This is a genomic window from Nonomuraea sp. NPDC050680, assembly GCF_040654555.1.
GTDB lineage: Bacteria > Actinomycetota > Actinomycetes > Streptosporangiales > Streptosporangiaceae > Nonomuraea.
Genome location: NZ_JBFAIF010000001.1, coordinates 743056 through 798757, shown reverse-complemented (window position 1 = coordinate 798757; position 55702 = coordinate 743056). Strand labels below are relative to the sequence as shown.

Genomic DNA, 55702 nt, shown 5'->3' with positions numbered 1-55702 from the left:
ACCGGCCCGGGCTCCCAGAAGGCCCGCAACCTGCGGCGCGATCCCCGGGTCGCACTCTCCCTGACGCCGCCCGACAACCCGTTCCAGCCGGTCATCGTCCGCGGCAGGGTCGTCGAGTGGATCGAGGGCGACGCAGCCTGGGAGATCGTCGACCGGATCTCGACGAAGTACATCGGCGGCCCCTACTCGCGCGATGTGGAGCGGGTCGTCGCGCTCATCGAGCCCGATCGGCAGACCATGGGCTGAGGCGCCCTGCCGCACGTCATCTTGCTTGGCGCAGAAGAGTATCGATCTTCGCTTACTGTGCATCTCGGGGAAATCGCTGAGGCAGAATGTCCGAGCCAGGGCGCACGGATGCGCGGCGTGCCGGGGGGATCACGGAGGATGACGTCGGGAATGAGCACTCAGGCTCAGGAGCAGCTCGGCCCTTACCGGGTGATCGAGAAGATCGGTGAGGGCGGCATGGGGGTCGTCCACCTCGGTCTCGACGGCGCGGGCCGCAAAGTCGCGATCAAGGTGCTGCACCAGCATGTGGCCGCCGACCTCAAGGCCCGTGACCGGCTGGTCCGCGAGGTGGAGACCATGCGGCGGGTGCGCAGCCCGTACGTCGCCGAGGTGATCGACGCCGAGCTGACGGGTGGCCGGCCGTATGTGGTGACCCGTTTCGCCGCGGGACGCACGCTGGAGGACGCCGTGCTGTCCCAGGGCCCGATGGAGGCGCGCGAGGTCATCAGGCTCGCCCAAGGGCTGTGCCAGGCGCTGGTGGACGTGCACGCGGCCGGTGTGATCCATCGCGACCTCAAGCCGTCCAACGTCATGCTGGTCGGCGGCGAGCCGCTGGTCATCGACTTCGGCATCGCGCATCTGGTGAACGCGACCCGGCTCACGCTGACGGGCATGTTCGTGGGGACGCCGGGCTATCTGGCGCCGGAGATCATCCGCGACTCGCAGATCACCCAGGCGGCCGACGTACACGCGCTGGCCTCGACGGTGTTCTTCGCCGCCACGGGGCTGCCGCCGTTCGGGACGGGGGCGTTCGAGACGGTCTGCTTCAACACGATGGAAGGGCGGGTGCAGATCGACAAGGCGCCGGTGTGGCTGCGGCACTGGCTGAGCCGGGCGCTTGAGGTCGATCCAGCGGCTCGGCCCAGTGCGCGGGAGCTGCTGCGGATGGCCAGGGCGCTCGATCCGGCGGGCCGCCCGGTCGAGGCCAAGGGGCGCGGGGATCGTACGCTGACCATGGACGCCGTCTCCGACCTGCTCCCGCCGGTCGACTACGCCCAGAGGCGCCACGAGACACCTCCGCCGTACGTACCGGCCCCGGTGCCCACCCTTCACGTCGATCAGCCGGAGGAGCGCCGCCCGGCCCCGGCTCCCGCGCAACCCTTCGAGCTCCAGCGGTTCTTGGCCGGTAGCGGGTTCGTCGGGGTGCTCGCGCTCGTGACGCTGGTGGCGTTGACCGTCCTCATGCCGGTCGCCGTGGGCCTGCTGATGGCGGCGCTCACGGTGGCGTTGCGCGTCGCCGAATACTTCTTGGGCGAGACCGAGCGGACGTGGTCCAGGGAGGCGCTCGTGACGGGAGGCCACCTGCTCCTGTCGCTGGCGTTCGGCATCGCCGCCGCGACTCTCCTGCACATGGCCAGATTGACGGTCGGCCACGCGGAGTCCTTGGCCGCCGGCGCGTTCACGCTGGGGCTGTTCGTGCTGCCCGGCTCGGGGACGGTGCGATGGGCCGCCTCGCACATCCTCGCCCGCTTCCTGCCCGGCCGCAGCGCGACGGTGGTGTCGGTGGCCGTGATGGGGCCGATCGCCCTGATCTCAGTGATCGTGGCCCTGGTCCAAGGCTTGTAGCATCGCGCGAACGGTATCCCCGGTTGCTCCCCTCAGGCGGGTTGGCCGGCCGCCGCCGCGCGCGCCGCCATCCGCCGTTCGAACCACAGGGAGCAGAACGGCGGTACCGCGCAGGCCAGGCCCAGCACCACCGCGCCCCGGCTCCAGCCCGCCTCGCGTGCCGAGAGCAGCACTCCGACCACGTACAGCACGAACAGCGCCCCGTGGATCGGCCCGAACACCTTCACACCGAGTTCCCCGGTCGCGGTCACGTACTTGAAGAACATCCCGACCAGCAGCCCTGCCCATGAGCATGCCTCGGCCACCGCCACGACCCGGAACCAGCCCAGCATGCCCCACTCCTTCGTTCGAATACCGCGGATACTCTACAGGCTGTAGAGGGCGGCGAGAGTGGGGTGCGCCTGTCCGTTCTGCCCGCGGGCGAGCGATAGGTCGACTCAGCGGGCCTCGAGGTGGGCCTGGATGGCCTCCATGACGGCCCGTGGCGAGGCCGAGCGGCTGAAGGTGGCCACCACCACCTGCTCGCCCTTCTCCTGAGGCTGCTCCAGGTGACGGAAGGTGGCGATGACGTAGCCGAGAGCGTGGTCCAGGAGCCCGAAGGGATCGTAGGCGCCGCCCGCCCGCAGCCAGCCGCGCAGGACCTGGTTGTGCGCCGCCACGACGGAGGCGGCCATGAGCTCGGCCCGCAGGCCGGCGTCGGGCGAGTCGCCGAGCCATTCGCCGACGAACTCCCGGAACAGCCGCTGGTAACGGGCCACGCTGGCGATCTCCCGGTCGCGCAGCGCGGGCACCTCCCGGACCAGGCGGTAGCGGCGCAGCGACACCTCGGCGTCGTCGACGTAGTGGGCGAGCACGAGGCGCACGGCGTCGGTGATGGCCACGATCGCGGTGTCGGCGGCGGAGGCACGCAGGCGGGTGTCGATCCTGGCCAGCAGCGCGTCGTGGTCGGGGAAGATCGCGTCTTCCTTGGAGTGGTAATGGCGGAAGAACGTGCTGCGGCTCACGCCCGCCCGGGCGGCGATGTCGTCCACGGTGGTGGCGTCGTAGCCGTTCTCGTCGAACAGGGCGACGGCGGCTTCGGCCAGGCGGTGGCTGATGCTCGGTTTCGGCACAGGGGCCATTCTCCCGGATTCAGGGGTGTCCAAAACGTACGATACTCAGTACCGTACTTGTGAAACTCAGTCCCATGGACGGTGATGGATGAGACCACCTGACACCGCGGGCAGCCTCGCCCGCCTGAAGGAGCGGCTCGACGAGGCCGTCCACGTCGCCGAGGCGCGGGCGGCGACCAAGCAGCACGCCAAGGGCAGGCTGACCGCCCGCGAGCGGATCGAGCGGCTGCTTGATCCCGGCTCGTTCGTCGAGCTGGACGCCCTCATGAAGGGTTCGCTCGGCTACGGCGACGGCGTGGTGACCGGGTACGGGACGGTGGACGGCCGCCAGGTGTGCGTGTTCTCGCAGGACTTCACGGTCGCGGGCGGCAGCCTGGGGGAGGTGTACGGGCAGAAGATCTGCAAGGTCATGGACCTGGCGATGCGCAACGGGTGCCCGATCGTCGGCATCAACGAGGGCGCCGGGGCGCGCATCCAGGAGGGTGTGGTCTCGCTCGGGCTGTACGGCGAGATCTTCCGGCGCAACATCCGCGCCTCCGGCGTGATCCCGCAGATCTCCCTCATCATGGGCGCCTGCGCGGGCGGTCACGTGTACTCGCCGGCGCTCACCGACTTCACGGTCATGGTGGACGAGTCCTCGCACATGTTCGTCACGGGCCCGGACGTGATCAAGACCGTGACCGGTGAGGACGTCACATTCGAGGAACTGGGCGGCGGGCGGGTGCACAACAGCCGCAGCGGCGTGGCCCACTACCTGGCGCACGACGAGGACGACGCGTTGGACTACGTCCGGGCGTTGCTGTCGTACCTGCCGGACAACAACCTCGACGAGCCGCCGCACCCGGTGTTCGAGGCGGACCTGGAGGCGTCCGCCGACGACCTGGCGCTGGACGTGCTGGTCCCGGACTCGCCGAACCAGCCGTACGACATGCACGAGGTGATCGGCGCGCTGCTGGACGACGGCGAGTTCCTGGAGGTGCAGGCGCTGTTCGCGCCCAACATCGTGGTCGGCTTCGGCCGGATCGAGGGCCGGCCGGTCGGCGTGGTGGCCAACCAGCCGATGCGGCTGGCCGGGACGCTCGACATCGACGCCTCCGAGAAGGCCGCCCGGTTCGTGCGCACCTGCGATGCCTTCAGCGTCCCGGTGCTCACGCTGGTGGACGTGCCCGGCTTCCTGCCCGGCACCGACCAGGAGTGGAACGGCATCATCCGGCGCGGCGCCAAACTCCTGTACGCCTACGGCGAGGCCACCGTCCCGCTCGTCACGGTCATCACCCGCAAGGCCTACGGCGGCGCGTACGACGTGATGGGCTCCAAGCACCTGGGCGCCGACGTCAACCTGGCCTGGTCCACCGCCCAGATCGCGGTCATGGGCGCCCAGGGCGCGGTCAACATCCTGCACCGCAAGCGCCTGGCCGCCGCCGCCGACCCCGACGCGCTGCGCGCCGAACTGGTCCACGAGTACGAGGACACCCTCGCGACCCCGTACCTGGCGGCCGAACGCGGCTACGTGGACGCCGTCATCCGGCCGAGCGAGACCCGCCGCGAGGTCACCAGGGCGCTGCGGCTGCTGCGTGGCAAGCGCGACGCGCTGCCGCCCAAGAAGCACGGGAACATCCCGCTGTGAACAACATCGAGCAGACACCTGGGGGCGAGGTGCGCGTGGTGAAGGGCGCTCCGACGCCGGAGGAGCTCGCCGCCCTGGTCGTGGCCCTGCGCCTGGCGCGACCGGCGGCCGCCGCTCCGCGACCCGCCGTCACCCGCCCACGGCGCGTGCTGCGCCGTCCCCTCGTGCCAGGCCCGCGCGGCTGGCGGGAGTCGAGCTGGAACCTGGGAGGACACCTGTGAGCCTGCGCAAAGTGCTGATCGCCAACCGCGGCGAGATCGCCGTCCGCGTCATCCGCGCCTGCCGGGACGCCGGCATCGGCTGCGTGGCCGTCTACGCCGATCCCGACCGCGACGCGCTGCACGCCCGCCTGGCCGACGAGGCGTACGCGCTGGACGGCGCCACGCCGGGAGAGACGTACCTGTCGATCGACAAGATCATTGAGGTGGCGACGCGGTCGGGCGCCGACGCCGTACATCCCGGCTATGGCTTTCTGGCGGAGAACGCCGCCTTCGCCCAGGCGGTCATCGACGCCGGGCTGGTCTGGATCGGCCCGCCGCCGCCCGCGATCACCGCCCTCGGCGACAAGGTCGAGGCCCGGCACATCGCCCAGAAGGTGGGGGCGCCGCTGGTGGCAGGAACGGCCGACCCGGTGTCCGGGGCGGACGAGGTACTGGCGTTCGCGCGGGAGCATGGCCTGCCGATCGCCATCAAGGCGGCCTTCGGCGGCGGCGGGCGCGGGCTCAAGGTCGCCCGCACCCTGGAGGAGATCCCCGACCTGTACGACAGCGCGGTCCGCGAGGCGGTGGCGGCCTTCGGGCGGGGCGAGTGCTTCGTCGAGCGCTACCTCGACCGGCCCCGCCACGTCGAGACCCAGTGCCTGGCCGACGCCCACGGCGGCGTGGTCGTGGTCAGCACCCGCGACTGCTCGCTCCAGCGCCGCCACCAGAAGCTGGTCGAAGAGGCGCCCGCGCCGTTCCTCAGCACGGAGCAGGAGGCCCTGCTGCGCGACAGCTCCAAGGCCATCCTGCGTGAGGCCGGCTACGTCGGCGCCGGGACCTGCGAGTTCCTCGTCGGCCAGGACGGCACGATCTCCTTCCTGGAGGTCAACACCCGCCTGCAGGTGGAGCACCCGGTCAGCGAGGAGGTCACGGGCATCGACCTCGTACGCGAGATGTTCCGTATCGCCGAAGGCGAGCCGCTGGGCTACGACGACCCGCCGGCTCGCGGCCACTCGATCGAGTTCAGGATCAACGCCGAGGACCCCGGCCGCGGCTTCCTGCCCGCGCCGGGCACCATCACCCGCTGGCGGGCTCCCTCAGGCCCCGGCGTCCGCCTCGACGGCGGCTACGAGCAGGGCGAGACCGTGCCCGGCTCCTTCGACTCCCTGGTCGCCAAGCTGATCGTCACCGGCGCCACCCGCGAGCAGGCGCTCCAGCGCGCCCGCCGGGCGCTGGCCGAGTTCGAGGTCGACGGCATGCCCACCGTGCTGCCCTTCCACCGGGCGGTCGTGGACGACCCGGCGTTCACCGCCGAGCCGTTCACCGTCCACACCCGCTGGATCGAGACCGAGTTCGACAACCAGCTCACCCCCTACGCCGGACCGGCCGCCACGGCGGAACCGGCGCAGCGGGACCGGATCACCGTCGAGGTGGCGGGCAAGCGTCTGGAGGTCGTCCTGCCCGCCGGTCTCGGCGGTCCGCAGAGTGCCGGCCCGCCCAGGGCCGTCGCCCCGCGCCGCCGAGGCGCGAGTGCCGTGCGGTCCGCGCCCAGCGGAGACGCCCTGGTCAGCCCGATGCAGGGCACCATCGTCAAGCTGGTGGCCGCCGACGGCGACACCGTGCGCGAGGGCGACACCATCGTGGTCCTGGAGGCCATGAAGATGGAGCAGCCGCTCACCGCCCACAAGGACGGCACCGTGGTCGGGATGTCCGCCCAGGTGGGCGCCACGGTCGCGGCGGGCGCGGTGATCTGCGAGATCAAGGACCCGTCGTGACCACGGCGGCCCGGCGGTTGATCGTCGAGGCCGCCGCGCCACTACCGCTCCTCGCCTGAAAGCTTCACGCGTGACCTTGGGATTTCGACTCGCCCGCGCTTGTTGAGTTGACTTCCCGGTCAAGGTGCCTCTTCCTCAGTGACGACGAGAGGAAGGGGAACGCGACATGTTCGTACGCAAGCAGGCAGGCGCCGCCTTGCTGGCGGCCACGGCGATGGTCTGCGGAGCCGTACCGCAGGCGGCGGCCGTATCCGGCTACTTCGATTCCCTGGCCAAGCCCACAGTGGCGGCGGACGGTTCCGGCACCTACCGAACCGTGCAGGCCGCCGTCGACGCCGTGCCTGCGGGCAATGCCGGCCGGGTGACGATCACCATCGCGCCCGGGTCGTATCGCGAGATCGTCCGGATCCCGGCGAACAAGCCGTACATCACGCTCCAGGGACTCGGCTCTTCGGCGGCCCAGACCGTCATCGTCAACAATCACTATGCCGGCCAGTACGGGACATTCAACAGCGCTACCGCCTTCGTCGACGGCCACGACTTCGTCGCCACCAACCTGACGATCTCCAACGACTTCGACGAGAACCCGAACGTCACCGGACACCAGGCGGTCGCGCTCCACCTGAACGCCGACCGCGCGGTCCTGCGCAACGTGCGCCTGCTCGGCGACCAGGACACCTTCCTGGTCAACACCGCGACCCGCGCCTACGTCGCCGGCTCCTACGTCGAGGGCACCGTCGACTTCATCTTCGGCGGCGGCACCATCGTCTTCGACAGCTGCGACATCTACGAGAAGCGCAGCACCGGCGGCCCGATCACCGCCGCGAGCACCGACGCCGCCAAGACCTACGGCTTCCTGTTCTACAAGTCGCGGATCTCCGGCGGGTCCTCGGCCGGGACCACCACGCTGGGCCGTCCCTGGCGGCCCAACGCCCAGGTGCTCTACCGGGAGTCCACGCTCAGCTCGGTGATCAAAACCGCCCAGCCATGGACCGACATGTCCGGCAACTCGTGGAAGAACGCCCGCTTCTTCGAGTACCGGAACAACGGCTCGGGGGCGGGCTCGAACGCCAACCGGCCGCAGTACACCGACGCCCAGGCCACGAACTACACGCCCCAGAGGTACCTGGCCGGCTCCGACGGCTGGAACCCCGTCTCCTGACCCCGCGAAGGAGGATCATGAACTTCCGTGCAACGCTCACCGCGCTGACCGTCCTGGCCGCGCTCGGAACGGCCGCCCCCGCCGCCGGCGGAACCTACCAGCAGCGGGCCTCCGAACCGGTGGGCATCGCGCGCACCTGGCCGAGCACCGCCGACGGTTTCGCCGCCACCAGCGGAAACGGCCTGAGCACCACCACCGGCGGCGCGGCCGGCGCCACGGTCACCGTCACCACCTACGCCGACCTGGTCAAGTACGCCACCTCCGCCACCCCGTACACCATCCGGGTCAATGGCGCGATCACCGTCACCCCGTACGGCACCGAGATCAAGGTCGCCTCGAACAAGACCATCGTCGGCGTCGGCACCAGCGGTCACATCGTCAACGGCGGCTTCTTCCTGGGCACCGGCGTCAGCAACGTGATCATCCGCAACCTGACCATCCGCGACACCCGCATGGCCGACGACGACCCCGACGACAAGCTCTACGACTACGACGGCATCCAGCTGGACACCGCCCACCACGTCTGGATCGACCACAACCGCATCATCCGGATGAACGACGGCCTGATCGACAGCCGCAAGGACACCAGCTACCTGACGGTCTCATGGAATGTCCTGGCCGAGAACAACAAGTCGTTCGGCATCGGCTGGACCGACAACGTCACCGCCCGCATGACCATCCACCACAACTGGATCCACGACAACAACCAGCGCAACCCCAGCACGGACAATGTCGCCTACGCCCACCTGTACAACAACTACCTGCAGAACATCACCAGCTACGGCAACTACTCGCGCGGCGCCACCAAGATGGTGATCGAGAACAGCTACTACGACCACGTCAAGGATGCGTACTACCCCGACTCCACCGCCCAGCTCCGCCAGAGCGGCAGCGTCTGCGTCAGCTGCACGGGCAAGCGCACCACCAGCGGCTCGGCCTTCACCCCTGGCTCGTTCTACTCCTACACCCTCGACCCGGCCGCCGACGTCCCGTCCCTGCTCAGGACCTACGCGGGACCCCAGGCGAACATCGGCACCTGACGCTCCTGACGCCCCCGTCGCGGGCCGCGCGCGTCCCTGTGGCGCGGGCGGCCCGTCACCGCGCTTGGGTCAGCCGGACGTATCCGTACGGGTTGAAGAACAGGTCGTCCTCGTCGTAGCGGTCGCACGGGCCGGTGCGCAGCAGCCGGCGGGGTGCGTCCTCGGTCATCCGGAACCCGGCGCCGTCCTCGATCTCCTCCGCGCGTGGGTCGGTCAGCAGGTAGGTGGCCAGCGTGTCCAGGTGTGCGACCAGCTCAGGCAGCTCGTCCTTCGCCGGAGGCTCCGCACCGACCTCGATCTCCACCTCGGGCGCGCCGAGCAGGTGCATGCCGCAGCTGTAGAGCACCTGGCCGTCGTAGATCGGCCGCTTCACCCAGGCGGCGACGAGCGCGCCGGCCAGGCCCTCGTCCGTGACGTCGGCCACGCTCTCGTCCGTGACGTCGGCCACGCTCTCGTCCGTGACGTCGGCCACGCTCTCGTCCGTGACGTCGGCCACGCTCTCGTCCGTGAGGTCGGCCGCTTGATCGGCCAGCGCGAGCCAGCGGTCCCGGCCGTGCGTGATCCCGCTGCTCTCGTTCTTCACCGCCGTGGCGCCGGACCGCAGCAGAGCGGCCGTCACCGCCAGCAGCCGCCGGGAAGTGTCGAATGCCAGCTCCCGCATCATCGGCGCGGACAGCAGGTAGCCGACCGTGTCGTGGGACTCGACCGCGGCCCAGTCCGCCTCGTCGAACGAGGCCGCCGCCATGCTGGCCTCGAACGCCCCCGGCATCCGGGGGTCGGGTTCGGCCTCGGAGTACTCACGGTCGAGGACGAACCCGCCGAAGCCGGAGGCGATCCGTTCCATCTCTGAAAGGGCCAGCCCGGAGCCGAGTACGCACAGCACATGCCTGGGGAACGCTTCACTCATCCCGGTACATTAGCGATCAGACCTACTCGCCGGTGTGGTGGCCGCGATTTCGGTCAATCATCGGTGGCGGGACGGTCGACAACGCCAACACCAAGCGGGCGTACGTCTGGACGGCGGTCGAGGCGTTGTTCATGAGCGGGGCGCGCCCTCAGCGGGGCATTCGCGGACGAGGCAGTACGGGACCGGCCACGTCCAGGGTGAGGCGGACGATGTTGGGCTCATGCCTCGAGCCGAGCATTCCCAGGCTTGTCACGAGAAGCCCGTCGTCGATGACGGCGATCGCGGTTGGGCCGTCCAGGCCGTCAGCCTCGGTGGCAAGAACCGTCATGGCGCCGCCTGGGGCAATGCGCAGGACGGTGTCGCGTGGGTGGACGGCGAGGTACAGCGTGCCGGCGGAGTCGAAGGCGAAGTCGTCGGCGGGTATGCCGGTGTGCACCTGCGTCAACTCGCCCGGACGACCGTCGTCGATGCCGATGCGCAGGACGGTACCCTGGGCCGAGCTGGTCGCCCACAGGTTGCCGTCCCAGACCTTGAGCCCGTTCACGCCTGTGGACGACACCGCGTCGTCCGGCGATGTCGGCGCGAGTCGCTTGTCGGCGAGCCAGAGCCGCAGCGTGTCATCGCCTGGGGGACAGCAGAGGATTTCGCCGCGGTCGGAGTCTGCCGCGAACAGAGTGCCGTCCTCGGCGAACGTGATGCCGTTGAGTCCCGCCTGGGGTTCCGCGGCGGCGAATCGGATCCAGCGATGGGGAGCCTCGCGCCGCCATATTCCCGCCACGGTGTCAGTCGCGCTGCGCACAGCGGCGTAGAGCCGGTCGTCGGCGTCCGAGGCAAGCCCGACAACGATCGCGCCCGCGTGTTCCGGGACCACCTGTTCCTGCTCACCGCTGGACAACCAGACGGTACCCGCCATCAGCAGCGTCGCGCAGATAGTCCCGTCCGTAAGGATCACGATGTTCTCTGGCATCTCTCCGGCGCCGTGATCAAAGGTTTTGATGATCTTAGAATTGGCCATCCACAGATCTAACGCGCAAATGTCTGGAATGCCAAGGCATGCTCGCCAAGTCACCGGAGATCTGAGGCTGCCTGTGATTCCAGCTCCGCGAGGTCGGTGGTGATCAGAGGAGGCGCGCGGCTGAGGAACATCTCCATCTGATGCTCGCTGGGGTGCCGAATTCCGGCTTCCCGCTCGGTCACTGTCATGTTCCTCCGAATCGTGATGCCTGTCGCCCCCGGAGAGGCGACCTCACCGGGAGCGACCGTTCGTACGCGGGGGTTGCAGAGCGCCCTTGCTGAGGGTGATGGTCTGCACGTTCGTGTACTCCATGAGGCCGTGGAAGGAGTTCTCGCACAGAAAGGATGAGCCAATGAGCAAGACGATCACCTATGTCATCACCTACGAGAACGAGCGGTGGGTGTCGCGTTGTCCCACCGGGGAGACGGAGGGAGTGGGTGTCGCCGGCTCCTTGTCGCAGCTGGAGCGTGATCTGGTGGAGATCCACGCATGGGCCTGGCCTGAGAACACCCCTGGTGTGTTCGACCTGCCTGGGACGTGGCCGTGCTGGTGGCCGAATACAGCCATGAAAGGGAGCTGGCCGAAGCCCACGCCAAGCGCGCTGCGGAGCTGGCCGTCAAAACCGCGAAGGCTCTCACGAGCCACTGGTCGGAGCCGGACACGGCACGTGTCATGGGCCTGTCCAAGCAGCGCGTCCACCAGTTGAAGGTCAGCGCCTGACGATTGCGGGACACGCTGCGGGCCGACCTGGTCTCACCGGTGCGCTGAAAGGCTTGAGGCGTCCCTGCCCGCCCGTAAATTCATGTATAACCTGTAGGAAATCGACGCGGGCAGGAGCGCCGCCGAACTCCGGACCGAGTTGCTGCGGACGCTCGGCGTTACCTAGCACCGTGACGCACTCGCTCATCCGCCCAGCAGCGGAGCTCGACGTCTGGCCTCACTCCGGGCCGCGGTCCGCGGCGGGGCGCCAGCCGAGTTCGGGGCCCAGCTTCGTGGCCATGTCGGTGAGGATCTGTACGTAGTCCTCGTGCTCGAAGGTGAACGGCAGCGCGAACGCCACCTCGTCGATCTCCCGGAAGGCGGCGTGCGCGTACAGCCGCTCGGCGATCTCGGCGGAGCTGCCGACGAGGTCGGGTGCGAACATCATGCGGGCCGGCCCCTGCGGCGTGGCGGTGCGGGGCGTGCGCTTGTCGGCGTACGCCTGGTACCTGGCTCGCTGCTCCGATGTGGCCGTGTCCGTGGGGATGACGACCAGGCCCTGGGAGACGCGGGCTCGCTCGCCGTCGGGGTGCCGCGCGCGGAACGCCCGCACGTGGGAGAGCTGGATCTCGGCGAAGTCCTCCGACTCCTCCGCCTTCACGACGCTGCTGGTCAGGAAGTTCATGGCGTGCTCGCCCGCCCAGGTGGCCGAGCGGAGGCTGGCGCCGCCGTACCACATGCGGGCGCCCAGACCGGGCGAGTGGGGCTGGACCCGATCGGAGAAGACCTCGAAGCCCTCGACGCCGCTGAAGTCGGTGGCCGGCTCGCCGCGGACGAAGGACAGCAGCCGCCGCACCCGTTCGTAGCTGAAGTCCTCCTGGTCGGCGGTGCCGGGGTGGAGCGCGTCCTTGACCTGGTCATAGTGGAGCGGCGGGCCGACGCTGACGCCCGGGTTGAGCCGGCCGCCGGCCAGGATGTCCACCGTGGCCAGGTCTTCGGCGAGCCGCAGCGGGTTCTCCCAGCCGAGGGGGATGACCGCGGTGCCCAGCTCGATGCGGGTGGTGCGCTGGGAGGCCGCCGCCAGGACGGCGACCGGGGAGGAGATGCCGTACTGGAGGTGGCGGTGCCGCACCCATGCGCTGTCGAAGCCCAACTGCTCGCCCAGCTCGATGATCCGCAGCGTCGACTCGTGGCCGGGGCGCGGGTCGTCACCGTCGAACAGCCCGATCGTCAGGAAACCCAGCTTGCGCAGTGGTCGCGTGGGTGGCGGCACGATGGTTCCTCCTCCTTGTCATTCCTGGCAGCGGAGAATAGCCGCGGACTCAGCGCGTCCGCGTCACTGGGGCGCCGTTCTCGGACAGCGTCCGCGTCACCGGGTCGCTGATCGTCCGTGCCACCAGGTCGCCGATCTCGGGGATCGTCCGTGCCACCAGGTCGCCGATCTCGGGCAGTACGGCGTCCGCGACCGAGATCTCGCGCTCGATCAGCCCGTTGGCGTGGAAGAGGTCGGCGGCATGCTGCTGCTCGGCGACGAACTCCGCACTCACCGGGCGCAGCCCCCAGGGCCGGGTACGCAGGGCGTGCTCCCAGGCGTCGAGGTCACCGTCGAACAGGGCGGCCGCCTCGCGCGGGTGCTCCTCGGTCCAGCGGTCGGCCCCCTGGAGGGCGGTGACGATCCTGGCCAGCTCGTCGGGCCGCGCCAGCGCGAAGTCGCGACGGGTGAACCAGAGCGAGCGGTGACTGAACAGGCCGTCGGTCTCCACCAGCGTCCTCGTACGCGACTCGACCGGCGTCAGGTACGGGTAGGAGCCCACCCAGGCGTCCACGTCGCCGTTCACCAGCAGCTCGGCGGCGTTGCCGTAGGCGTCCACGGGGACGATGTCGCCCCAGGCGAGCCCGGCCCGCTCCAGGGCGAGCAGCAGCAGGGTGGTCTGCCACGAACCGTGCCCGAGCGCGACCCGCCTGCCCTTGAGCTCCGCCACGGAGCCGATCGGCGAGTCGTCCCGGACCACCAGGCGGCCGTTCTCGACGCGCGGCCCCGAGATCGCCACGTACACGATGTCGTGCCCCTTGGCCTGGGCGGTGACCGGGGGAGTGGAGCCGGTGCCGATGAAGTCGTACCCGCCGTCGAACAGGTGGTCGCCATGGGCGGACGGGAGCGCCTTCATGGGATCGACCCGCTCGCCCCTGCCCAGGCTGTTCAGGTCCACCCACTCCACGGCGGGCAGCAGGTCGCGGTGGCGGGCCACCCACAGGGTGTTGTTCTGCGGGAAGAAGCCGACTCTGGTGGTCATGAGGTACGTCCTTTCAGCAGGGGCAATACGTGGCGGCCCACGCGGCGGGCCTCTTCGAGATGGGGGATCCCGGCCAGGATCAAGGCGTCCACGCCGAGGTCGAGGAGCTGGTCGAGGCGTTCGGCCACCTGGTGGTAGTCCCCGACCAGGCCGAAGGCGGGGCCGTCGCGGAGCGCGTTGAACCCGCCCCACACGTTCGGCGCGACCTCCAGGGCGCGGTGGTCGTCGCCGGCCTCAGCGAGGAAGGAGCGGCTGCGCCGCACACCGACGGAGTCACCCTGCCCCGCGCCGCCCTCCCTGGCGCCGCTCCGTCCCACGCCGCCCTGCCCGGCCCGCTCCGGGTCGATGGCGCGGGCCCGCCAGCCGTGCGCGATCTCCTCCCACGCCTCCTCCTCGCTCTCGCGGGCGAGCAGGTCCACGCGTACGGCGAACCTGGGCGGGGTGTCGCTGTGCGCGCGCACGGCCGCGAACTTCTCCGCCAGCGCCTCGTACGGCTCCAGCCAGGACAGGTAGTAGTCGGCGTGCCGTCCGGCGGCGGCGATGGCGGCGGGGGAGGAGCCGGAGAAGAAGATCTCCGGGAACGGCTGCCCGGCCAGCTCCTCCGGCAGCCCGGCGTGCTCCGTACGGTAGAAGCGGCCGTGGTGGGTGAGGTCGCCCGCCCAGACCCCCTTGAGCACGTCGAGGAACTCCGAGGTACGCGCGTAGCGGTCGTCGTGGTCGACCTTGTCGCCCCACCACAGCTGCGCGGGCCCGCCGCCGCCGGAGATGACGTTGTAGACGATCCGGCCGCCGGTCGCCCGCTGCAGCGTGGCCGTCATCCTGGCCGCCTGTACCGGGTGCAGGAACCCGGGCTGGAAGGCCACCATGAAGCGGTACGACGTGGTCTCGCGGGCCAGCGTCGCGGCGGCCGCCCAGGGGTCGTCGGTGTGCGGGAAGTTGGGCAGCAGCCCGCCGACGAAGCCGGACTCCTCGGCCGCCCGCGCGACCTCGGCCATGTAGTCGGCGTGCGTGTAGCCGTCGTCCCGGCCGTCCCGGGTGCCCGGGGCGGTGCCGCCGGGGGCGAACCCGCCGCGGCTGCGGACCCTGCGGCGCAGCGAGGACTGGTCGCCCTCCATGTGGATGCGCCAGTAGATGTCAATCGGCAAGAGCCCGCTCCTTCACGTGCTCGCCGAGGCGATAGACGTCCTCGGTCTGGAGGAAGAACTCGGTGACGCCTCGCCCGGCGTAGTAGTCCGCGTGGTCGAGCGAGGACAGCTGGACGCCGTACCGCAGGCCGGGCAGCTCGGGGACGAAGGCGTCCAGGTCGTCGCCCTCGGCGAAGACGTGCACGTCCGCGTGCCGCCGCGACAGGGCCAGGGCCTCGGGAGAGGTGCCCGACAGCTGTACCTCGGGGAAGGGCGGCGCCGACAGCGGCGGCCCGAAGCCGCCCGCGACGACCTCGTAGAAGTCGCCGTGGAAGTCGAAGGGGCCGCGCCAGACGCCCTTGGCGACGGTCAGGAACTCCTCGGCGCGGGCGTACCGGTCGGCGCCGGTCAGGAAGTCGCCCTGCGCCCTGGCCACGGCCGGGTCCAGCTCCACCGCCGGCCGCCAGCCCAGCCGGCCCGCGGTGAAGCGCTGCAGGGAGGCCGAGACCTTGGCCGCGTAGACGGGGGTGGCGACGGCGGCGTGGAACTCGGCGACCACACGCAGGTGCCGGGTTCGGCGCAGGACGTTGGCCGCGACGGTCAGCGACTCCTGCCCGCCGGGGTCGAACGGCACCAGCGCTCCCGCCAGCCCCGCCAGGTCCGCGGCCACGGCGATCCGCCCGGCCGGATCGGTGGGCGCGGGCCGTACATCGGTGACGAACGCGGGCAGTTCCGCCCGAGCGGGACTTCTGGTGGGGAGGACCACGTGAAAGCGCGTCATCACGGCGCCCGCACCTCCTCGCGCGCGTGGGTGTCCACGCCGAGATCGGTGAGCAGCTTGCGGCGCAGCCCGACGAAGCCGGGATCCGTACGGTCGCGCGGACGGTCGATGCCGACCCGCAGATCCGTGACGAACCTGCCCTCGCGCAGCACCGCGATCCGGTCGGCGAGCAAAATCGCCTCCTCGACGTCGTGCGTGACCAGTACCACGGCCGGGCGGTGCCGGGCGCACAGCTCGGCGATCAGGTCCTGCATGTGCAGCCGGGTGAGCGCGTCCAGCGCGGCGAACGGCTCGTCCAGCAGGAGCAACTCCGGCTCACGGACCAGCGCCCGGGCGAGCGCGACGCGCTGGGCCTCGCCGCCGGACAGCGTCGCGGGCCAGGCGTCGGCGTGCCGGCTCAAGCCCACTTCCGCGAGCGCCGCCAGACCCTTGGCACGCGCGGAACGGCCCTGGCCGATGATCACGTTGGCCAGCGCCCGCTTCGACGGGATGAGCCGCGGCTCCTGGAAGACGACCGTGCGCACCGGTGGCACGAGCACGCTCCCGCCGGTGGCGGCGTCCAGCCCGGCCAGGATGCGCAGCAGCGTCGTCTTGCCCGTGCCACTCGCGCCGAGCAGCGCGAGGAACTCGCCGCGGCGTACGTCCAGGTCGACGCCGTCGAGCACCGCGCGGTCGCCGAAGACCTTGCGCAGCCCGGTCGTCCGTACCGCCAGGCTCATCGGATCGTCACCGCCTTGCGCCAAGGCATCAGCACCCGTTCGGCCACCCGCAGCGTCAGGTCGGCCAGCAGCCCGATCACCGCGTACAGCAGCACGCACAGCGCCAGGATGTCGGTGCGCAGGTAGTCGGTGGCCCGGGCCATCAGATACCCGAGCCCGGCCGTCACGTTGATCTCCTCGGCGGCGATCAGCGCGATCACGCTGAGGGTGGTGGCCAGGCGCAGCCCGGCGAAGACCGACGGCAGCGCGCCCGGCAGCACGACCTCGCGCGCGATCGCGAGCCGGCCGAGGCCGAACGAGCGGGCCGCCTCGACGACCTTGCGGTCCACGTTGCGTACGCCGCTGGAGACGTTGACGTACATGGGGAAGGTGCAGGCCACCCCGATCAGCAGGATCTTGGACGCCTCCTCGATCCCGAACCAGACGATGAACAGCGAGGTCAGCGCCAGGAAGGGGATGGCGCGCAGCGCCTGTATCGAGGAGTCAAGGAGCTCTTCGCCGAGCCGGGTGAAGCCGGAGACGACGCCGAGCAGCAAGCCGGCGGAGGCGCCCAGCACCAGGCCGAGGCCGGCCCGGGTGATGGAGACGCGCAGCGCTTCCGGGAGCTGGCCGTCCGCCCACAGTTCGCCGAAGGTCTTGATGACGTCCTGGGGACCGGCGAGCACGTCCTTGGTGAGGGCGCCGGAGGCCGTGGCCGCGTACCAGGCCACCAGCAGCAGGACCGGCCCGATGGCCCGCAGCGCGAACGTCGCCGCGGGGTGGCGGCCGGCCGATCGGGGCGGATCCGGCGCGACCAGCCCCGCCACGAGGGTCTGCGCGGTCATGACGCGGCGTCCTTGGTCGCGCTGTCCTTGGTAGCGCTGTCCTTGGTCGCGTTCCCGAGCTCGGCCGCGTTCCCTTGCTTGGTCGCGTCGCCGAGCTTGGTCACGTCCACGACGTGCTGGGAGACGTCCAGCGGCGTGGTGAGCACCTTCTGGTCGAGGAAGAATTTCGCGACGTCCTGATATTTCGCGATCTCGGCTGGGGTGACCGCCTGGGCGGGCTTGCCCTTCTTCTGGATGTCGACCACCAGGTCCTTCTGCTTGCCCTGTACGGCCTGCGGGCCCGTCTGAGTGAAGACGTTCAGGTAGGCCGCCGGGTCGGCGATCTCCTTCGCGCTGCCCTCCTTGAGGAACTCGAACAGCGCCTTGACCACCTCGGGATGCTCGTCGAGCAGCTTCTTGGCGGCCACGTAGATCACGTAGTTGTCGGACTTGATCGCCTCGCCGTCGGCCAGGATCCGGGCGTCCAGGTCGGTGACGGCGGGGATGAGGAAGGTGGAGAACGTCGACCAGCCGTCCACCTTGCCCGAGCCGAAGACCGGTGCCGTCTGCGGCGGCGGCAGGTAGACGCGCTTGACCTTGTCCACCGGCACCTGGAAGGTCTGCAGCGCTTTGAGCAGCAGGTATTCGCTGGTGCCGCCGTGCCCGACGGCCACGCTGCGCCCGGCCAGGTCCGCGACCGACTTGATCGGGGAGCCGTTCTTGACCACGATTCCCTCGCCGGCGAGGTCGGGCGGCACGGTGGCGAAGATCTTGAAGCTGGGCTTGACGGCCAGCGCGGTGACGCCGGCGGTGATCGAGCCGGTGGCGATGTCGAGCGAGCCGGCGTTGATGGCCTGGGCTGCCGGGGCGAAGACGGAGAAGTCACCGGCCCACTTGACCTTGGCATGGACCTTGGCCAGGGCGGCGTCCAGACGGCCGTCCTTCTTCGCGGCGGCCAGGAAGCCGCTGTTGCCCGGGTCCGAGATCCTGACCACCAGCTGCTCGGGGCCGGTGGTGGCGTCGATGCTCCCACAGGCCGCGGCCAGGAGGGCGAGGGGGAGGGCGAGCAGCGACTTACGCATGGGTGACTCCTTGCAGCGGGGTGTGATCTGCCCAGGCCGCGACGTCCACGGGCGACTCGAGGAAGCCATGGGCGCGCAGGAAGCGTTCCTGCCGGGCCAGCAGATCGAGGCGTTCGGGCGACAGGCTGAGGTGGAGCGAGGCGCCGGGGACGTAGGCGGCGGTCACGCCCGTCGCGCCCGCGCCGGTCTCGGCGCCGAGGATCCTGGCCACCTCCGCCGGGTGTTCGGCGGCCCAGTCGGCCGCGCGTACCAGGACGCCGAGGAAGCGGGTGACCACGTCGGGGTGCTCGTCCAGCAGCCGCTGGTGCACGGTGATCGGCCGAGGTGTGCCGTTGTTGACCCGCGCCCGCCGGTCCGGCACCTGGTCGAGGTCGATGCCGACCTCCACGCCGTGGCGCAGGGCGGCCTCGACGGCGAGCGCGCCCTTGACGTAGACCGCGTCCACCTCGCCGGCGGCCAGCGCGGCCAGCTCGGCCTCCCATTGGCCGCCGCCCGGCTCGGCCTCGACGTCCACCGGCTCGGCGTCGCCGAGTCCGAGCCCGGCCAGCCTCAGGGCGCCGTGGAAGCCGTGCAGGGCCATGGCCCGCCAGAAGTCGATCGCGATGCGGTGCCGGGGAATGGCCAGCCGCCGACCCTTGAGCTGCCCGGGGTGCTCCAGGTCGGTGCCGGCGCGGACCAGGATGGCCTGCCGCTCCTCGATCCAGGTGAGCCCGATGAGCCGGGTGTCCTCGCCGCGCGAGCGCGCCCAGAGCGCGGGCACGTTGCCGCCCTCGCGGAACAGGCCGGTCAGGGCGTGGGTGTAGTGCGTCTCGCGGGGGACGTCAGGAGAGTCGTCCTGGAGGGACCGGACCTCGATCCCGTCACCGGCGAACTCCCCGGCCAGCCATCCCTGGTCCGCCGCGATACCCGTGGCGGTGGGCACCGGACAGCGGGTGAACCAGAGGGTGTCGAGTGCGGTGGTGGTCATGGGAGAGAGTTTGCTAGTAAATTGGTAGGAAATGCAAAGAATGTCCCGCGATGCGGGAAGCGTTTCCGGCCGGACCGGCTCTCACCTGGTTCCTGTTCTCCCTACTCGGAAGACGGAGTTTCCCGCATGGCAGCAGAAGGCGGCGTCCAGTCCGTACACAGGGCGATCGGCATGCTCGACTGCTTCGGCGGCGGGGACGTCTCGCTCAGCCTGTCCGACCTGTCCCGCAGGATGGAGCTGCCCACCTCCACCGCGCACCGCCTGGCCAAGACCCTGACCGGCGCGGGTTTCCTGGAGCAGGAGGCGCGGACGGGCCGCTACCGGCTCGGGCCGTCGATCACGGAACTGGGTCAGCTCTCCTTTCACCGGCGCGGCCTGCACCGGATCGCGCCCGAGCTGGCCGAGCTGGCCCGTGTCACCTCCGCAACGGTGGACCTGGCCGTCCGCAACGACAGGCACGCGGTCATCCTGAGCGGCGGCTCACTCAACCGCGACAGCGGCATCGGCCTGCGCCGCCCGCTGCACTCCACGGCGCTGGGCAAGGTACTGCTGGCCTGGGATCCGGAGGGGAAGGCGGACCTGGCGGCGCTCGGGCCGCTGCCGGCGCTGACCGGCCGCACGATCGTGGACCACGGCGAACTGCGCGCCGAGCTGGACCGGGTACGCGAGGCCGGGTACGCGCTCAACGACGGGGAATCGGGCGACGGGATCCGTACGGTCGCGGTGCCGGTGCTCGACCGGCTCAACCACGTCCGCTACGCGCTGGCCGTGCGCTCCACGCCGCTGGTCATGAGCGACGCGCGGATCGGCTGGTTCGTCGCGCACACGCGGGCCTGCGCGCGGGCGCTGGAGGTGCTCCTGCTCCCTCCGGCCGAACGCAGGCCACGCGCTCGGGACTGATCACACCCCGGGCTGCTCGCCGCCTGGTGACGGCCGGGATCGTAGGCTGTGCGGTTGTGGGAGATGGTCGGCCGGGGTGGCGGGACGTGTCGCTGCCGGGGATCCTGGCCGTCGCGCTGATGGCGCTGACGGTGTCGCACAGCTTACCGGCGGCGCTCACGTGGGTGGCTGAGCCGGGGTCGCCGCTCGCGGCGGGGAGTCCTCTCGCGACCACGTACGCGATGCTGGGCTCGGGAGCCGCCTGCGTCGCCCTCGTCTTTCGCCGGATCACGCCGGTGTGGGCCTTCGGGGCCACGCTCGCGGCAGCGGTACTGAGCATCAGCGCAGGTGGCGGTGGCGTCCTGTCAGGGGTGGTCACCGTGATGGTGGCGCTCCACGCGCTGTCCCTGTATCGCACGGCTGGGGTCGCCGCGGTCGGCGCCTGCGCCGCCACGCTGCTCGGTGCCGCGCTGACAGTCGCTGCCGGCGCAGGGGCGAAGATCGTGGCCGGGATCGCGTTCCAGGCGGCCGCCATGGCGGCGGTGGTCTGGGTCATGGGGAGGTCGCGACGGCGGAGGCGAGCCGGCCGATCGGCTGTCTCGGCCTATCGCGCGGGCTCGGCGTCTGTGCCTCGACTCGCCGCCGGTGCGGAACGGCGGCGGCTGATCACGGAGTTACATGACGTGGCCGCGCATCGGCTCACCGGCATCGTGGTGTCGGCCGCCACCGCCACGCGGCTCACCGATCCCGAACTCGCCGCTGCCGCCACCCGGCACGCCGCCGAGGCCGGGCGCCAGGCTGTGACGGAGCTGGACCGCCTCGCCGAGGCCGGGCGCCGGGTCGTGACGGAGCCGGACCGTCTCGCCGAGGCCGTCGAACCCATGACTGCCGTCCAACCCATGACTGCCGTCGAATCCATGACTGCCGTCGAATCCATGACCATGGAGGACATCGACGCACTCGTCGCCGAGCACATCGGCCTCGACTATCGGCGCACCGCCGCCGGCGCGCCTCCGGAAGTCATCTCCATCGCCTACCGGGTGGTCCGCGAGGCGCTGACGAACGCGACCCGATATGCCGCGGGTGCCTCCCGGGTTCGGCTCGACATCCTGGCCGGACACCTGGTCGTCACGGTCACCGACGAGGGTGGTGACGCGGCGGCCCCTGACCTGGGGACGGGCAACGGGCTGGCCGGACTGCGCTCCGCCGTGCATTCCGTCGGCGGCACGTTCTCAGCAGGGCCCAAGGACGGCACGTTCTCGGCAGGGCCCAAGGACGGCACCTTGTCGGCAGGGCTCAAGGACGGCACCTTGTCGGCAGGGCCCAAGGACGGCGGCTGGGAGGTGCGGGCCGACTTCCCCTTGGACCCGTCCGCTCCTACGCCGGTCATGGCCAGGGCGAGGCGGATGGCTGATTGGCGGGGGTCCAGGGCGCTCGACGGAGCGCTGGTCGTCCTGGCGATCGCGCTGACGCTGGGCGCGAACCTGCTACCGGGCGATGACCTCGACCCCTTCGCCGCCCCCCTCCCCGGCCTGCTGCTGGCGTTGCTGTTCGCCCTGCACGCGCTCCCCCTGGGGTGGAGGAAGAACGCGTCCCGCCAGGGCCTGGCGGTCACGCTGGCCGCCGTCCTGGTCTGGCTGTGTCTCGACCTGGCGGGGTGGCCAGGACCGCCGGTCAGCGACATGTTCCTGTGGTGCTGCTGGATGGAGCTGGCGCTGCTGTACGCGATCGGCACCCGTACACAGTCCCGGGACTGGCCCGCGCCGGTCGTGATGGCCGGGGTCGGCGGGTTGGCACTCGTCAGCGGGGACGGCATCACGGGCGATCGGCCGGCCGCGTGGCTGGTGCTGACCGCTGTGCTGGCCGTACCGGCTGTGGCGGCCTGGGGCCTTGGGAGGTTCGTCGCGGCGCGCCGCAGACGGCACAGGACGGCGCTCGCGCGGGAGCGGGACCTGCTCGAGCGCGCGGCGGTCGTGGCGGCGGCGGCCGAGCGGCGGCGAATCGTCGGAGAGCTGCGTCGTACGGCTCGTCGGCATGCGCAGCGGGTGGTCGACGGAGCCGACGCGGGGCGGTTGGACGTCGTGCTCGCCGAAGCCCGAGCCGGATTGACCGCGCTGCGGGAGCTCATGGAGCAGGAGCGGGACGATGGTGACGAACCGCCGCACACGGTGAGTGGCATCGCCGTCCTGACGGCGCGACGCGGTGGCGCGGCCCGCTACGTCGGGCTTCGCCGGCCGCTGCCGCCGGCCGTCGAGGTCACCGCCTATCAGGTCGCGAGGGAACTGCTCGCCGACGGCGCGGCCGTGGCCGTGACCGTGACCTTCCTCGACGGGGGCGTCACGGTGTCTGGTCGGTCGCCGAGCAGCGGCGGGCGACTGCGCGCGCTGGTCGACGCCGCGGACGGTACGCTCATCGTCGCCGACGACGGCTCGGCACGGGTGTGGCTGCCGGAGGTGTCCCTCACATGATCAGCGTGGTGGTCGCCGACGACCAGGCCGTGGTCCGGGCGGGGATCAGCGCCTTCCTGGACGCCGAGCCGGACCTGACCGTGGTCGGCCAGGCGGCCGACGGGGAGGCGGCCGTGGCCCTCGTGACCTCGCTCCGGCCCGACGTCGCGCTCATGGACATCCGGATGCCGGGCATGAACGGACTGGCCGCCACCACCAGGATCACCGCCGAGGTTCCGGCGACGCGGGTCGTCGTGCTGACCACGTTCAATCTCGACGACTATGTGTTCGCGGCCTTGCGCGCCGGTGCCGCCGGATTCCTGCTGAAGGACACCGACCCCGAGCGGGTGATCGACGCGGTACGCGTGGCCGCGGGAGGCGACGCGCTGCTGGATCCGGTCGTGACCCGGCGGCTGATCGACCATTTCGCCACCGGCCCGGGTCCGGCCGACGCCGGACGGCTGTCCGTTCTCACCCCCCGCGAGACGGAGGTGCTCCTGCGGGTGGCGCGCGGCCTGACCAACGCCGAAGTCGCGCTCGCGCTCGGTCTCAGCCCCGCGACCGTGAAGGACCACGTCGCCGCCGTGCTCAGCAAGCTCGGCGTGCGCGACCGGGTTCAGGCCACGATCGTGGCCTACGAGACGGGCCTGGTACGGCCGGGAGCCGTCTGACCCCAGGCCACGACTCCGCCACGGCCGGGAGCCGTCTGAACCGCCTGCTCGGAAGCCCGGGCGGTATCCGCCTGGAAGCCTGGGCGGCATCCGCCGGGAAGCGGGGGCGGCATCCGCCGGGAAGCGGGGGCGGCATCCGCCGGGAGGCGGGGTTCCGGCAGGTGAAAGACGGTTCTGAAGGGCCAGGAAGCGGCCTTTTCCCGCTCCTAGCGTGATCTCCATGGCACGAACCTTTCCACGCCGCCTCCTCGGCGGCGCACTCCTCTTGGCCGCACTCGTGGTGGCGCCGCCCGCCGGGGCCGCCGGCTTCCTCGCCACCGCCGCCATAAGCGCACATATCCCGATACTTGCGGCCGCTGGGCTGGTGACGATGACCGGCACCGGCTTCCTGCTCGCCTCTCCGGCGCTCAAGCTCCTCGGCGCGCGCCGGAGCCGCATGGTCGCGCTGCTGGCCGCTGTCGGCTTGACGGCCGTCATCGCCGGGCTCGCGGCGGCCACCGTCTTCCGGCCAGGCTCGGCCCCGAGCACCGCCCCGGCTCCCGAAGGCGTCCGTTTCTGGGATCTGCCGACCGGGTCCAGGATCGCGTACGTCCACGCCGCCGCGGCCGGCAAGCCCCGCCCGACACCAGTGATCTTCCTCCACGGCGGCCCAGGCACCCCAGGAGAGGGGATACCGGTGGGCGGTGAGGCCCTGGCCGCGGCGGGTTTCGACGTGTACGCCTACGACCAGCTCGGCGCGGGGCGCTCCACCAGGCTGGACGACGTCACGGGCTACACCGTCGCCCGGCACGTCGCCGATCTCGAGGCGATCCGCCGCGTCATCGGCGCGGACAAGGTCATCATCGTCGGCCAGTCGTGGGGCGGGTCGCTCGCGGCCCAATACCTGGCCGCTCATCCCGGGAACGTCGCCAAGGTGGTCTTCACCTCGCCGGGCACGCTCTGGCCGGGCGCGAACCCCGACAACGATCTCTCGCAGCTACTCACGCCGGCGCAGCGGGAACGCCACGACGAACTGACCGAATCACCCCGGATGCTCACCACGTTCCTCTTGCTGGGCATCAATCCCGAGGCCGCGCACGCCCTGGTCGGCGATCGGGAGGCGGACGAGCGCTTCCACGAGCTCGCTCTGGTGAGCAAGGACGCCGGCTCCTGCCCCGGCACTCCCTCACGAGAGCCGCATGGCAACCGCCAGGGCTTCTACGTCAACCAGGTCACCAGCGAGGACTTCCGCCAGGTCCCCGACCCCCGGCCCGAGCTTCGGCGGATCGGGGTGAAAGCGCTGATCATGCGTGGTAGCTGCGACTTCATCCCCTGGAAGAGCACGTACGAGTATCGGCGTACGCTGCCCGGCTCGACGCTCGTGCCCATCGCGGGGGCGGGACACGCCATCGCGGGTGACCAGCCCGCCGCCTACACCCGGCTTCTCCAGGCCTTCCTCACCGACCGGCCCCTTCCCCTGCCCGCCCACGACTCGGCCGATCCGCCCCGCTGACAGCGACCCGCTGACGGCGGTGCCCTGCGACGTCGTCGGCAGGCGCTCGGCGACGGTGTCTCAGCCAGAAGACGAGCAGCAGCAGGGCGACCGCCGAGGGGCCGGCGAGTGCGAGATGGCCGGTGATGCGGTGGATGATGTCCGGAGCCAGGAAGCGGCTCAAACTCACGAGCGTCGCCGCCCAGGCGGCGGCGCTGGGCAGACTCGCGCACGCGAAGGCACGGTACGACATGCCGGACCAGCCCGCGAGACGGGGAACCAGCGTGCGAGCGCTGCCCAGCCATTGCCCGGCCAGGACGGCCCAGACCCCACGCCGCACCAGCAGGCGGCGGCCGTGCTCCCAGAATCCCGCCAGAGCGTCGCGCCGCTTTCCCAAGACGGGCCGCTTTCCCAAGGCGCGCCGTCTTCCCAGAGTGCGCCGCTTTCCCAAGGCGCGCCGTCTCCCCAGAGTGCGCCGCTTTCCCAAGGTGCGCCGCCGTCCCATGAGGAAGGACAGCTGCGTACCGGTGATCGCCGCGAAGGCGGCCACCGCGATCGTCGCGCCCAGCGGCACCACGCCGAGATGTGAGAGATAGCCGAGGGCCACGAGCACGCTCGTCCCCGGCAGGAAGACCCCGATCAGCAGGCCGGCCTCAGCCACGATGAGCAGCCAGCCGACGATGAGCACCAGCGGCGGTGAAAGCTGCCCCAGCAGCTCAGACATCGAGCACCGGCCGCCGGCACACGTACGTCATTCCGGGCGGGAGGTTGCGCCAGACCGGCCCGGTGGTCAGGACCTCCTCGAAGGCGGACCGGAGCCGCCGCCGGAACGCCCTGGACCTCGGGAGCGGCATGGCGTACAGGTAGGTCACCGTGGTGAAGGCGGCGCCCGGGGCCAGTACGCGACCGATCTCGTGCAGGATGCGCGACTGGCGGGGGCCAGGGAACAGCGACCACGGGAGTGTGCTGACCACGGCGTCGACCCGGGTCACGCCGGCCGCCGTCAGAAGGGCGCCCAGCTCCACCGCGTCGCCGTGGATCACCTCCAGCCACGGCTTGGCGCGGCGCAGGTGGGCGACCATCGAGGGCTCGACGTCGATCGCGAGCTGGCGTGCGCCGGGCGGCAGCCTGCGCCGGATGACCTCGCTGATCGACCCCGTACCCGGCCCGAGCTCCACCACGACCGGGGCCCCCGAGGACGGCACCACCGCCGTGAGCGCCCGCGCGAGCGACGGCGAACTCGGTGCCACGGCGCCCACCACACCCTGGTTGCGTACGGCCACCGACATGAAGGCCCGCAGGTCGGCGGCCCCGTTGGTAGCTTTCGCCGACCGCAAGGCAGCTGTCTCGTTCATGGAGCAATGACATCGGCGGCGCCGCCGCGGGCGCACGGAGAGAGGACCTACTCTTCGGAGTAGGGCTGGGCATACCTCCGAAGTAGTGCGGGACCCATCGGAAGCGCCCCCGCCACCCCCTTATCTTTTGGGGGTGCGACCACGACAGGCCTGGCAGGCGCTCGCCCGGAGAGATCTGATCCTCTCCTCCTTGCCATGGCGCGCGATGGCCTACCTCGTCACGGGGGTGGGCGTCGGCGTGATCGTGCTCGCGCTGTGCCTGGGCCTGCTGGTCACCGGTGCTGTGCTGAACCTGGTGCTGATCGGCATCCCCGTGGTGCTGGCGCTGGGGTTCGGCGGCGTTCCGGTGGCCGTGCTGGAGCGCAGGCGCCTGCGGATCATCGATGGGGAGCCGGTCACGACTCCCCATCGCGTGCCCGCCCGGCCCGGCCCGCGCGCGTGGCTGGAGTTGCGTTTCAGGGAGCAGGCCACCTGGAGGGAGCTGGCCTACACCGGGCTCCTGGCCCTGGTGCTGTGGCCGGTCGAGTTCGCCATCACGCTCTACGGGCTGGTGGTGCCCGTCGTGATGATCTGTACGCCGCTCGCCGTCGGTGAAACGGGCTCGATCAACGTCCTCAAGCTGTGGCACGTCGAGGGCTATCCCCAGGCGTTCCTCGTGGCGGTGCTGGGAGTCGTCGTGCTGATCCTCACCATCTATCCCCTGACGGCGCTGGCGATGGCACACGCCATGCTGGCCCGTTTTCTCCTCACCCCTCGAGACGACGAGCAACTGGCCGAGCTCACCCGTTCCCGCACCCGCCTGGTGGAGGCCTTCGAAGCCGAGCGGCGGCGCATCGAGCGGGATCTGCACGACGGCGCTCAGCAGCGGCTCGTGTCGTTGACGATGACGCTCGGGCTGGCGAAGATGTCGGACGGCGAGGAGGCCGCCGAGCTCGTCGACGAGGCGCACAAGCAGGCGAAGCTGGCCTTGGCCGAGATCCGCGACCTGATCAGGGGCATCCACCCGCGCATCCTCACCGACCGAGGTCTGCCCGCCGCGCTGGCGGACGTGGCCGACCGCTCTCCGGTGCCCGTGGAGGTGTCCGTCGAGTTCTCCGAGCGGCTGCCGGGGTCCGTGGAGTCGATCGCCTACTTCGTCGTCTGCGAGGCGCTGGCCAACGTCGCCAAGCACAGCAAGGCCCGGCGGGCCACGGTCGACGGGCGGTTCGAGGGCGGGCGGCTCACGGTGGAGATCCGGGACGACGGAGTGGGCGGCGCCGACGCCTCGGCCGGCACGGGGCTGGCGGGCCTGGCCGACCGCGTCTCCGTGGTCGACGGCAGACTGATGTTGTCCAGCCCCACCGGGGGCCCGACCCTGTTACGGGTGGAGATCCCTTGCGCGTCGCACGTTCCCTCAAGATAGTCGTCGCCGAAGACGCCGTGCTGCTGCGCGAGGGACTGTCCGGGCTGCTGGCCCGGTTCGGTCACAAGGTGGCCGCCTCCGTCGGAGACGCCGACGCCTTGATCACGGCCGTCGCCGAGCACCGGCCCGACATCATCGTGACGGATGTACGGATGCCGCCGGGTTTCTCCGAGGAGGGGCTACGCGCCGCCGTCGCGCTGCGCACCGCCGACCCCAGCCTCGCCATCCTGGTGCTCAGCCAGTACGTCGAGCAGACCTACGCCTCCGAGCTGCTCGACTCCGGAGACGGCACCGGGGTCGGCTACCTGCTCAAGGACCGCATCGGCGACGTCGAGGAGTTCTTCGACGCCCTGCACGCCGTCGCGGCGGGCGGCACCGTCGTGGATCCGGAGGTGGTCAGGCAACTGCTGCGCCGCCGCCGCGGCCCGCTTGAGCGCCTCAGCCCGAGGGAACGAGAGGTGCTCGCCCTGATGGCCGAAGGACGGTCCAACACCGCGATCGCCCGGGAGCTGGTCATCTCGGAGGCCGCCGTGGGCAAGCACATCGGCAATATCCTCACCAAGCTCGACCTGCCCCCCGCCGAAGACGACCACCGCCGCGTACTCGCGGTCGTCACCTACCTACGAGGGTGAGGCCGCCCCTCGACCCGGCGAACACCGGCTCGTTCGCGCCGGGACATCGGTGGCGCTGACCCTGTGCGGGGCCGAGCGCCACCGGCGCGCACGCGTCAGCGGAAGTCGGAGACGCGGAATACGGCCATCATGTCCTTGGTCCTGCCCCCGGAGGAGAAGGACGCCTCGGCGCCCACCCAGCCGCGGAAGGCTCCGCTGTCGTCGATGATCTGTTCAAGCGGCTTGATGTGGGAGTTGCCCGAGTAGCAGAACTGCTTGGCTTCCATGGCCAGGCAGGTGCACCAGTGCCACAGGGTGTCGCGGCGATCGCTGTTGGAGACCTTGACGAGGTAGTACTGGATGGAGCTGACGTTCGCCTTGGTGCCGCCGCCGACGTTGGGGCAGCCGCCGGACTTCTGGCAGGCGCCCGGGGACGACGGCTGCAGGTACGTCAGGCACCAGGTCGTGGTGGCGCAGTTGCGGAAGGAGGACTGCTTGAAGACCTGACCGTCCGACTTCACGATGTGGTTGCCCGCCCAGGAGACCAGGTCCTGCTTGAGCGTTCCGGAGAAGGCCCGCACGGAGCTCATCGCGCGGCGAGTGCTGAGTGAGGCGTTGCTTCCGTAGCCGTATCCGTTGGTGGCCAGGGTGCCGCCGGCGAACTGCAGCTGGGCGAGCTTGCCGTCAGGCGACAGCTTCACGCGCCACTTCTCGGTCCAGGTCTGGGCGATCTTCCACCTGATGCTGACCACGTCGCCGGCCAGCGTGTACGTTCCCGTGCGGGATTCGTCCGGGGCGCCGGTGAAACCGGCCGCGGTCAGTACGTCGCAGGCGCGTACGCGCGTGCTGGAGCCGCCCGCCTTGGTCGCGCAGCTCGAATCCGGGACGACACCGGTTTTCTGCCTGCCCTCGGGGTTGCGCTGCCACCAGAGGTAGGTGTTCGCGCTGACGGTGCCGCCGGCCTTGAACTGGTACGTACCCAGACGCACCCAGTTCTGAGTGGACCCGGCGCGCAGGAAGCCCTGCGAGACCACAAAGTTGGCCTTCCCGCCGGGCAAGGACGACTGGGATGGTGCGGCGCTTGCCGAACTGGCCACGGTGGCCAACATGGTGAGCGTCGCGAGCACGGCGGTGAGAACTGCGCGCACGAGAACCTCCTTGAATACGGTCTTTACCGATTCTTGCCTATGCGGCCCTCCGATACCTGACTGTTTGACTTATGTTCATCGCCGTCAGTCACGATTGTTGGAACTCCCGGTCTGCGGTTCAGGCCGGCAGCCGGGCGAGCCAGCCGGTCAGGATCTCGTTGACCTCCGCACGGCGTTCCTGCTGAACCCAGTGGCCGCAGCCGTCGAGGATGTGCGAGGAGACCAGGCCCGGCAGGGTCGCCGGGAACGCCTTGATGGCGGAGGCCAGCCAGGTGGTGGAGGCGTCCAGCGCGCCGCCGATGAACAGGGACGGCTGGGTGATGGGGGCGCCGTCGAAGCCGGCGAGGTCTTCCCAGTCCCGGTCCATGTTGCGGTAGCGGTTGAGCGCCCCGCTCATGCCGGTCCGCTCGAACTCCGCGGCGTAGGCGTCGAGGTCGTCCTCGCTGAGCCAGGCGGGCAGCCGATCGGCGGGGAAGCGCTCGCGCAGCGTCCCGCCCCGGGACACGAGAAGCGGATGGGGGGCGTCGGCGGGTGGCATGGTGTCGGCGGACAGGGCGGCGTAGAGGCCGGCGAGCCAGCCGCGGACGTCGGGCTCGATCTCGGCCTCGGCCCGGCCGGGCTCCTGGAAGTAGCCGACATAGAACTCCTCATCGCCGCCCATGCGCGCGAACATCTCGCTGGGTCGTGGCCCGCCGCGCGGGCTGTACGGCACGCTCAGCAGCCCGACCGCGCGGAAGACGTCCGGCCTGACCAGGGCGGAGTTGGCGGCGATGGGCGCGCCCCAGTCGTGGCCCACGATCACCGCCGTCCGCTCGCCCAGGGCGTGCACCACCTCGACGTTGTCCTCGACCAGGTCGAGCATCCGGTACGCGGCTATGTCCGCGGGCTTGGAGGAGCGGCCATAGCCACGTACATCGACCGCGGCGACCCGGTACCCGGCCGCGGCCAGCGCCGGCATCTGGTGGCGCCAGGAATACCAGGACTCTGGGAAGCCGTGCACCAAGAGCACCAGCGGCCCGGAGCCCTGCTCCACCAGGTGGATGCGGCCGGCACGCGTCATGACCAGCCGATGTGTGAGCTCTGTGTCCGAAGCGGGCGGCATCATCGATCCTCCAAGCCTGTGAGCTCCGTGTCAGAAGCGGGTCGCACCATCGATCCTCCAAGACTTTCCCCGGCCGAAAGCCACCGGTCGGCGGCTTTCGTGGGAATCATCCGGGAGGCCGTGAGGGCGCCGCGAATCGGGTTGCCGTTTCGGCAAACCCGCTCGGGGATACTACGCCGCGTTGGCTCGGGATCAGCGCGTTCGGCGCCAGAGGGACGGGCTGAGGCCGCGGGCGCGCTTGAAGGCCACGCTGAAGGCGAACGGGTCGTCGTACCCGACCGCACGGGCCACGGCGGCGATGGTCATGTCGGTGTCGCGGATCAGGTCCGACCCCAAGGTCATCCGCCAGCCGGTGAGGTAGGTGAGCGGGGGTTCGCCGACCAGGTCGGTGAAGCGGGCGGCGAAGGCGGCGCGGGACATGCCGACCTTGGCGGCCAGCGCGGCGACCGTCCACCGGTGAGCGGGATCCTCGTGGAGCAGTCGCAGCGCGTCGCCGATGGCGGGAACGGTCAACGCCCGATACCAGGCGGGCGATGCCGCCTGGGGTGCGGCGCACCAGGCCCGCAGCGCCAGCACGAGCACCAGATCCAGCAGCCGGCCCAGGACGGCGTCCTGACCGGGCTCCTCGCGGGCGATCTCGGTGGCGAGCAGATCCAGCGCTGCCCGGGTACGGGGGCCGGCGGGGATGACCGCGAGCGGCGGGAGCATGGTCAGCAGGCGGTCGCCCACATCGCCGTAGAGGTCGTAGCCGCCCCTGATCAGGGTCGTTGCCCCGGGCAGACCGTCGCCGTAGGTGCGCGGGGCCAGCCTCCGCTGGGCCCCCGGCGGCGCTTCGCTCCCGTCGAGAAGGTGCTTCCTGCCCTTGTAGAGAACGACCTGGGGTGGGGTGGACGGGTCGTCGGCGATCGTGTGACGACCGGTGCCGCTGATGAGGGCGAGATCGCCCGCGGACAGGCGTACCGGTGCGGCATCGGCCTCGTCGAGGCGGACCGACGCGTGGCCGCCGAGCGTGGCCACGATCGTGAGCGGAGGAGCGTCGGCGAAGGTCAGCGACCACGGTGGCCGCTGGATCAGCTGCCTGATCATCGCATTGCCGGCGCGGGCCCGATGCAGCAGATCGCTCAGGACGTCCATGCGGCCCACCGTAGACGATCACAAAGGTATTCCGGACTTTCTCCCATGGACCGTCTTTGCCTCCCTGGAGTTGTCTAGGCACATGACGAACATCCTCATCTTGGGCGGCGGAAACGGGAAGACCGGTCGCCGCATCGCCCAGCGCCTCCGGGCCGCCGGCCGGCCGGTACGCACGGCGTCACGCGCCTCCGGTGACATCCGCATCGACCTGGGCGACCCGGCGACCTGGGCACCGGCGCTCGACGGCGTCACCGCGGCCTACGTCATGGAGCCCAGCCTGCAGTCCGACGCCGAGGGACGGGAGCGCATCCCCAGGTTCGTGGCCGAAGCGGTCGCCGCGGGCGTGCGACGGCTGGTGCTGCTGACCGCTTCCGGCGTCGACCAGATCGACGATCATCCCCTCAAGGCGGCCGAGCAGGCCGTGCGCGGCTCCGGTGTGAACTGGACCATCCTGCGGCCGGACTGGTTCGCGCAGAACTTCAGCGAGGGTCCCTGGCTGCCAGGGGTCCTGGCGGGAACCCTGGCCCTGCCCACCGGCGACGGGCGCGTTCCGTTCATCGACGCCGAGGACATCGCCGAGGTCGCCGCGGCGGCGCTGACGGAAGACCGCCACAACGGCCAGATCTACCAGCTGACCGGCCCGCGGGCGATCGGCTTCGGTGAGGCTACGGACCTGATCGGCAAGGCCGCCGGGCGCACTGTTCGGTACGTCGACGTCGCTCCCGAGGTCTTCGTCGAGCGTCAGGTGGGTTTCGGCGTTCCGCCCGAGGTCGCGTCGCTGCTCGCCGGCGTCCTGGTGGCCGTTCGCGACGGCGGGGGCACTGAGGTCTCCGGCGACGTGGAACGAGCCCTCGGCCGCCGGCCCAGGTCCTTCGAGGACTACGTCACCGAAACCGCAGCGGCCGGTCACTGGCACTGATCGAGCGCCGAGCATGGTGGTGGGCATCGTGTCGCGCGGGGTCCGGTGGGCGCCACGTCGACATGATGCCCACCGAAGAGGAAGGCTCCAGCTGTGCAGCGACTGAGTGTGCCGGGTGAGTTGGCCCCGCCGTTGCAGGGTCATCTGCGTCTCGGCGATCCGGCGCACGGGCCCGACGCGATCGAGGTGAACTCGCGCCACCTGACCCGTGGGGGCAGGCCGTGGTTTCCGGTCATGGGAGAGTTCCACTACGGCCGTTATCCCGTGGGCGAGTGGCGGGAGGAGCTGCTCAAGGTGCGGGCAGGAGGAGTGACGGCTGTCTCCACCTATGTGTTCTGGAACCTGCACGAGGAGCGGCGCGGCGTGTTCGACTGGACGGGCGACCGTGACCTGCGCCGGTTTGTGATGACGTGTGCGGAGCTCGGGCTGGACGTGGTCGCCCGGATCGGCCCGTGGGGTCACGGGGAGTCGCGCAACGGGGGATTCCCTGACTGGGTGCTCGCGGGGTGACCGACGAGAGTCACCTGGCGCGCTACCCGTTCGCCACCTGCGAGCTGGGTGGTGGCATGTACACCTCCTACCACCGTCGCCCCCTGGTGACGGCCTCCGACATCGCGGCTCTGGCGCTGGTCAAGCTGGGGAGCGGCTCGGTGTGGCAGGGCTACTACATGTACCACGGCGCGTCCCAGAAGATCGGGGCCCTGTCCACGTTGCAGGAGTCGCACGCCACCGGCTACCCCAACGACTGCCCGGTGATCACCTACGACTTCCAGGCGCCGCTCGGCGAGTACGGGCAGTTCCGCGACTCCTATGCCTACCTGCGCATGCAGCATCTGTGGCTGGCCTCCGACGGGGCAGATCTGGCCACCATGGTGCTGACGATGCCGCCGGACGCGCCGGACGACACCGCCGACCGGCGGTCCCCGCGCTGGGCCGTACGCTCCGACGGACGCTCGGGATTCCTGTTCGTGAACAATCACCAGCCGGTCGAGACGCTGCCCGACCAGGAGAATGTCCAGTTCGCCGTCGAGCTGGCCGGCCGCGAGCTCGTCGTCCCGAGTGAGCCGGTGACCGTGCCCTCCGGGGCCTTCTTCGTCTGGCCCCTCGCGCGGCCGATCGGACGCAGCATCCTGCTGACCGCCACCGCCCAGCCGGTGTGCGTCATCGACGGCGCCGAGCCCATCCAGGTCCTGACCCAGACCGCGGGCATCCCGGTCGAGCTGGTCTTCGACGGCGACACCGTCACCACGATCGACGGCCCGGCAACCGTGACCGGCAACGGCGACGGCGGCGGCAGTGGTGGCGACGACGACAGCGGCAACGGCGGCAAGGACGGCAAGGTTCTCGTGCGTGACCTGCGCCCCGGTCTCGACTGCCTGTTGCGTGTCACAGCCGCCGATGGGTCGAGCGCGCACGTGCTGGTCCTGGACGAGGAGAGCGCGCTCACCGCCACGCGCGCCAAGATGTGGGGCAGGGAGCGGCTGATCCTCAGCTCCCGCCCGGCGGTCGTGGACGGGGACCGGCTCGTCCTCTACGGCGGCGGGCCAGGTGATCTGCTGCGCGTCTTCCCCGGCCCGAACAAGGAGTACGACGGCTGCGAGGTCATCGAACTGCCCACTCCGACAGCATCCGCCGAGAGGGTGGTCGCCGAGGTGGAGCGGGTGGAGGCGGCGGGGCCCGCCAGGCGGCCGGTCATCGACGCGGCGTCAGGCCGCGCCTCGGCCCCAGCCGACCAGGACTTCGAGCGCGCCGCCGTCTACCGTGTCACCGTGCCCGCCACCCTGCTCGGCAGCGCGGCGGAGGAGGTGTTGCTGCGTCTTGACTGGTCCGGTGACGTAGGACGGGCCTACATCGGCGGGCGCCTGGTGGCCGACCGGTTCTGGTACGACCCGTGCTGGGAGATCGGCCTGCGCCGTTTCCGCACGGAGCTGCTGGAGCACGGGGTGATCGAGCTGCGCCTCCTGCCGTTCGCGCAGGACGCGCCCGTGTACGTGCCCCCGCGGACGCGCGCGGGAAGGTGGCCGCTGGAGCTGCGCTCGGCGGAGTTCGTGCCGGTCACGCGTACCGTGCTGGAGACGAAGTGAGCGCCCCCCGCCGCCGATGACCTCTCCTTCGAGGCGCCCCGCCTCATGGCAGGCGAAAGCATCGACTATATTGCAAGTGACGCATAGCCATTGCAAAACGTGCAACGGGATGTGAAACCGCATGTACATCGACTCCAGCGCCTATGAGGGATGAGCGGCCGATGAGACCCGCAGACGTGCTCGCGATCGGCGAGACCATGGTGATGGTCACTCCGACCGCGGGCGGCCGCCTCGACGCGGACAGCAGCTTCATCCTGCGTCCCGGCGGCGCGGAGTCCAATGTCGCCGCGCTGCTCGCCCAGCTCGGCCACACCACGGCCTGGGCCGGCGCGGTCGGCCGCGATCCGCTCGGCGATCTCGTGGTCGACTCGCTCCGCGCCCGGGGCGTGGACGTCGGCCTCGTCCATCGCGACGACGAGCGGCCCACCGCCGTGTACTTCAAGGACCCGACCACCTCGGGCACCTCCGTCTACTACTACCGAAGCGGCTCGGCCGCCTCGGTCATGACCGCCGCCGACGTCGCGGGCTGGGCCGCGCGGCCGGCGAGGGTGACGCACATCTCCGGCATCACCGCGGCGATCTCCCCGCAATGCCTGGAGCTGACCAGGCACATCGTGTACGACCGGCCGCTGCGGCCGTCCGTGGTGAGCTTCGACGTCAACCACCGGCCGCGCCTGTGGAACGGTGCCGACGCCGCGTCGGTGCTGCTGGAGCTCGCGCAGCGGGCCGACATCGTCTTCGTCGGCCGCGACGAGGCCGCGGCGCTGTGGGGCACCACGGACGCCGAAAGCGTGCGCGCACTGCTCGACGGGCCCACGTACCTGATCGTCAAGGACGCCGCGATCGAGGCGGTCGGCTTCACCCCGACGGGGGTGCACCGAGCGCCGTCCCTGCCGGTCGAGGTCCTCGACGTGGTCGGCGCGGGCGACGCGTTCGCGGCCGGGTGGCTGAGCGGGTACCTGGACGGCCGCGACGAGATGACGCGGCTGCGCCTGGGGCACTACGCGGCCTCCCGGGTGCTGATGTCTCCGGCCGACCTTGCCGATCTTCCCTCCGCTGACGAGGTCGTCTCGCTGCTCGCAGAAGGAGGGCACGACCATGTCGCAGACCGTCGCTCGGGCCATTGACATCGTCGCCTTCGTCTCCGTACGACACCGCACGCTCGGTGAGATCGCCGAACATCTCGGCGTGCACAAGTCGACCGCGCTGCGCCTGCTGCAGACGCTGGAGGAGGGCGGTTTCGTCCGGCGCGTCCCCGGCAGCGCGTACGGCATGGGCTTCCAGCTCATCGCGCTCGGCCAGCTGGCCCTCGACCAGGTCGAGGCCCGCTCTCTCGCACACCCGATCCTTAACGACCTGGGCGAGAGGTACGGCCACACGGTCCACCTGGGGGAGCTGGCCGGAGACCAGATCGTGTACGTCGACAAGATCGACGGCCGGGGCAGCGTGGCCATGGGCTCGCGCATCGGGCTGCCCGCCCAGACGCACACCGCGGCCGTCGCCAAGGTCATCCTCGCCTACCAGGACGACAAGACCCGCGCCCGCGTCCTGGAACACGCCACGTTCACCCGCTTCACCCCCACGACCATCACCGATGCCGACTCCTTCGAAGCCGACCTCGCGCTCACCAGGGAGCGGGGATGGGCCGAGGACGACGGCGAGCACGAGGACTACATCAACTGCGTTGCCCTGCCGGTGTTCGACGCCCGTGGCAAGGTCACCCACGGCATCTCCATCACCGCCCTGCGAGCGGTCACGCCGCTGGAGCAGCTGCGTGAGCACATCGGCGAATTCCGCCAAGCAGCCCACGAGATCTCCAAGAAGCTGGGCTGGACAGGAGACGCATGTTGAACAGGAGACGCATGTCGATAGGAGACGCATGTTGACAGGAGACGTATGTCGATAGGAGACGTATATGGACGCCGCTGAGTTCTTCGGCAGCCACCTCGACCGCAACCCGGTCCTCGGCATCTTCCGCAACCTCGATCCCACGGCCACCGTGCGGATGTGCGAGCGCGCCTGGGCGTCCGGCATCGAGCTCATCGAGGTGCCCGTGCAGACGGCCGACGCGTTGCCATCGCTGCGCGCGGCGCTGGACGCGGCCAAGGGGAGCGGAAAGAGCGTCGGCGCGGGCACGGTGACCACGGCCGAACAGCTGGCGGCCGTCAGCGAGCTGGGCGTCGCCTTCACGGTCGCGCCCGGACTGCATCCCGAGGTCGCCACGGAGTCGCTGCGGCTCGGACTGCCGCACCTGCCGGGTGTGGCCACCTCCACGGAGATCGCCACCGCCCTGGCCCGCGGCTTCACCTGGCTGAAGGCGTTCCCCGCGGCACAGCTCGGCGCCGAATGGATCAAGGCGCAGCTCGCGCCGTTCCCCGGAGTCAGGTTCGTCGCGACGGGGGGCATCGACGCGTCCAACGCCGCCGCCTTCCTCGCGGCCGGCTGCCGGGGTGTCGCCCTGGGCTCGGCGCTGAGCGACCCGGAAGCCCTGGAACGGCTGCGCGAGGTGACGAATCGTTGACGGCGATATTTCGGCTGCCGCAGCAGGTGAGCGCGCCGCTTGTCGTCTGAGGCCATCTGAAGTCGTCTGAACCGGCGAGGAAGCGGTCCTGTCAAACGGATGCCGAGTCCTGGGCCTGGCCGCCGGGAGGCGCGGTGGAGCGGCGGACGACCAAGGTCGGCGTGACGGAGAAGTGCACCGCCGATGTGCGGCCTTCGATGCGCTCCAGCAACAGTCGTCCAGCCGTACGGCCCATGACCGCTCCGTCCTGATCGACCGTGGTCAGCGCGATATGGGGATGGGCGGCCAGCCGGGTGTTGTCGTAGCCGGCGACGGAGACGTCGCCGGGGACGGAGAGAGCGACCTCATGGAGGGCGGCGAGGACGCCGAGAGCCGCCTCGTCGGAGCCCGCGAAGATCGCGGTGGGGCGCGGAGACCGGCTCAGCAACTCGTAGGCGCCGCGATGGCCGCCCTCCTCGGAATATGAGGTCGCGACCATGGCGATCTCCCCGGCCAAGCCGTGATCACGCATCACGCGCTCGTAGCTCTCGGCCCTGATGCGCGGCACCTGGTCGGCGGGCTGCCGCTGATCCTGGCGAAAGGTGATGTGCCCGATGCGGCGGTGACCGAGCGCGATCAGGTGCTCCATGACGAGCTCGGAGCCGATCCGGTCGTCATCGACGATCGAGTCGTACGCCGGCGACCGGTCGTGCCTGCCGAGCACCACGGTGGGGATCTCGCGTGCCACCTGCTCCAACCGGGTGCGCCCGGCGAGCGGAGCGATCATGAGGATGCCGTCCACCTGCCGATCTATCAGAGCGTCGATCGCTCGTTCCTCGGTCTTGTCCTGGGTGCCGCCCTGGATCATGATCGCTTGATAGCCGGACTCCGCGAGCTGCTCCACCAGGCCGGTCATGATCTCGGCGTAGAACGGGAGCCCGATGTGCCGCATGAGCACGCCGATGGTGTACGCCCGTCCGCGCAGCGCTCGCGCGGCGGCTTGGGGCCGGTAACCCAGCTCCTCGATGGCCCGCTGGACGCGGTCGCGCATGGCCGCGCTGACGCCGTAGTCGTTGCGGATGACCTTCGAGACCGCCGCCTTGGAGACCCCGGCGTGTTTCGCCACGTCAGAAATGGTCACTCTTCGTCGTCGCTCGGGCGCGACCATGGGGCATCCCTTCTCGCCGAATCCCGCAGATGTCAGGATGACCTGGTACGCGGAGCCAGTGCCGCCTCAATACGGTCATGAATCCCGGCCGCCTCGGCCGAGAGCGGCGGCCTGCGCACCGTGGGAAGTCGGCCGGCGTGCCGCAGCACCAGCATCGCGAACCGCTCGGCCTCGTGTTCCTGCGGCTCCGAGTATGTCGTCCGGCCGAGCACCGAGCGGACCATGGCCGGGTCCAGCGTGGGTAGCAAGATGCGCAGCAGGTCGTCGGGGGCGATCGGCGCCGACGCATGCTCGCACAGCATGTGGCCCAGCTCGTGCAGGATGATGTGCTCCTGATGGGAGCGGCTGGTCCGCTGCTCATAGCAGATGAAGTCGACCGAGTCGGTGGCCAGCCACATGCCGCTGGGGCCGTCCGCGGCGGTGTCGACGGGCCTGAGCTCGATGCGGCGCCGCCGGGCCCGCGCCACCTGGTGGGTGAACTCCACGATGTCGAACGGGTGCGGGATCTCCAGCCGCTCGACGATCTCTTCCAGGCGTTCGCCGCTCACGAACCTCCTCATGGGGCGTACCGGCCACAACACCCACATCATAGGCCGCCCGCGAAGCTTCAACGGAAGTTTAAGCACGCAGTGGCCGGTCTTAGCTTAGATTGACAGGGAGGGCGGCAACTGTCGTTTATCCACCATCAATACCCGGCAAATGCCGGCAACACGGTCCGTAGCTCGTCCCCGTGGGAGGTCAGGCATTGACAGGCGTGTCATCCGGAACGGCTGTGGGATCACATGGCGGCGACATCAGCTTCGGCGTCCTGGGGCCCTGGGAGGTGCAGGTCGGTAAGGACGCGGTGGCGGTGCCCGTCGGCCAGCTACGGACGGTCCTCGCGTCGTTGCTGCTGTCGGTCGGCCAGTCGGTCTCGACGCCCACGCTCGCCGAGCGGCTCTGGCCGGGCGAAGGGCCGGGCTGGCCGCGCGGCGCGGTGCACACCTATGTCACCAGGCTGCGGCGGTTGATAGGGGCGGACCTCATCCAGACCGAGCCGGACGGTTACCAGCTCCAGATCGAGCCCGGCGCGGTGGACCTGCACCGGTTCCGCGGTCTCGTGCGGCGCGCCGACGACGCCGGCTCCGCGCAGGAGGAGATGGACCTGTTACGCGAGTCGCTGCGGTTGTGGCGCGGTCAGCCCTTCGGCAACGCCAGCGGCCCCTGGCTGGAACACGAGGTGATACCCCTCCTGACCGAGGAGTGGTTCGGCGCCACCGAGCGCCGGATCGACCTGGAGCTGGCCAGCGAGCCGCCGGGGCGCCTCATCGCCGAACTGTCGGAGCTGACCAAGCGCTACCCGAGCCGCGAGCCGCTGTGGACGCGCCTGATCACCGCTCTGCACCGCAGCGGCAGGCGCGCGGAGGCGTTGAGCGCCTACCAGCGCGTACGTACGGTGCTGCGCGAGGAGCTCGGCCTGGACCCGAGCGAAGAACTGGTCCAGCTGCACCAGATGGTGCTCATGGGCGACACCGGCGACCACCCGGGCGGCACCGCCGTGCGGCGCGGGACGCCGAGCCCCCGGCAGTTGCCCCACGGCATCGCGCGCTTCACCGGCCGGGAGGAGGAACTGGCGGCACTGGACCGGCTGTCCTCCGGCGTGGCGGCGCCGGGCCGGAACGGCAGAGGCGCGAACGCCCCGATCATCGTGACCATCGACGGCGCTCCCGGCACGGGCAAGACGACGCTGGCCGCGCACTGGGCCCACCGAGTCGCCCATGACTACCCTGACGCCCAGCTCTACCTCAACCTCCGCGGCTACGGACCGAGCGAGCCGATGACCCCGGCCGCCGCGGCGGAGAGCCTCCTGCGCGGTCTCGGCGTGGAGAGCGACGCCATCCCCGTCGACGTGGACGAGCGCTGCGCGTTGCTGCGTACCATCCTCGCCGACCGGCACGCGCTCATCCTGCTGGACAACGCCCGCAACGCCGACCAGGTGCGCCCGCTCCTGCCGGGCGCCAGCGGCCTGGTCATCGTGACCAGCCGCGACCAGCTCCGGTCTCTGTCGATCCGTGACGGCGCGCACCGGGTCACGTTGGGCGCGATGCCGGAATCCCAGGCCGTCGAGCTGCTGGCGGCGGCCGTCGGCCCCTCCCGGGTCGCCCGCGAGCCCGCGGCGGCCTCCAGGCTGGTCGAGCTGTGCGACCATCTGCCCCTCGCGCTGGCCATCATCGCCGAACGCGCGCAACGCGCCGGCACGCTCGCCGAGGTCGTCGACGGGCTGGAGGACGAGAAGGCCCGCCTCGACAACCTGGGAACCGGTGAGAACGATCCGAACATCGACCTGCGCGCCGTTCTGTCCTGGTCCTACGGAGCGCTCAGCCCGGCGGCGGCCGCCACGTTCCAGGCGCTGGGACTGCACCCGGCCAGCGACATCGCGCTGGAGACGGTCGAGGCGCTGGTCGACCTTCCGCCCGCCGAGGTCAAGCGGGGCCTGGACCAGCTCGTGGCGGCCCATCTGCTCGAACAGCGCCGCCCCTGCCGCTACCAACCGCATGACCTGATCCGGTTGTACGCCGTCGATCAGGCACGGCTGCACATGCCACCCGGCGAGCGGCAGGCCGCCATACGGCGATTCCTCGATCACTACCTCTTCACCGCCGTCAGCGCCGACCAGCACCTGGTGCCGTACCGCCGCCGCGACTTCCTCGCGCCGATGCGGCCGCGCCGGCGCCCCCTCGCGTTCGCCGACGCCGACGAGGCGATGGCCTGGCTGGAGCTGGAGTACGACTCTCTCCGGGCGGTGGCGTCGTGGGCGGCCACGAACGGGTGGGCTCACTACTCATGGCGCATAACCATGGCGATGACCAGCTTCTTCGACGCGCGCATCCCGTGGTCCGACGGCCTGGACAGCCTGAAGTCGGCGGTACGCGCGGCGCGGGCCGCGAGCGAGCCCATCGGCGAGGCCTACACCCTCAACTCCGTGGGCTGCATCTACTCCGACAGGGGTGACGTCGATCTGGCGAAAAGACATTTCCGCGAAGCGCTCATTCATTTCGAACGGAGCAAGAGCCCGTACGGCGAGGCCATGGCGCTGTGCAATCTCGGCATGACCTATGGCGAGGCCGGAGAATACGGAAAGGCCCAGCGGCACCTGATGCGCGCGCTGGATCTGCACGAGCGGAACGAATATCCCCGTGGCATCGCCCTGGCCCTGGACAACATAGGAATCGCGCAGACCGTGGCCGGCCATTACCGCTGCGCGGTCAAGGCGTTCCAGCAGGCGCACCGGATCAACCTGCGGCTCAGGGAGTACACCTCCGACGCGATGTGCCTGCGCAACATGGGCCGCGCCTACGTCATGTCGGGCGACACCCGCGCCGCAGTCCGCGCCTTCCGTCAGTCCGTCGACCTGTTCCGCCGGACGAGGAACCAGCGCTGGGAGGCGATCACCCTCGCCGATCTCGGCAACGCGCTCAACGAGGCCGGACACGACATGCTGGCCCGCGGCATCCTGCGGACGGCGCTCGACCTGATGAGCGGGCTGGCGGATCCGCGAGCCCACGACATCGAGGCCGTTCTCGCGTCCACCGCGTGAGAGCGGCCTTTCCCAGCAGCTTTTCAGCGCGCCGACAGGTCGGTGACAGGCCGGAGAAAGGCGGTTCTCCGCGCGCCGGGGCTAGCCTTCCGTCGGAAGCCATCAGCCGCAGGTTTCCTGGAGGTAAGCAGGGGGCCGATTATTCACGGCTATGGGTCTCACGATTTCTCCCGAGAAAGGCTGAAAAGAAAAATGAGCGTTTCCCAGAAGCTCGACTTCGACCTCAAGAATCTGCCGATGGACGTTTTCGACCTCGCCGACAGCGGTCTCGCCATCGAATCGCTGACCGCGGGCCACGGGATGGCGGAGAACGGCGCGTCCGTGCTCTGCCCGAGCGTCTGCAGCACCTCGACGTCGTCGACGAGTTCGAGCAGCAGCTGATTCCCGGCCGGGCCGTCGGCGTGGCGCCGGCGGCCCGGCTCTGGCGCTTCCGGGAGGAAACGGTGATCTTAACGAGCGGCGCCCACGTGGAGCCGTCTGTCGTGGTGCGGGTCGCGGGTGTGCCGGTGGCGGCGTTGTCGCGACTGCGCCTGGACAGCGCGTACGGACGGGCGGACGGGCTGGCCCGGCTGGCGGCCACGTTGCGGCGCGACGGCGAGGCGTTGTCGCAGGCACTGTATCCCCTGATCGGAGCGCTGGAGCCCGGTACGGCCAAGCCGGCTCTGGTCGGCCTGCGCCGGGCGCTGCACCAGCGACGACTGCCCCGCGACACCGAATGGAACGCGCGTGTCGCCGAGCTTGTCCCCGCCGAGATCGGCGACGCGATCGAATCCTGGATCGTCTCCAGGCACCGGCTCGACGAGGGGCGACGCGCGCTCGACGACGTGTTCGCCGCCGAACTGCGGGAGAAGGAGCCGGTCCTGCGTGAGGTGGCCGGTCATCCGGGCTTCCGCCGGGCACTGTCCCAGGCCAGCCCGGCCCTGTTCGGCGAGCTGGCCAAGTGGCTGGCGGACGCGCGGCGGCGCCCGCGCAGGCAGTCCATGGCCCGGCTGGCGAAGTACCTGGCCAGAGCGGCCGCCAAGACGAGCCCCTACGGCACCTTCATGGCGAGCGGCACGGGCACGTGGGCGGACGGCGGTTCTGGATCAGGTGAAGCACCCGTACGGTTCACTCCCGCCGAGGTCCAGGGAGTGCTCGAGATCCACACCTTCCTCCTCCAGCGGATCGGCGAGACGCTCACCCGCGATCCACGCCTGGCCCGGCACCTGGTCCTGCGGGTCAACCCGAGCGCGACCTCGCGGGACGGGACCGTCAGCTTCATCGGGCGCTCCGCCGAGGAACCCATCGTGACCCTGCCGGCCACGGCCGCGGTCGAGGCATGCCTGAACCTGGCGGCGCGCCGCCCGCGGTCCACGCTGGCCGAGCTCCGCTCCCGCCTGGCGGGCGGCGCCGCTGACGAGTCCCCGGTCGAGGCGTTCCTCCAGGCGTTGGTGCGGGCCGGGCTCCTGGAGGAGCAGCACCCCGTCGCCGACCAGTCGGCCGATCCGCTGGGCGAGCTGGCCGCGTGGGTCGAAGACCATGGGGGAGCCGAGTTCGCGGACGTCGTCCAGGCGTTGCGGCGCGTACGCCGGCAGGCGCGCCTGCCCGTGGTCGTGGACGACGTCGAGGGGCACCGGAAGCGGCAGCACGAACTGGAAACCGCGCTCACCGCTCTGGCGGAACCGCTCGGCTTCGAGCCGGCCGCGCTCGACGGGCAGGGCCGGCACACCTTCCGCGAGAACGCCGTCTTCACGGGCCCGGTGGCGCAGGTCGGGCCGGCGGCATGGCGTCCGGCCCTCGACGACCTGGACGTGGTACGGCGCTGGCTGGGCGCCTTCGACCTGACGCTGCCGTTCCGCATCGCCCTCGGCGCCTACTTCTCCGAGCGGTTCGGCCCGGGTGCCCGCGTTCCCCTCCTGGTCCTGCATCGAGCGCTCCAGGAGGTGCTCGCCCAGGACGGCGAAGCCGCCGAGCTGAGCGACGCGGCGCGTGAGGTCGCCCGGCTGATGGGCCCGTCCCTGGGGGCGGGTGGCGCTCTGTCCGAGAGCCCGCTGCCGCGGCTGCGGGAGCTGGCCGCGATCCAGCGGGAGGCACGTCAGGCGGTGCTCGCCCAGCCGGAGAAGGACGGGGTCGTGAGCGTCCCGGCGGAGCTGATCAGGAAGCTGACGGAGGACTGGCCGTCATGGGTGGTCCCGCCGCGCTCTCTCGCCTGCTATGTGCAGGTCGTCCCCGGTCCCGGTGAGATCGGCCTGGTGCTCAACGCGGCCCACACCGGTTACGGCCGTGGACGGAGCAGGGTGCTGGCCCTGATGGCGGAGGCCACGGGCGAGAGCCAGGCCACGGAGCGCCGGCCGAGTGCCCGGGTGCTCGCCGAACTGGGCGGAGTGGCCGCCTCGGCGTTGAACAGACGGGTGCCGCACGTGGCGTACGAGATCGACTATCCGTTCGCGGTCAGCAGCCGTCCCGCCGAAGAGCGCATCCCCCTGGGAGATCTCGGGATGGTCCTCGATCCGCGCAGCGGCCTGCTCAAGGTGGTCTCGGAGCGGCTGGGCGCCGATCTCTCCGCACTGCATCTGGGCATGATGTCCGACCTGCTGCTCCCACCGGCGGCTCGCCTGCTGATCCAGGTCTCGGGAGAGACGCATTACGTGCATCCCAGCATTCCGTTGCTGGCGGATCAGGCTGATCTGGACCTTCCCTCGTCGTTGGTGGCCTATCCCCGGGTGGGGATCGGCGGCGTGGTGATCCAGCGCGCCCGCTGGATCGTGCCGAAGGAGCTGCTTCCGGAACGGGCCAAGGGCGAGGGCGACGCCGCCTATCTGCTGCGCCTGGTGTCGTGGCTGCACGAGCACGACATCCCGGTGCGCTCTTTCGTCCGTTTCGCACGTCCGGAGGAGGGTGAGGGCGAGGGAACGGGTGACTGGACGCAGTGGATTTTCGACAAATCCCGCAAGCCCGTCTACGTCGACTTCGCCAACTGGTTCCTGGTCACGGCCTTCGAGAAGATGCTGGCGAGTTCGGGGCCGATGGTGATCTTCGACGAGGTGCTGCCCGACTTCGAGGACGCGCTGGGGCCGGACCCCGATGACCCCAGCGTCACCGAATTTCTCATCGAGATCTCTGACCAGGACGGCCGGCATGCATGAATCGGACTGGGTCAGCGCCCACGTCTTCTATCACGAGAACCTGGACGCGCTGCTGACGAACGCGGCCGGTCCGCTGATCGCCGAGCTCGCCGGGCGCGGGCTCGCGGAGGCGGCGTTCTTTCTGAGGTACTGGGACGGGGGGCCGCATCTGCGGTTCCGCGCGCTGCCCACCGGCCCCGCGCACCGGGCCGAGGTGGAGCGGGTCCTCGCGGAGCGGTTCGAGAAGTATCTCGCCGAGAATCCGGCGGGTCGTTCCATGAGCCAGCGGGACTATGCCGGCATAGGCGAAGCCCTGGCCCAGTGGGAGGGACTTCCCGGCCATACGGAGCGGCTCTTCCCGAACAATTCCGTGGCGTTCATCCCGTACCGGCGTGAGCACGACCGCTACGGCACCGGGGCCTCGATGGAGGCGGTGGAGCGGCACTTCGCGGAGTCCAGCCGCATCGCTCTCGGCCTGCTGCGCGACGGCCTGCGGCCGGCGGACCGCACCACCGCGGGAGCCGCGATGATCCTGCTCACCTGGTTCTGCGGTGAGCGCGACGCGGCCCGGCTGGCGCCGTGGGTCAGCATCGACCAGGACCGGCCCGGCGACATACCCGAGGCCGACCGGCCCGGCGACGTGACCGAGGCCGACCGGGCTGGAGACGTGAGCGAGGCCGACCGGGCTGGAGACGTGAGCGAGGGCGGCTTCACCCAACCGGCCGCGCGAGCGACAGAGCGCCGGCGTGAGCGCGTCATCGGCCTCGCTCGCGGGATGAGGGAGCTCGCCACGCACCTGGAGCACGTCTCCGGGCCGGGCTCCCTGGCGGATTGGGCCCGATCGGTGTCCACGCTCCGTGACGCGCTGGCCGCCGAGGCCGCCGCCGGCCGGTTCGAGCCACCGCCCCGAGGCTGGGAGGGCGAGGGCGCGGTCAAGACGCGGCAGGTCCTCACCGTTCTCGACATCTGCGCTCACCTGGTCTGCAACCGGCTGGGCGTGACCGTGCAGGAAGAGGGGGCCGTCCGGCGGCTGTGCGCGGACGCGGTGGCCGTACTCGCGGAGGAGGGGAGATAGTCCGTGCGCTGGAACAGCATTCACGTCCGCTACTACGACCATGACAAGGACCCGTTGATCCTGCACGGAGTACGCCCGCTCTTCCGTGAGGTGGCAGGGCAGGTGGAGGGGCTCTTCTACACCCGGCACTGGCGGCAGGGACCGCATCTGCGGCTCAACTTCCGCACCGACCACGACACCTTCACGCACGTGGTGCGGCCCGCCGCGGAAAAGATCATCGGCGGCTGCCTGGCCGAGCGCCCCTCATCGCTGCTGCTCGACCCCCAGCAGGAGCACTCCGCGCATCAGCGGCTGGCCGAGCTGGAACGGGAATCCGGCCCTCTGACGCCGTGGTTCCCCGACAACACCCTGCGCGTCGCCGAGTACGACGACCGGACAGAGGTACTGGGCGGGCCGCACATGGCCGACCTCGTGGCCGATTTCTACGCCGACACCACCGACCTCGCCTTCGCGATGACCGAGGCCGGTGGCGGCGCGCGACGGCGGCAGCTGGCGTTCAAGCTCATGGTGGCGACGGCGCACCGCCTGTCGGGCACCGACATCTCCCAGGGATACTTCACCTTCAGGTCGCACGCCGAGGCGTTCCTGGCGACCTTTCCGGAAGCGCGCGGGATGCGGCCGATGTGGGACGGCTACTACCGCGAACACCGCCCGATCCTCCTCGCCCAGCTGCGGGCGGTGCTCGGCGGCGACGACGTGGACGCCGCGCTGCTGGCGGACTGGGAGGCCGCGCTCGTCCCGTACCGACGGCGAGGGGCGCGGCTCCTCGAACAGGGCGCGTTCGTCGTGCCGACCGTCAGCGCCGAGCAGGAGTCGAAGCTGGCCGAGTCGAGTCCCTTTCATCGCGCGGGTTACGCCGATCCGGTGTGGGCGGAGATCCGGGACGCGCCCGAGTTCCTGTTGTACCGGCTGATGCTCAACCTCACTTATCTGCACATGACCCGGCTCGGCCTCGTCCCGGTCGAGCGCTTTCTCCTGTGTCATCTGCTCGCCAACACCGTGGAGGCGTACCTGGAAACACCGGTGCGGGAAGGAAGTGGATCATGACCGGCGAGGCTCCGGCGTACGAGGAACATCTGCGGCTGCGGCCGGGGGTCTACAGCGCGACGGGCGCGAACGGCGAGCTGCACCTGTTCCGCCATGATCTGTGGCGGAGGGTGGCCTCGTTCGGGCCGGTGGGCGCGGGCGGTCGTGCCGTACTGCGTCGCCTGGCCGAGGGGCCGTGCCCGCCGTCGGAGCTGACGGCGCTCGGCGCGTCCGACCCAGAGTTCCTCGGAGCCCTGCGGAGCGGGGGATGGGTGACGACCACGCTGAGCCATCTCGGCAGGCCGTTGTACACGGTGCAGCCCGTCCGAGCGCCCGCTCCCTACGTGGAGCAGGACGTTGTGGAGAAGGACATCGACCACGAGGTGAAGCTGTCCGGTTTCGCGGTGTTCCGGCGTGAGGGGGAGGACATCCTCGCCGAGGCCCCGGCCTCGTGGGCACAGGTGCTGATCCATGCCCCGGAAGTCGCGGCCATGCTCACGGAGATGGCGCGGCCGCTGTCGGCCGCCACGTTGAAGGGCCCGCTGCCCGAAGAGCTGATCGCCAGGCTGCTGCGGGATCTGAGCTGGACCGGCCTCGCGATCCCGGCCGGGAGCGAGGCGGAGTCGGAGTGGCGCCTGCGTCAGTGGCGACCGCACGACCTGTGGTTCCACTCACGCAGCCGCAACGGGAACGGAGGCTACTTCGACGCCGGATTCGGCCGGACGAAATGGGGGCAAGGGCACTTCCCTCCGCTCCCCGCGCGCCGGGAACCCTATCCGGGACCCGCGATCGACCTGCGGGTGCCGGACCTGGACCAGATTCGCGTGCGCGACCTCGGGCTGACCGACGCCATCGAGGAGCGGCGCTCGATCCGCGAGCACGACGACGAGCGCCCGATCACGGTCGATCAGCTCGCGGAGCTGCTCTACCGATGTGCCCGGGTGCGCCGGGTCAACGTGTGGGAGGGCGTGGAGTACGTCGACACGCCCCGTCCCGCCGGCGGCGGGGTCGACGAGCTGGAGTTGTACCCGGTCGTCCGGAATGTCGCGGGCCTGACGCCGGGCATGTACCACTACGACGCGCACGAGCACAGGTTGCGCCTGGTCCGCGACCCCGGCCCGGCGGTCGGGCGGCTGCTCGCGACCGCGGGCCGGGCGGCGGCCACCACCACGTTGCCCCAGGTCCTGATCGTGGTGTCGGCCAGGTTCGGGCGGGTGATGTGGACGTACGAGGAGATGCCGTACGCGCTGATCCTCAAGCATGTCGGGGTGCTCTTCCAGACCATGTACCTGGTCGCGACCGCGATGGGACTGGCCGCCTCCGGTCTTGGCGGAGGTGACGCGCCGGCCTTCAACGAGGCCACGGGAGCCGATCCGGCGATCGAGGCCAGCGTGGGCGAATTCATGCTCGGGAGCCGGCCGAGCCCGCCCGCCGACGAGGAACAGGAGTAGACGAACGTGGGCCTACTGCTACGCCCGGATGCGTTCCATGCCCCGGATTCCGCAGGGATGTACCTGCTCACGTATCGGGGATCCAGTCATCTGAAAGGCCGATCCGTCGGCCCGCTGATCGACCTGCTGAAGCCCTATCTCGACGGGCGGCACACGCTGGCCGAACTGACGGCGGAGCTGCCGCCCGAGCGCCGGGCCGCCGTGGAGAGCCTGGTCACCGCGCTGCTGGAACGGGATGTCGTGAGGGACGTCGGGGCCGTGGAGCAGGAGGCGGTCCTGGAATATCCGGAATACCGCCATGAGGTGGCCTTTATCGCGCATTTCCGAGACTCGCCTATCACCATATTTCGGGCATATCGGGATAAAGTGGTGCTCGTTCTGGGGGTGGGGGACATGGTGCCGTGGGTGGCGCGTGCCGCCGTACGCACGGGGTCGCGCCTGGTGAAGATGGCGAGCCCGGAGCACCTGGGCGTCGAATGGGTCGAGCGCGGGCGGCGTACCCCTGACCAGAAGGTCGAGCGGCACTTCCTCGCCGACTTCGGCGAGGAAGGGCTGCTGCCCCTGCTCGACAGCGCGGACCTCGTTCTGCACGTCTCCGGCGGCGCGACTCACGAACCGCTGCTCGACCGGCTCTGCGCGGAGCGGGGGCTCCCCCTGGCTCAGGCGGTCGTGCTGGACGGTGAGGTCTGGCTCGGCCCCGAGGACCTCGGCACGCGCTCGGCGGCGAGCTGGACGGCGGGCCGGCGCCGGGTGGCCGCCCGGCCCGCGCCGCGCCCGCCCATCGGCGCCGCCGAGACGCACGCCGCTGCCATGGCCGCCGCCGAGACGCACGCCGCTGCCATGGCCGTCGCCGAGACGCGGGCCGCCGCCGTAGCCGCCGCTTTGGTGCAAATGGCTTTTCGAACCGCCACCGGGTTGCTGGACGACCATCGTGCCCGGCTGACCAGGATCGACCTTTCCACGCTGCGCCGTACGTCACACACCTTCGTCCCGCACCCCTACGCCCGGCCGGCCGAACCCGTGGAGCCCGGATCCGCCGACCCGGCCCGCGACGGCGCCGTTCTCGGTCGGGAGGCGTTCTCCCGGCGGGCGGTGGTGTGCGCCGACGATCTCCTGGGTGTGTTCGGGGAGCCGACCGAGCGCGACTACGCGCAGATCCCCCTGCACGTCAGCGAGGTGGAGGTGCCCGACCCGGCCGGACTGCTCGGCGGGGCCGTCTCAAGGGTCGTCGGGACGGGGCTCGACTTCGCGTCCGCGCGTCACCAGGCCGCCCTGAAGGCGTTCGCCGTCTACGCCTCGCTGATGGTGGATCCACGTCGGCTGCTCGCAGGCGACGGCCGCACTCCGCTGGCCGCGCCGGAGTCCGACCCCGACGCGCTGCTCGCGGACCTGCGGGCCGGCCGGATCAGCGGGCTCGTCCTCGGCCACCGGCTCGCCGACGGCGGCACGCGAGCCGTCGCCGCGGACGTCGCCTTTCCCGCGCTGTCCGGCACGGGCCGGGCCGACGGCCGGACGCCGGCCCGGCCTCCGGGGATCACTGCAGGAGTCACTGCGGGAATGCCTGCGGGCATCGCCGCCGGATACAGCTGGCAGGAGGCCGTCGACGTCGCGCTGGCCGAGCAGGCGGGACGGCTGGCGCTCGCCGACCTGGAGCACCGGACGACGCCGTTGCCCCGGTTCGACCTGGACAGCGGATCGCTGCCACCGCGCGGCGAACGGTACCGGTCCATGATCCAGGCCACAGGTGAGGCGGTCACGTGTTACGACCTCACCGGGCCGTCGGAGATTCCGGCCGCCATGAGTTACCTGGGTGACACGCCCGTCGGATACGCGGGCGGGTCGTCGGCGGCCGAAGCCGTGACCGGCGCGCTCGAACAGGCCCTCCTCCACTACCAGGCGCGGCAGAACGCCCAGCCCGCCTACGCGCCACCCGCACCGCCGGGCATACCGCCCGGACTGCGCGGCTCGGCGATCCGCCGCTTGCCCGACGCCTCCCGTACCGACTCGGCGAGCCTGGTGTCCGCGCTGGTCAGACGCGGCCTCTCGCCGGTGGCGGTACCACTCGACCACGATCGTGAGGTTCATTCGATCATGCCGTACACCGTCCATGTGGTGCTGACCCATGCATGAGATCGCCGTCCTCGGTGAAGGACTGCTCGTGGAGAGCATCGTCGCGGCGCTGTCCGGCGGCGGATCCTGCGTCTCGCCGCTCCTGACGTCCGGTGCCGTCGCGGCCGTCGTGGCCCATGACCGCTGGGACCTGTCCGGCTACGCCGAGGTCAGAGCCGCCGCCGCGGCGGCGGGCGTGCCCTGGTTGCCGGTACGGGCCGAGCTGGGGCGGGTCGTCCTCGGGCCCCTGGAGGAGTCCGGGCTGCCCGGCTGCGTGGACTGCGGGGAGTTCCGGCGGAGACTGGCCCATCTCCAGCCAGACGGGCACGAGACGGTGTGGCGAGAGCAGGGGGCCACGCTGTCCGCGCTGCCGTCGGCCTGGCTCACCGGACTGTCGGCCGACCTCGCCGCCACCTTGGTCACCGAGGAGATCGCCCGGCTGGTCAACCGGGAGACCGCGCGTACGAGATCCGCCTTCGTCTACGTGGACCTGGAGACGCTGGCCGTCGAGCCGCACCCGTTCCTGCCCGACCCGCTCTGTGACACCTGCGGGACGCTGCCGGCCGACGACCGCTCGCGGGCGAACATCTCCCTCCGGTCCCGCTCCAAACCGGCCCCGGACGTCTACCGGCTCCGCTCGATGACCGGCGAGGTGGACACGCTCAAGGCCAGGTACGTCGACGGCGAGAGCGGTCTCATCCGATCCGTCCTGAAGAGCACCGAGGGCGGCATCGTCGTCGCCGCGGCGCCCATGGGCCTGCGTCAGGGCTCGACGGAGTACGGCTTCGGCCGTACCCGCAACTACCAGGGCAGCCAGGTCACCGCCATGCTGGAGACGCTGGAACGGCACGGCGGCATGGAGCCCGGGGGGAAGCGCACCACGGTGTCGGCCAGTTACGCCGAGGTCCGCCGCGAGGCGATCGACCCCCGGACGCTCGGCCTCTATCCGGCGGAGCGGCATCGGCTCCCCGGCTTTCCCTACCGCCCGTTCGACGAGGAGCAGGTGTGCCGCTGGGTCTGGGGATACTCCTTCGCTCGCGGCGCTCCCGTGCTGGTCCCCGAGACCTACGCCTACTACCGGGCCCGCCACTATGACGCCGCCCGCCCGCCGTTCGTCCAGGAGGTCTCCAACGGCTGCGCCCTGGGCGGCAGCCTGGAGGAGGCCGTCTTCCACGGGATCCTCGAAGTGGCCGAGCGCGACGCCTTCATGATGACGTGGTACGCGCGCATGCCGGTCCCGCGGATCGAGGTGACCTCGGCCCGCGACTCGATGATCCCCCTGATCATCGAGGCCATCGAGGCCGAGACCGGCTACCAGGTGATGCTCTTCGACACCACCCTCGAACAGGGCATCCCCTGCGTCTGGGCGATGGCCGTCGATCCCGGCGACGACGAGAAACGCCCGAAAGCAGCCTGCTCGGCGGGCGCTCACCCCGTCCCGGAACGCGCGATCGAGAACGCGCTCAACGAGCTCGGCCCGCTCCTCGCCGACCTCATCACCCGCTACCCCGACCACATGGACGAGGCCGGCCGGATGGTGGACGACTCGTCGCTGGTGAAGGAGATGGAGGATCATCGCCTGTTGTACGGCGACCACCGGACGTACGACCGGCTGCGCTTCCTCACCGAGACGCCACGGCGGCGGCACATCGACGACCTTCCGTCGCCGGCGCGACTCCGCAACGCCGATCTCCGGGACGACCTGATCGAGCTGGTCGACCGCTACCTCGTCACCGGTGCCGACGTCATCGTGGTGGATCAGACGACCCCCGAGCACGAGGTGTCCGACCTGGCCTGCGTGAAGGTCGTCATCCCCGGAACCCTGCCGGTCACCTTCGGCCACGAATACCGGCGGGTCGACGGTCTGCCGAGGTTGTACGAGGTGCCGTACCGGCTCGGATACCGGGATCGGCCCCTGGAGCCGCAGGACGTCAACCCGTTTCCGCATGCTTTCCCGTAGAAGGGCCGGCCATGTACGTATCGATCGTCGCCTGGGATCTCAGCAGGTCCACCGAGACCGTGGAGAGCCTGCGCGACTACCTGCGGGACTACGCCGTCGACGCCTACGCCACGCTTGCGGGGATGCGGCTGAAGGCGTGGTTCTCCAATCCCGCCCGCCAGACCTGGGGGGCGGTCTACCTCTGGGACTCCGCCGACGCCATGGACGGGCCCGCCCGGGTGAGTCGCGTCATCGAGCGCATCGGCTACCCGCCCACGTCGGTGAGCGTCTTCCAGCTGGAAGCCATCGCGGAAGGCATCAGTGTGTACCCGAGCCTCACAGGGCTCGGCGCCGCGATGGAAGGAGACCATGCGACCGCGGGCTGAGCGGGTTCGGCCGCCGTGAGGTCTCTGACACCGAGCTCAGGCTCTCGGCTCTGACGGCCGCCGCCAACCGGATCAACCAGTCGAGTTCGGCGTCGGGGTCGGCCGGGCTGTTGTCGGGGACCGCCGGTCCGCGCGGGTCCTGCCGTACGCCGAGCCTGCTGCGGCGCAGGGCGGAGGTGATCAGAGCGGCCTCGACGGCGATTGTCCGCGCCTCATCGGACAGGTCCGTGGCCTGCGCCCGTCGCGTTTCGGCGATGCTCGGGTCGAAATAGGGGAGGAGCAGCAGGCGGCCGTCCCAGATTTCGACGATCCGCCGGTACAGGGCCTGCTCCGGTTCCCGGAAATCGACGTGCCGAGTCCTCGGCGGATCGAGGGCGATGGCCGGGAACGCGTCGTACAGCGGTTTCCAGAGCGGGAAGAGCCGGCGATAGGAGCGATCGAGCGACCACCACCGCGCGAGATGGTCCAGGCCCAGTCGCGGCCCCGTGACGGGCAGCAGGACGCCGGCCACGACGAACAGGATCGCGAGGCGGAACACGTCCCCGATCAGGTTGCCGTACAGCCACGACACCTTCCATCCGAGAAGGTGAGCGGACATGGCGGAGAATCGCAGCCCGGCGTAGGCGAGGGTGCAGGCGAGACCGAGCAACAGCAGCCGCAGGCCGTTGCGGAGGGAGAAGCCTCTCGCGGCGCTCGCGCGGTAGTGCGTGGCGCGCGCGACCTCGGTGACGGTCAACGCCAGATATGCGACATAGACGTAGGCGGCGGCCGAGATCACCGGGATCTGCACGGCCATCCGCTGACTGGCCAGGGCCTGCGCGTAGTTCGACGGGGTCGTGGCATGCAGAACGCCGATCAGTGCCAGGACGCCGGTCAGCAGCCGCAGACGTAGCCGGGCGCTCCCCATGGCCTGCTCAGCCGGATAGACCATGTAGAGAAACGCGCATTGCCCGGACGTCCCGGCGATCAAGGTCAAGCAGTTGGAAAGGGTGCCCGCGGTGTTGAGCGTCGTGTGGCCGTCGATCACCTCGTGGACCGTCTGGTCCTGCAAGCAGATCGACACCGAGAGCGCCAGCAACGCCGCGCACAGCCAACGCGTCGACCGGCAGCCGGGTTTGGCGCGAAGGTGGAACAGCTTGATGCCCACCGCGATCCATCCGGCGACGGCCAGGCCGATCAAGATAGGCGCGCCATGACCGGCGGCGGACATCGAAGATCGGTGGCCAAGAGATCACCTGGCATCTTCATCGGAGGGATTCTCCAGCTTCCAGAGCTGATTGACCATTTCGGTGATGGCGGCGCGGCTGCCCTGAGTCAGCTCGGCACTGCGCAGGGCGATGTGCGTGACACCCGCCTTCCGCATGCCGGCCAGCAGCTCCAGATCCTTGTCGATCCTCGCGGTCTCCGCGTCGTCCAGGAAGTAGGCGACCGGCACCCCGAAGAACGCGGCCAGCGCCGTCAGGTGCATGATCGTGGGATTGACCCGCCGGCCCGTGCGCAACTGCCAGATATAGGTATGCGAGATCTGTACGTCCTGGCCCTTGCTGATGGCCTCCGCGACCGCGACATTGCTGTATTCGGCGTCACCTTGGCGGCGGACCGTCTGGAACAACCGGTTCAGCTTGTCGGCCAGCGTCCGGGGAGACTCATCAGCGCTCATCGCCGTGCCGATCCTTAACAGCCAGAGTTTAGCGAATTTGCCGTCATCCTACACAGAGGTTGACGGGCGGCACCTTTGCCGCCCAGCGCGCTTTTACCCGGCGATCCGGCTCGTCGCGGCCGAGACGAACTAGGGTTCGGCCGTCGCAGGGGGGATGAGTTCGTAGTTCGGGATCGTGGGTCTCAGCCGCTGATACTCCTGCTCGCCCGAAGCCGCCGCAGCGGCTTCGGGGATCTCGACGCGGCCGAGGTAAGGCCCCCGCAGGCAGTGGTCGCACCAGAAGTGGGCCTCACCGATGAGCAGGTGGGGGATCCGGAGCCGATACACCAGGCGGAGGCAGGCCCGTCCACAGTTCGGGCAGCGCCTGGTGATCGGTCCGGGCAGCTCGTCCCGTGCCTGCTCATAAGCCTGCAGCCAGCTCTCCCAGCGGAGTGCCTCGTCATGCGTGTTCGACACGGGGGCCACCTCGGTGCTAGAGCCGTTTCGCCTATGGTCCCTTACTGGTTACGTGGATGGTTGGCCCACCACTCGTCCTCGAAGGCATAGGCCCGGTCTTCCCAGGGGACCGCCTCTTCGTTGGACGTCGGGTAGCTGCCGCCCAGGCGCAGGTCCTCCACGTGGTACCGCTCATGGGCGAGGGTGCGGGCCAGCAGTTCCTCGCTGCGGAAGGCCGCTCGCCGCAGCAGGACCTGCTGATTGGGGTAGGTCACCCCGGCCAGCCCGTCAATGCTCTTGTCGATCCTGATCTTCAGGTCGTCGATCCGGATGTCCCAGTCCTGGGCCACCCGCCGGACCGTGTCCATGCTCATCGGGAGCTTGGCGCTCCAGTGCGGCCTTTCAGCACCCCTGCGTGCCAGCTTGACGGAGTCACCGCCGAAGCCGGCGCCGGACCCCGCGTTCCCCAGCGCCGCCGCCTCCCCGGAGGAGGAGCAGGCGGCGCCGGCGCCCGTCACGCCACGGCAGGGGGCAAGCTGCACCGTCGGGTCCGGCGGGACGCCTGGGCCCGGATCGACGCGGCAGTCCTGCATCGCGTCCGCGCCGAACACCCCTGAGCACTGGCCGACGACGTGCGGGGCTGGGTCGAGGCCGCCGTTGGGCTGCCCGTCGCCGGCCCTGGCCTCGATCGGCGTGAAGGCCACGCCGACCTTGTCCAGGATCTTGTCGATGGCGTTGTCGACCCGGTGGTTGAGCCCCTTGTCGAGTGCGTCGGCGAGCGAGGTGCCCGCCGGACCGGGCAGCCGGTCGTGATCGATGGGGCCTGGCCTGGCCGCGCGCGTCTTCGCGGCGATGTCGGCCAGCTCCTGAGGTGTGGGCGGCGGAGGCGGC

At 70.6% G+C, this 55702-nt stretch carries 53 protein-coding genes (2 of these 53 running past the window's edge); 29 read left to right on the top strand and 24 right to left on the bottom strand.

Annotated features, from left to right (window positions below; all coding sequences use genetic code 11):
* Positions 1-246: the 3' portion of a PPOX class F420-dependent oxidoreductase gene (locus AB0H88_RS03790; RefSeq protein ID WP_357640871.1), read on the top strand. It extends 141 nt beyond the left edge of the window; only the last 246 of its 387 coding nucleotides appear in the window; its start codon lies beyond the left edge, outside the window; its stop codon occupies positions 244-246.
* Between the two features lie 150 nt (positions 247-396).
* The gene (locus AB0H88_RS03785; RefSeq protein ID WP_357640869.1) at positions 397-1851 is read left to right on the top strand and encodes a serine/threonine-protein kinase; all 1455 of its coding nucleotides are present in this window, start codon (positions 397-399) and stop codon (positions 1849-1851) included.
* A 32-nt stretch (positions 1852-1883) separates the two neighbouring features.
* On the opposite strand, the gene AB0H88_RS03780 is transcribed toward AB0H88_RS03785, so the two are convergent.
* Complete coding sequence (locus tag AB0H88_RS03780) at positions 1884-2183, bottom strand: DUF3817 domain-containing protein (RefSeq protein ID WP_357640868.1); 300 nt, start codon at positions 2181-2183, stop codon at positions 1884-1886.
* A gap of 105 nt (positions 2184-2288) precedes the next feature.
* The gene (locus tag AB0H88_RS03775) at positions 2289-2963 is read right to left on the bottom strand and encodes a TetR/AcrR family transcriptional regulator (RefSeq protein WP_225295271.1); all 675 of its coding nucleotides are present in this window, start codon (positions 2961-2963) and stop codon (positions 2289-2291) included.
* An 88-nt stretch (positions 2964-3051) separates the two neighbouring features.
* On the opposite strand from AB0H88_RS03775, the gene AB0H88_RS03770 reads away from it, so the two are divergent.
* The 5 genes from AB0H88_RS03770 (at position 3052) to AB0H88_RS03750 (ending at position 8767) form a co-directional block, all read left to right on the top strand.
* Positions 3052-4590, top strand: coding sequence for an acyl-CoA carboxylase subunit beta (locus tag AB0H88_RS03770; RefSeq protein WP_357640865.1), 1539 nt, complete (start codon positions 3052-3054; stop codon positions 4588-4590).
* Positions 4587-4811, top strand: a complete 225-nt coding sequence (locus tag AB0H88_RS03765) for an acyl-CoA carboxylase subunit epsilon (RefSeq protein WP_357640863.1) — start codon at positions 4587-4589, stop codon at positions 4809-4811. Before AB0H88_RS03770 ends, AB0H88_RS03765 begins: the two co-directional genes overlap by 4 nt.
* Positions 4812-4813: 2 nt before the next feature.
* Positions 4814-6565 (top strand): biotin carboxylase N-terminal domain-containing protein, encoded by a 1752-nt coding sequence (locus AB0H88_RS03760; RefSeq protein ID WP_357641992.1) that lies wholly within the window; start codon positions 4814-4816, stop codon positions 6563-6565.
* Positions 6566-6731: 166 nt separating this feature from the next.
* Positions 6732-7727, top strand: a complete 996-nt coding sequence (locus AB0H88_RS03755) for a pectinesterase family protein (protein ID WP_357640860.1) — start codon at positions 6732-6734, stop codon at positions 7725-7727.
* Between the two features lie 17 nt (positions 7728-7744).
* Positions 7745-8767, top strand: a complete 1023-nt coding sequence (locus AB0H88_RS03750) for a right-handed parallel beta-helix repeat-containing protein (protein ID WP_357640858.1) — start codon at positions 7745-7747, stop codon at positions 8765-8767.
* Between the two features lie 55 nt (positions 8768-8822).
* On the opposite strand, the gene AB0H88_RS03745 is transcribed toward AB0H88_RS03750, so the two are convergent.
* From AB0H88_RS03745 to AB0H88_RS03735, 3 genes are all read right to left on the bottom strand, one after another.
* Complete coding sequence (locus AB0H88_RS03745) at positions 8823-9674, bottom strand: hypothetical protein (protein WP_357640856.1); 852 nt, start codon at positions 9672-9674, stop codon at positions 8823-8825.
* A gap of 148 nt (positions 9675-9822) precedes the next feature.
* The gene (locus AB0H88_RS03740; protein WP_357640854.1) at positions 9823-10689 is read right to left on the bottom strand and encodes a hypothetical protein; all 867 of its coding nucleotides are present in this window, start codon (positions 10687-10689) and stop codon (positions 9823-9825) included.
* 231 nt (positions 10690-10920) lie between these two features.
* A complete protein-coding gene (locus AB0H88_RS03735; protein WP_357640851.1) occupies positions 10921-11049 on the bottom strand; it encodes a hypothetical protein in 129 nt (42 codons plus the stop codon).
* Positions 11050-11232: 183 nt separating this feature from the next.
* On the opposite strand from AB0H88_RS03735, the gene AB0H88_RS03730 reads away from it, so the two are divergent.
* Entirely contained in the window at positions 11233-11409 is a 177-nt protein-coding gene (locus AB0H88_RS03730; RefSeq protein ID WP_357640848.1) for a hypothetical protein, read from the top strand.
* Between the two features lie 217 nt (positions 11410-11626).
* Here the strand turns inward: AB0H88_RS03730 and AB0H88_RS03725 are convergent, their stop codons facing one another.
* Genes AB0H88_RS03725 through AB0H88_RS03690 form a run of 8 tightly spaced genes read right to left on the bottom strand, consistent with a single transcriptional unit; the run spans position 11627 to position 19158 of the window.
* Entirely contained in the window at positions 11627-12661 is a 1035-nt protein-coding gene (locus AB0H88_RS03725) for an LLM class flavin-dependent oxidoreductase (protein WP_357640846.1), read from the bottom strand.
* A gap of 49 nt (positions 12662-12710) precedes the next feature.
* A complete protein-coding gene (locus AB0H88_RS03720; RefSeq protein ID WP_357640844.1) occupies positions 12711-13682 on the bottom strand; it encodes an ABC transporter substrate-binding protein in 972 nt (323 codons plus the stop codon).
* Positions 13679-14827 carry an LLM class flavin-dependent oxidoreductase gene (locus AB0H88_RS03715; protein ID WP_357640841.1) on the bottom strand — a complete coding sequence of 383 codons (1149 nt, stop codon included), beginning with the start codon at positions 14825-14827 and terminating at the stop codon, positions 13679-13681. Before AB0H88_RS03715 ends, AB0H88_RS03720 begins: the two co-directional genes overlap by 4 nt.
* Positions 14817-15587 (bottom strand): LLM class flavin-dependent oxidoreductase, encoded by a 771-nt coding sequence (locus AB0H88_RS03710; RefSeq protein WP_357640839.1) that lies wholly within the window; start codon positions 15585-15587, stop codon positions 14817-14819. Before AB0H88_RS03710 ends, AB0H88_RS03715 begins: the two co-directional genes overlap by 11 nt.
* Positions 15587-16306 (bottom strand): ABC transporter ATP-binding protein, encoded by a 720-nt coding sequence (locus tag AB0H88_RS03705; RefSeq protein ID WP_357640837.1) that lies wholly within the window; start codon positions 16304-16306, stop codon positions 15587-15589. The genes AB0H88_RS03710 and AB0H88_RS03705 overlap by 1 nt, the downstream gene beginning before the upstream one ends.
* Positions 16303-17130: an ABC transporter permease subunit gene (locus tag AB0H88_RS03700; RefSeq protein ID WP_357640834.1), complete on the bottom strand. Its 828-nt coding sequence runs from the start codon at positions 17128-17130 to the stop codon at positions 16303-16305. Before AB0H88_RS03700 ends, AB0H88_RS03705 begins: the two co-directional genes overlap by 4 nt.
* Complete coding sequence (locus AB0H88_RS03695; RefSeq protein ID WP_357640832.1) at positions 17127-18191, bottom strand: ABC transporter substrate-binding protein; 1065 nt, start codon at positions 18189-18191, stop codon at positions 17127-17129. Before AB0H88_RS03695 ends, AB0H88_RS03700 begins: the two co-directional genes overlap by 4 nt.
* Positions 18184-19158: an ABC transporter substrate-binding protein gene (locus tag AB0H88_RS03690; RefSeq protein WP_357640830.1), complete on the bottom strand. Its 975-nt coding sequence runs from the start codon at positions 19156-19158 to the stop codon at positions 18184-18186. Before AB0H88_RS03690 ends, AB0H88_RS03695 begins: the two co-directional genes overlap by 8 nt.
* Positions 19159-19284: 126 nt before the next feature.
* On the opposite strand from AB0H88_RS03690, the gene AB0H88_RS03685 reads away from it, so the two are divergent.
* The 4 genes from AB0H88_RS03685 to AB0H88_RS03670 all read left to right on the top strand — a co-directional run bounded on the left by AB0H88_RS03685 (position 19285) and on the right by AB0H88_RS03670 (position 24647).
* Positions 19285-20058, top strand: a complete 774-nt coding sequence (locus tag AB0H88_RS03685; protein WP_357640828.1) for an IclR family transcriptional regulator — start codon at positions 19285-19287, stop codon at positions 20056-20058.
* Positions 20059-20114: 56 nt separating this feature from the next.
* Positions 20115-22505 (top strand): histidine kinase, encoded by a 2391-nt coding sequence (locus AB0H88_RS03680; RefSeq protein ID WP_357640825.1) that lies wholly within the window; start codon positions 20115-20117, stop codon positions 22503-22505.
* On the top strand, positions 22502-23155 hold the full coding sequence (locus tag AB0H88_RS03675) for a response regulator transcription factor (protein ID WP_357640823.1): 654 nt from the start codon (positions 22502-22504) through the stop codon (positions 23153-23155). The genes AB0H88_RS03680 and AB0H88_RS03675 overlap by 4 nt, the downstream gene beginning before the upstream one ends.
* Before the next feature lie 220 nt (positions 23156-23375).
* The gene (locus AB0H88_RS03670) at positions 23376-24647 is read left to right on the top strand and encodes an alpha/beta hydrolase (protein ID WP_357640822.1); all 1272 of its coding nucleotides are present in this window, start codon (positions 23376-23378) and stop codon (positions 24645-24647) included.
* On the opposite strand, the gene AB0H88_RS03665 is transcribed toward AB0H88_RS03670, so the two are convergent.
* Positions 24592-25350 (bottom strand): DedA family protein, encoded by a 759-nt coding sequence (locus AB0H88_RS03665; protein WP_357640820.1) that lies wholly within the window; start codon positions 25348-25350, stop codon positions 24592-24594. The genes AB0H88_RS03670 and AB0H88_RS03665 overlap by 56 nt on opposite strands.
* On the bottom strand, positions 25343-25981 hold the full coding sequence (locus AB0H88_RS03660; protein WP_357640818.1) for a methyltransferase domain-containing protein: 639 nt from the start codon (positions 25979-25981) through the stop codon (positions 25343-25345). The genes AB0H88_RS03665 and AB0H88_RS03660 overlap by 8 nt, the downstream gene beginning before the upstream one ends.
* Before the next feature lie 133 nt (positions 25982-26114).
* On the opposite strand from AB0H88_RS03660, the gene AB0H88_RS03655 reads away from it, so the two are divergent.
* Positions 26115-27383, top strand: coding sequence for a sensor domain-containing protein (locus AB0H88_RS03655; protein WP_357640816.1), 1269 nt, complete (start codon positions 26115-26117; stop codon positions 27381-27383).
* Complete coding sequence (locus AB0H88_RS03650; RefSeq protein WP_357640814.1) at positions 27356-28015, top strand: response regulator transcription factor; 660 nt, start codon at positions 27356-27358, stop codon at positions 28013-28015. The genes AB0H88_RS03655 and AB0H88_RS03650 overlap by 28 nt, the downstream gene beginning before the upstream one ends.
* Before the next feature lie 95 nt (positions 28016-28110).
* Here AB0H88_RS03650 and AB0H88_RS03645 read toward each other — a convergent pair whose 3' ends face one another.
* From AB0H88_RS03645 to AB0H88_RS03635, 3 genes are all read right to left on the bottom strand, one after another.
* Complete coding sequence (locus AB0H88_RS03645) at positions 28111-29142, bottom strand: hypothetical protein (RefSeq protein WP_357640811.1); 1032 nt, start codon at positions 29140-29142, stop codon at positions 28111-28113.
* Positions 29143-29260: 118 nt separating this feature from the next.
* A complete protein-coding gene (locus AB0H88_RS03640) occupies positions 29261-30202 on the bottom strand; it encodes an alpha/beta hydrolase (RefSeq protein WP_357640808.1) in 942 nt (313 codons plus the stop codon).
* A gap of 234 nt (positions 30203-30436) precedes the next feature.
* A complete protein-coding gene (locus tag AB0H88_RS03635) occupies positions 30437-31378 on the bottom strand; it encodes an AraC family transcriptional regulator (RefSeq protein ID WP_357640805.1) in 942 nt (313 codons plus the stop codon).
* 82 nt (positions 31379-31460) lie between these two features.
* Between AB0H88_RS03635 and AB0H88_RS03630 the strand changes: the two genes are divergently transcribed.
* From AB0H88_RS03630 to AB0H88_RS03605, 6 genes are all read left to right on the top strand, one after another.
* Positions 31461-32297, top strand: a complete 837-nt coding sequence (locus AB0H88_RS03630; RefSeq protein ID WP_357640803.1) for an NAD(P)H-binding protein — start codon at positions 31461-31463, stop codon at positions 32295-32297.
* Between the two features lie 93 nt (positions 32298-32390).
* Positions 32391-32807, top strand: a complete 417-nt coding sequence (locus tag AB0H88_RS03625) for a beta-galactosidase (RefSeq protein ID WP_357640802.1) — start codon at positions 32391-32393, stop codon at positions 32805-32807.
* Positions 32804-34381: a hypothetical protein gene (locus tag AB0H88_RS03620; RefSeq protein ID WP_357640799.1), complete on the top strand. Its 1578-nt coding sequence runs from the start codon at positions 32804-32806 to the stop codon at positions 34379-34381. Before AB0H88_RS03625 ends, AB0H88_RS03620 begins: the two co-directional genes overlap by 4 nt.
* A gap of 161 nt (positions 34382-34542) precedes the next feature.
* Positions 34543-35508 (top strand): sugar kinase, encoded by a 966-nt coding sequence (locus AB0H88_RS03615; protein WP_357640796.1) that lies wholly within the window; start codon positions 34543-34545, stop codon positions 35506-35508.
* Positions 35480-36232: an IclR family transcriptional regulator gene (locus AB0H88_RS03610; protein ID WP_357640793.1), complete on the top strand. Its 753-nt coding sequence runs from the start codon at positions 35480-35482 to the stop codon at positions 36230-36232. The genes AB0H88_RS03615 and AB0H88_RS03610 overlap by 29 nt, the downstream gene beginning before the upstream one ends.
* A gap of 64 nt (positions 36233-36296) precedes the next feature.
* Entirely contained in the window at positions 36297-36902 is a 606-nt protein-coding gene (locus tag AB0H88_RS03605; protein WP_357640790.1) for a bifunctional 4-hydroxy-2-oxoglutarate aldolase/2-dehydro-3-deoxy-phosphogluconate aldolase, read from the top strand.
* Positions 36903-36993: 91 nt separating this feature from the next.
* On the opposite strand, the gene AB0H88_RS03600 is transcribed toward AB0H88_RS03605, so the two are convergent.
* Positions 36994-38007 (bottom strand): LacI family DNA-binding transcriptional regulator, encoded by a 1014-nt coding sequence (locus AB0H88_RS03600; RefSeq protein WP_357640787.1) that lies wholly within the window; start codon positions 38005-38007, stop codon positions 36994-36996.
* Between the two features lie 74 nt (positions 38008-38081).
* Positions 38082-38597 carry a hypothetical protein gene (locus tag AB0H88_RS03595; protein WP_357640784.1) on the bottom strand — a complete coding sequence of 172 codons (516 nt, stop codon included), beginning with the start codon at positions 38595-38597 and terminating at the stop codon, positions 38082-38084.
* 224 nt (positions 38598-38821) lie between these two features.
* Here AB0H88_RS03595 and AB0H88_RS03590 point away from each other — a divergent pair, with 224 nt between their 5' ends.
* The 9 genes from AB0H88_RS03590 (at position 38822) to AB0H88_RS03550 (ending at position 52716) form a co-directional block, all read left to right on the top strand.
* Positions 38822-41626 (top strand): BTAD domain-containing putative transcriptional regulator, encoded by a 2805-nt coding sequence (locus tag AB0H88_RS03590; protein ID WP_357640782.1) that lies wholly within the window; start codon positions 38822-38824, stop codon positions 41624-41626.
* 192 nt (positions 41627-41818) lie between these two features.
* Positions 41819-42007, top strand: a complete 189-nt coding sequence (locus AB0H88_RS03585) for a thiomuracin/GE37468 family thiazolyl RiPP peptide (protein ID WP_355448036.1) — start codon at positions 41819-41821, stop codon at positions 42005-42007.
* A gap of 62 nt (positions 42008-42069) precedes the next feature.
* On the top strand, positions 42070-44751 hold the full coding sequence (locus tag AB0H88_RS03580) for a lantibiotic dehydratase (protein ID WP_357640779.1): 2682 nt from the start codon (positions 42070-42072) through the stop codon (positions 44749-44751).
* Positions 44744-45805, top strand: coding sequence for a lantibiotic dehydratase C-terminal domain-containing protein (locus tag AB0H88_RS03575; protein ID WP_357640776.1), 1062 nt, complete (start codon positions 44744-44746; stop codon positions 45803-45805). Before AB0H88_RS03580 ends, AB0H88_RS03575 begins: the two co-directional genes overlap by 8 nt.
* Before the next feature lie 3 nt (positions 45806-45808).
* On the top strand, positions 45809-46852 hold the full coding sequence (locus tag AB0H88_RS03570) for a thiopeptide maturation pyridine synthase (RefSeq protein ID WP_357640773.1): 1044 nt from the start codon (positions 45809-45811) through the stop codon (positions 46850-46852).
* The gene (locus AB0H88_RS03565; protein ID WP_357640770.1) at positions 46849-48282 is read left to right on the top strand and encodes a SagB family peptide dehydrogenase; all 1434 of its coding nucleotides are present in this window, start codon (positions 46849-46851) and stop codon (positions 48280-48282) included. The genes AB0H88_RS03570 and AB0H88_RS03565 overlap by 4 nt, the downstream gene beginning before the upstream one ends.
* A gap of 57 nt (positions 48283-48339) precedes the next feature.
* Entirely contained in the window at positions 48340-50412 is a 2073-nt protein-coding gene (locus AB0H88_RS03560) for a YcaO-like family protein (protein ID WP_357640768.1), read from the top strand.
* A complete protein-coding gene (locus AB0H88_RS03555) occupies positions 50405-52351 on the top strand; it encodes a TOMM precursor leader peptide-binding protein (RefSeq protein WP_357640765.1) in 1947 nt (648 codons plus the stop codon). The genes AB0H88_RS03560 and AB0H88_RS03555 overlap by 8 nt, the downstream gene beginning before the upstream one ends.
* Before the next feature lie 11 nt (positions 52352-52362).
* Positions 52363-52716 carry a hypothetical protein gene (locus AB0H88_RS03550; protein ID WP_357640762.1) on the top strand — a complete coding sequence of 118 codons (354 nt, stop codon included), beginning with the start codon at positions 52363-52365 and terminating at the stop codon, positions 52714-52716.
* Here the strand turns inward: AB0H88_RS03550 and AB0H88_RS03545 are convergent.
* From AB0H88_RS03545 to AB0H88_RS03530, 4 genes are all read right to left on the bottom strand, one after another.
* The gene (locus AB0H88_RS03545) at positions 52667-53896 is read right to left on the bottom strand and encodes an MAB_1171c family putative transporter (RefSeq protein WP_357640759.1); all 1230 of its coding nucleotides are present in this window, start codon (positions 53894-53896) and stop codon (positions 52667-52669) included. The two genes, AB0H88_RS03550 and AB0H88_RS03545, sit on opposite strands and share 50 nt — an antisense overlap.
* A gap of 51 nt (positions 53897-53947) precedes the next feature.
* Positions 53948-54376: a helix-turn-helix domain-containing protein gene (locus AB0H88_RS03540; RefSeq protein WP_357640756.1), complete on the bottom strand. Its 429-nt coding sequence runs from the start codon at positions 54374-54376 to the stop codon at positions 53948-53950.
* A gap of 129 nt (positions 54377-54505) precedes the next feature.
* Entirely contained in the window at positions 54506-54832 is a 327-nt protein-coding gene (locus tag AB0H88_RS03535) for a hypothetical protein (protein ID WP_357640754.1), read from the bottom strand.
* Between the two features lie 41 nt (positions 54833-54873).
* Positions 54874-55702 carry the end of a LamG-like jellyroll fold domain-containing protein gene (locus AB0H88_RS03530; protein WP_357640751.1) on the bottom strand. It continues 8741 nt past the right edge of the window, so the window shows 829 of its 9570 coding nt (coding positions 8742-9570); its start codon lies beyond the right edge, outside the window; its stop codon occupies positions 54874-54876.

Excerpts from the sequence above, each read along its gene's own strand:
- AB0H88_RS03575 (WP_357640776.1), top strand. The coding sequence starts at position 44,744 with ATGCATGAATCGGACTGGGTCAGCGCCCACGTCTTCTATCACGAGAAC.
- AB0H88_RS03695 (WP_357640832.1), bottom strand. The coding sequence starts at position 18,191 with ATGCGTAAGTCGCTGCTCGCCCTCCCCCTCGCCCTCCTGGCCGCGGCC.
- AB0H88_RS03635 (WP_357640805.1), bottom strand. The coding sequence starts at position 31,378 with ATGGACGTCCTGAGCGATCTGCTGCATCGGGCCCGCGCCGGCAATGCG.
- AB0H88_RS03755 (WP_357640860.1), top strand. The coding sequence starts at position 6,732 with ATGTTCGTACGCAAGCAGGCAGGCGCCGCCTTGCTGGCGGCCACGGCG.
- AB0H88_RS03555 (WP_357640765.1), top strand. The coding sequence starts at position 50,405 with ATGCATGAGATCGCCGTCCTCGGTGAAGGACTGCTCGTGGAGAGCATC.
- AB0H88_RS03740 (WP_357640854.1), bottom strand. The coding sequence starts at position 10,689 with ATGGCCAATTCTAAGATCATCAAAACCTTTGATCACGGCGCCGGAGAG.
- AB0H88_RS03615 (WP_357640796.1), top strand. The coding sequence starts at position 34,543 with ATGAGACCCGCAGACGTGCTCGCGATCGGCGAGACCATGGTGATGGTC.
- AB0H88_RS03720 (WP_357640844.1), bottom strand. The coding sequence starts at position 13,682 with ATGACCACCAGAGTCGGCTTCTTCCCGCAGAACAACACCCTGTGGGTG.
- AB0H88_RS03610 (WP_357640793.1), top strand. The coding sequence starts at position 35,480 with ATGTCGCAGACCGTCGCTCGGGCCATTGACATCGTCGCCTTCGTCTCC.
- AB0H88_RS03700 (WP_357640834.1), bottom strand. The coding sequence starts at position 17,130 with ATGACCGCGCAGACCCTCGTGGCGGGGCTGGTCGCGCCGGATCCGCCC.
- AB0H88_RS03780 (WP_357640868.1), bottom strand. The coding sequence starts at position 2,183 with ATGCTGGGCTGGTTCCGGGTCGTGGCGGTGGCCGAGGCATGCTCATGG.
- AB0H88_RS03660 (WP_357640818.1), bottom strand. The coding sequence starts at position 25,981 with ATGAACGAGACAGCTGCCTTGCGGTCGGCGAAAGCTACCAACGGGGCC.
- AB0H88_RS03745 (WP_357640856.1), bottom strand. The coding sequence starts at position 9,674 with ATGAGTGAAGCGTTCCCCAGGCATGTGCTGTGCGTACTCGGCTCCGGG.
- AB0H88_RS03770 (WP_357640865.1), top strand. The coding sequence starts at position 3,052 with ATGAGACCACCTGACACCGCGGGCAGCCTCGCCCGCCTGAAGGAGCGG.
- AB0H88_RS03710 (WP_357640839.1), bottom strand. The coding sequence starts at position 15,587 with ATGACGCGCTTTCACGTGGTCCTCCCCACCAGAAGTCCCGCTCGGGCG.
- AB0H88_RS03640 (WP_357640808.1), bottom strand. The coding sequence starts at position 30,202 with ATGACGCGTGCCGGCCGCATCCACCTGGTGGAGCAGGGCTCCGGGCCG.
- AB0H88_RS03605 (WP_357640790.1), top strand. The coding sequence starts at position 36,297 with ATGGACGCCGCTGAGTTCTTCGGCAGCCACCTCGACCGCAACCCGGTC.
- AB0H88_RS03540 (WP_357640756.1), bottom strand. The coding sequence starts at position 54,376 with ATGAGCGCTGATGAGTCTCCCCGGACGCTGGCCGACAAGCTGAACCGG.
- AB0H88_RS03585 (WP_355448036.1), top strand. The coding sequence starts at position 41,819 with ATGAGCGTTTCCCAGAAGCTCGACTTCGACCTCAAGAATCTGCCGATG.
- AB0H88_RS03565 (WP_357640770.1), top strand. The coding sequence starts at position 46,849 with ATGACCGGCGAGGCTCCGGCGTACGAGGAACATCTGCGGCTGCGGCCG.
- AB0H88_RS03705 (WP_357640837.1), bottom strand. The coding sequence starts at position 16,306 with ATGAGCCTGGCGGTACGGACGACCGGGCTGCGCAAGGTCTTCGGCGAC.
- AB0H88_RS03665 (WP_357640820.1), bottom strand. The coding sequence starts at position 25,350 with ATGTCTGAGCTGCTGGGGCAGCTTTCACCGCCGCTGGTGCTCATCGTC.
- AB0H88_RS03675 (WP_357640823.1), top strand. The coding sequence starts at position 22,502 with ATGATCAGCGTGGTGGTCGCCGACGACCAGGCCGTGGTCCGGGCGGGG.
- AB0H88_RS03630 (WP_357640803.1), top strand. The coding sequence starts at position 31,461 with ATGACGAACATCCTCATCTTGGGCGGCGGAAACGGGAAGACCGGTCGC.
- AB0H88_RS03690 (WP_357640830.1), bottom strand. The coding sequence starts at position 19,158 with ATGACCACCACCGCACTCGACACCCTCTGGTTCACCCGCTGTCCGGTG.
- AB0H88_RS03785 (WP_357640869.1), top strand. The coding sequence starts at position 397 with ATGAGCACTCAGGCTCAGGAGCAGCTCGGCCCTTACCGGGTGATCGAG.
- AB0H88_RS03750 (WP_357640858.1), top strand. The coding sequence starts at position 7,745 with ATGAACTTCCGTGCAACGCTCACCGCGCTGACCGTCCTGGCCGCGCTC.
- AB0H88_RS03550 (WP_357640762.1), top strand. The coding sequence starts at position 52,363 with ATGTACGTATCGATCGTCGCCTGGGATCTCAGCAGGTCCACCGAGACC.
- AB0H88_RS03560 (WP_357640768.1), top strand. The coding sequence starts at position 48,340 with ATGTACCTGCTCACGTATCGGGGATCCAGTCATCTGAAAGGCCGATCC.
- AB0H88_RS03685 (WP_357640828.1), top strand. The coding sequence starts at position 19,285 with ATGGCAGCAGAAGGCGGCGTCCAGTCCGTACACAGGGCGATCGGCATG.
- AB0H88_RS03670 (WP_357640822.1), top strand. The coding sequence starts at position 23,376 with ATGGCACGAACCTTTCCACGCCGCCTCCTCGGCGGCGCACTCCTCTTG.